The 54098-nt window shown below is 68.7% G+C and carries 61 protein-coding genes (2 of these 61 running past the window's edge); 31 read left to right on the top strand and 30 right to left on the bottom strand.

Annotation, left to right across the window (positions count from 1 at the left end):
- The 5 genes from ACZ3HV_RS13590 to ACZ3HV_RS13570 all read left to right on the top strand — a co-directional run.
- Positions 1-201, top strand: the 3' portion of a protein-coding gene (locus ACZ3HV_RS13590; protein ID WP_465684071.1) for a hypothetical protein. 120 nt of this gene lie to the left of the window's left edge; the window shows 201 of its 321 coding nt (coding positions 121-321); its start codon lies off the left edge, out of view; it ends in the stop codon at positions 199-201.
- The gene (locus ACZ3HV_RS13585) at positions 153-1856 is read left to right on the top strand and encodes an ABC1 kinase family protein (RefSeq protein ID WP_465684069.1); all 1704 of its coding nucleotides are present in this window, start codon (positions 153-155) and stop codon (positions 1854-1856) included. Before ACZ3HV_RS13590 ends, ACZ3HV_RS13585 begins: the two co-directional genes overlap by 49 nt.
- A gap of 34 nt (positions 1857-1890) precedes the next feature.
- Complete coding sequence (locus ACZ3HV_RS13580; protein ID WP_465684067.1) at positions 1891-3303, top strand: MFS transporter; 1413 nt, start codon at positions 1891-1893, stop codon at positions 3301-3303.
- Positions 3304-3313: 10 nt separating this feature from the next.
- Entirely contained in the window at positions 3314-3601 is a 288-nt protein-coding gene (locus tag ACZ3HV_RS13575; protein WP_360362824.1) for a 4a-hydroxytetrahydrobiopterin dehydratase, read from the top strand.
- A 106-nt stretch (positions 3602-3707) separates the two neighbouring features.
- Complete coding sequence (locus tag ACZ3HV_RS13570) at positions 3708-4781, top strand: sialidase family protein (RefSeq protein ID WP_465684065.1); 1074 nt, start codon at positions 3708-3710, stop codon at positions 4779-4781.
- Here the strand turns inward: ACZ3HV_RS13570 and ACZ3HV_RS13565 are convergent.
- A complete protein-coding gene (locus tag ACZ3HV_RS13565; RefSeq protein WP_465684063.1) occupies positions 4754-5119 on the bottom strand; it encodes a VOC family protein in 366 nt (121 codons plus the stop codon). The two genes, ACZ3HV_RS13570 and ACZ3HV_RS13565, sit on opposite strands and share 28 nt — an antisense overlap.
- A gap of 11 nt (positions 5120-5130) precedes the next feature.
- A complete protein-coding gene (locus tag ACZ3HV_RS13560; protein WP_465684061.1) occupies positions 5131-5967 on the bottom strand; it encodes a helix-turn-helix domain-containing protein in 837 nt (278 codons plus the stop codon).
- A 50-nt stretch (positions 5968-6017) separates the two neighbouring features.
- Here ACZ3HV_RS13560 and ACZ3HV_RS13555 point away from each other — a divergent pair, with 50 nt between their 5' ends.
- Positions 6018-6842, top strand: coding sequence for an acyltransferase domain-containing protein (locus ACZ3HV_RS13555; RefSeq protein ID WP_465684059.1), 825 nt, complete (start codon positions 6018-6020; stop codon positions 6840-6842).
- Here the strand turns inward: ACZ3HV_RS13555 and ACZ3HV_RS13550 are convergent.
- The 4 genes from ACZ3HV_RS13550 to ACZ3HV_RS13535 form a co-directional block, all read right to left on the bottom strand.
- Positions 6839-7978 carry a polysaccharide deacetylase family protein gene (locus ACZ3HV_RS13550; protein ID WP_465684057.1) on the bottom strand — a complete coding sequence of 380 codons (1140 nt, stop codon included), beginning with the start codon at positions 7976-7978 and terminating at the stop codon, positions 6839-6841. The genes ACZ3HV_RS13555 and ACZ3HV_RS13550 overlap by 4 nt on opposite strands.
- Before the next feature lie 90 nt (positions 7979-8068).
- Positions 8069-8698: a DedA family protein gene (locus tag ACZ3HV_RS13545; RefSeq protein ID WP_360362816.1), complete on the bottom strand. Its 630-nt coding sequence runs from the start codon at positions 8696-8698 to the stop codon at positions 8069-8071.
- Between the two features lie 98 nt (positions 8699-8796).
- Positions 8797-9978, bottom strand: a complete 1182-nt coding sequence (locus ACZ3HV_RS13540) for a cytochrome P450 family protein (protein ID WP_465684055.1) — start codon at positions 9976-9978, stop codon at positions 8797-8799.
- Positions 9975-12665 (bottom strand): helix-turn-helix transcriptional regulator, encoded by a 2691-nt coding sequence (locus ACZ3HV_RS13535; protein WP_465684053.1) that lies wholly within the window; start codon positions 12663-12665, stop codon positions 9975-9977. The genes ACZ3HV_RS13540 and ACZ3HV_RS13535 overlap by 4 nt, the downstream gene beginning before the upstream one ends.
- Positions 12666-12755: 90 nt before the next feature.
- Here ACZ3HV_RS13535 and ACZ3HV_RS13530 point away from each other — a divergent pair, with 90 nt between their 5' ends.
- From ACZ3HV_RS13530 to ACZ3HV_RS13520, 3 genes are read left to right on the top strand one after another with little or no spacing between them, the layout of a single operon-like run.
- Entirely contained in the window at positions 12756-13820 is a 1065-nt protein-coding gene (locus ACZ3HV_RS13530) for a class I SAM-dependent methyltransferase (protein WP_465684051.1), read from the top strand.
- Positions 13821-13853: 33 nt separating this feature from the next.
- Entirely contained in the window at positions 13854-14171 is a 318-nt protein-coding gene (locus ACZ3HV_RS13525; RefSeq protein WP_465684049.1) for an ArsR/SmtB family transcription factor, read from the top strand.
- On the top strand, positions 14161-14589 hold the full coding sequence (locus ACZ3HV_RS13520) for an SRPBCC family protein (protein ID WP_465684047.1): 429 nt from the start codon (positions 14161-14163) through the stop codon (positions 14587-14589). Before ACZ3HV_RS13525 ends, ACZ3HV_RS13520 begins: the two co-directional genes overlap by 11 nt.
- A gap of 81 nt (positions 14590-14670) precedes the next feature.
- Here the strand turns inward: ACZ3HV_RS13520 and ACZ3HV_RS13515 are convergent, their stop codons facing one another.
- Positions 14671-14847, bottom strand: a complete 177-nt coding sequence (locus ACZ3HV_RS13515; RefSeq protein ID WP_360362805.1) for a DUF5302 domain-containing protein — start codon at positions 14845-14847, stop codon at positions 14671-14673.
- Between the two features lie 172 nt (positions 14848-15019).
- Between ACZ3HV_RS13515 and ACZ3HV_RS13510 the strand changes: the two genes are divergently transcribed.
- On the top strand, positions 15020-15670 hold the full coding sequence (locus ACZ3HV_RS13510; RefSeq protein ID WP_465684045.1) for a LysE family translocator: 651 nt from the start codon (positions 15020-15022) through the stop codon (positions 15668-15670).
- 68 nt (positions 15671-15738) lie between these two features.
- Positions 15739-16626: an aminoglycoside phosphotransferase family protein gene (locus ACZ3HV_RS13505; protein WP_465684758.1), complete on the top strand. Its 888-nt coding sequence runs from the start codon at positions 15739-15741 to the stop codon at positions 16624-16626.
- Here ACZ3HV_RS13505 and ACZ3HV_RS13500 read toward each other — a convergent pair.
- The 4 genes from ACZ3HV_RS13500 to ACZ3HV_RS13485 all read right to left on the bottom strand — a co-directional run bounded on the left by ACZ3HV_RS13500 (position 16613) and on the right by ACZ3HV_RS13485 (position 20025).
- Complete coding sequence (locus ACZ3HV_RS13500; protein WP_465684043.1) at positions 16613-17341, bottom strand: class I SAM-dependent methyltransferase; 729 nt, start codon at positions 17339-17341, stop codon at positions 16613-16615. The genes ACZ3HV_RS13505 and ACZ3HV_RS13500 overlap by 14 nt on opposite strands.
- A gap of 160 nt (positions 17342-17501) precedes the next feature.
- Positions 17502-18287 carry an ABC-2 family transporter protein gene (locus tag ACZ3HV_RS13495; protein WP_465684041.1) on the bottom strand — a complete coding sequence of 262 codons (786 nt, stop codon included), beginning with the start codon at positions 18285-18287 and terminating at the stop codon, positions 17502-17504.
- The gene (locus ACZ3HV_RS13490) at positions 18284-19051 is read right to left on the bottom strand and encodes an ABC-2 family transporter protein (protein ID WP_465684039.1); all 768 of its coding nucleotides are present in this window, start codon (positions 19049-19051) and stop codon (positions 18284-18286) included. Before ACZ3HV_RS13490 ends, ACZ3HV_RS13495 begins: the two co-directional genes overlap by 4 nt.
- Positions 19048-20025, bottom strand: coding sequence for an ABC transporter ATP-binding protein (locus tag ACZ3HV_RS13485; protein WP_465684037.1), 978 nt, complete (start codon positions 20023-20025; stop codon positions 19048-19050). Before ACZ3HV_RS13485 ends, ACZ3HV_RS13490 begins: the two co-directional genes overlap by 4 nt.
- A 61-nt stretch (positions 20026-20086) precedes the next feature.
- On the opposite strand from ACZ3HV_RS13485, the gene ACZ3HV_RS13480 reads away from it, so the two are divergent.
- A complete protein-coding gene (locus ACZ3HV_RS13480) occupies positions 20087-21019 on the top strand; it encodes a helix-turn-helix transcriptional regulator (protein ID WP_465684035.1) in 933 nt (310 codons plus the stop codon).
- Between the two features lie 38 nt (positions 21020-21057).
- On the opposite strand, the gene ychF is transcribed toward ACZ3HV_RS13480, so the two are convergent.
- Entirely contained in the window at positions 21058-22134 is a 1077-nt protein-coding gene (ychF, locus tag ACZ3HV_RS13475) for a redox-regulated ATPase YchF (RefSeq protein WP_360362791.1), read from the bottom strand.
- A 40-nt stretch (positions 22135-22174) separates the two neighbouring features.
- On the bottom strand, positions 22175-22705 hold the full coding sequence (locus ACZ3HV_RS13470) for a GNAT family N-acetyltransferase (protein WP_465684033.1): 531 nt from the start codon (positions 22703-22705) through the stop codon (positions 22175-22177).
- Between the two features lie 72 nt (positions 22706-22777).
- On the opposite strand from ACZ3HV_RS13470, the gene ACZ3HV_RS13465 reads away from it, so the two are divergent.
- Entirely contained in the window at positions 22778-23644 is an 867-nt protein-coding gene (locus ACZ3HV_RS13465; protein ID WP_465684031.1) for a DUF817 domain-containing protein, read from the top strand.
- A gap of 72 nt (positions 23645-23716) precedes the next feature.
- Entirely contained in the window at positions 23717-24493 is a 777-nt protein-coding gene (locus tag ACZ3HV_RS13460) for a polysaccharide deacetylase family protein (RefSeq protein WP_465684029.1), read from the top strand.
- Here ACZ3HV_RS13460 and ACZ3HV_RS13455 read toward each other — a convergent pair.
- A complete protein-coding gene (locus ACZ3HV_RS13455) occupies positions 24490-25659 on the bottom strand; it encodes a DNA recombination protein RmuC (RefSeq protein WP_360362784.1) in 1170 nt (389 codons plus the stop codon). The genes ACZ3HV_RS13460 and ACZ3HV_RS13455 overlap by 4 nt on opposite strands.
- 252 nt (positions 25660-25911) lie before the next feature.
- Between ACZ3HV_RS13455 and ACZ3HV_RS13450 the strand changes: the two genes are divergently transcribed.
- From ACZ3HV_RS13450 to ACZ3HV_RS13435, 4 genes are read left to right on the top strand one after another with little or no spacing between them, the layout of a single operon-like run.
- Positions 25912-27102, top strand: coding sequence for a glycoside hydrolase family 64 protein (locus tag ACZ3HV_RS13450; protein WP_465684027.1), 1191 nt, complete (start codon positions 25912-25914; stop codon positions 27100-27102).
- A gap of 39 nt (positions 27103-27141) precedes the next feature.
- On the top strand, positions 27142-27480 hold the full coding sequence (locus ACZ3HV_RS13445; protein ID WP_465684025.1) for an ArsR/SmtB family transcription factor: 339 nt from the start codon (positions 27142-27144) through the stop codon (positions 27478-27480).
- Complete coding sequence (locus ACZ3HV_RS13440; protein ID WP_465684023.1) at positions 27477-27926, top strand: SRPBCC domain-containing protein; 450 nt, start codon at positions 27477-27479, stop codon at positions 27924-27926. The genes ACZ3HV_RS13445 and ACZ3HV_RS13440 overlap by 4 nt, the downstream gene beginning before the upstream one ends.
- A gap of 33 nt (positions 27927-27959) precedes the next feature.
- Positions 27960-29081 (top strand): aromatic ring-hydroxylating oxygenase subunit alpha, encoded by a 1122-nt coding sequence (locus tag ACZ3HV_RS13435; RefSeq protein WP_465684021.1) that lies wholly within the window; start codon positions 27960-27962, stop codon positions 29079-29081.
- Positions 29082-29102: 21 nt separating this feature from the next.
- On the opposite strand, the gene ACZ3HV_RS13430 is transcribed toward ACZ3HV_RS13435, so the two are convergent.
- Entirely contained in the window at positions 29103-29711 is a 609-nt protein-coding gene (locus tag ACZ3HV_RS13430; protein WP_465684019.1) for an NAD(P)-dependent oxidoreductase, read from the bottom strand.
- Between the two features lie 81 nt (positions 29712-29792).
- Here ACZ3HV_RS13430 and ACZ3HV_RS13425 point away from each other — a divergent pair, with 81 nt between their 5' ends.
- Entirely contained in the window at positions 29793-30188 is a 396-nt protein-coding gene (locus tag ACZ3HV_RS13425; RefSeq protein WP_465684017.1) for a winged helix-turn-helix transcriptional regulator, read from the top strand.
- Here the strand turns inward: ACZ3HV_RS13425 and ACZ3HV_RS13420 are convergent.
- Positions 30181-31221, bottom strand: a complete 1041-nt coding sequence (locus ACZ3HV_RS13420; protein WP_465684015.1) for a 4-hydroxy-3-methylbut-2-enyl diphosphate reductase — start codon at positions 31219-31221, stop codon at positions 30181-30183. The genes ACZ3HV_RS13425 and ACZ3HV_RS13420 overlap by 8 nt on opposite strands.
- 121 nt (positions 31222-31342) lie before the next feature.
- Positions 31343-31852, bottom strand: a complete 510-nt coding sequence (locus ACZ3HV_RS13415; RefSeq protein ID WP_465684013.1) for an HAD domain-containing protein — start codon at positions 31850-31852, stop codon at positions 31343-31345.
- A 46-nt stretch (positions 31853-31898) separates the two neighbouring features.
- Between ACZ3HV_RS13415 and xseA the strand changes: the two genes are divergently transcribed.
- Together xseA and ACZ3HV_RS13405 are read left to right on the top strand one after the other, a co-directional pair.
- Positions 31899-33119 (top strand): exodeoxyribonuclease VII large subunit, encoded by a 1221-nt coding sequence (xseA, locus tag ACZ3HV_RS13410; protein WP_465684011.1) that lies wholly within the window; start codon positions 31899-31901, stop codon positions 33117-33119.
- Complete coding sequence (locus ACZ3HV_RS13405; RefSeq protein ID WP_132208222.1) at positions 33116-33331, top strand: exodeoxyribonuclease VII small subunit; 216 nt, start codon at positions 33116-33118, stop codon at positions 33329-33331. The genes xseA and ACZ3HV_RS13405 overlap by 4 nt, the downstream gene beginning before the upstream one ends.
- On the opposite strand, the gene ACZ3HV_RS13400 is transcribed toward ACZ3HV_RS13405, so the two are convergent.
- A complete protein-coding gene (locus tag ACZ3HV_RS13400) occupies positions 33328-33954 on the bottom strand; it encodes a TetR/AcrR family transcriptional regulator (RefSeq protein WP_465684009.1) in 627 nt (208 codons plus the stop codon). The two genes, ACZ3HV_RS13405 and ACZ3HV_RS13400, sit on opposite strands and share 4 nt — an antisense overlap.
- 40 nt (positions 33955-33994) lie before the next feature.
- On the opposite strand from ACZ3HV_RS13400, the gene ACZ3HV_RS13395 reads away from it, so the two are divergent.
- Together ACZ3HV_RS13395 and ACZ3HV_RS13390 are read left to right on the top strand one after the other, a co-directional pair.
- Complete coding sequence (locus tag ACZ3HV_RS13395) at positions 33995-34594, top strand: flavodoxin family protein (RefSeq protein WP_465684007.1); 600 nt, start codon at positions 33995-33997, stop codon at positions 34592-34594.
- A complete protein-coding gene (locus tag ACZ3HV_RS13390) occupies positions 34594-34914 on the top strand; it encodes a DMT family transporter (RefSeq protein ID WP_360362760.1) in 321 nt (106 codons plus the stop codon). The genes ACZ3HV_RS13395 and ACZ3HV_RS13390 overlap by 1 nt, the downstream gene beginning before the upstream one ends.
- A gap of 450 nt (positions 34915-35364) precedes the next feature.
- Here the strand turns inward: ACZ3HV_RS13390 and ACZ3HV_RS13385 are convergent, their stop codons facing one another.
- Both ACZ3HV_RS13385 and ACZ3HV_RS13380 read right to left on the bottom strand, forming a co-directional pair.
- Entirely contained in the window at positions 35365-36054 is a 690-nt protein-coding gene (locus tag ACZ3HV_RS13385) for a nucleotidyltransferase family protein (RefSeq protein ID WP_465684005.1), read from the bottom strand.
- Between the two features lie 189 nt (positions 36055-36243).
- On the bottom strand, positions 36244-36891 hold the full coding sequence (locus ACZ3HV_RS13380) for a DUF4245 domain-containing protein (protein WP_465684003.1): 648 nt from the start codon (positions 36889-36891) through the stop codon (positions 36244-36246).
- Positions 36892-36960: 69 nt separating this feature from the next.
- On the opposite strand from ACZ3HV_RS13380, the gene glpX reads away from it, so the two are divergent.
- From glpX to ACZ3HV_RS13365, 3 genes are read left to right on the top strand one after another with little or no spacing between them, the layout of a single operon-like run.
- Entirely contained in the window at positions 36961-37995 is a 1035-nt protein-coding gene (gene glpX / locus ACZ3HV_RS13375; protein WP_465684002.1) for a class II fructose-bisphosphatase, read from the top strand.
- Complete coding sequence (locus ACZ3HV_RS13370; RefSeq protein ID WP_465684000.1) at positions 37992-38945, top strand: carbohydrate kinase family protein; 954 nt, start codon at positions 37992-37994, stop codon at positions 38943-38945. Before glpX ends, ACZ3HV_RS13370 begins: the two co-directional genes overlap by 4 nt.
- On the top strand, positions 38942-39418 hold the full coding sequence (locus tag ACZ3HV_RS13365; protein ID WP_465683998.1) for a hypothetical protein: 477 nt from the start codon (positions 38942-38944) through the stop codon (positions 39416-39418). Before ACZ3HV_RS13370 ends, ACZ3HV_RS13365 begins: the two co-directional genes overlap by 4 nt.
- On the opposite strand, the gene ACZ3HV_RS13360 is transcribed toward ACZ3HV_RS13365, so the two are convergent.
- Positions 39415-40083, bottom strand: coding sequence for a FadR/GntR family transcriptional regulator (locus ACZ3HV_RS13360; RefSeq protein WP_465683996.1), 669 nt, complete (start codon positions 40081-40083; stop codon positions 39415-39417). The genes ACZ3HV_RS13365 and ACZ3HV_RS13360 overlap by 4 nt on opposite strands.
- Positions 40084-40281: 198 nt before the next feature.
- Here ACZ3HV_RS13360 and ACZ3HV_RS13355 point away from each other — a divergent pair, with 198 nt between their 5' ends.
- The 3 genes from ACZ3HV_RS13355 to ACZ3HV_RS13345 all read left to right on the top strand — a co-directional run bounded on the left by ACZ3HV_RS13355 (position 40282) and on the right by ACZ3HV_RS13345 (position 43050).
- Positions 40282-41616 (top strand): 2-isopropylmalate synthase, encoded by a 1335-nt coding sequence (locus tag ACZ3HV_RS13355; RefSeq protein WP_465683994.1) that lies wholly within the window; start codon positions 40282-40284, stop codon positions 41614-41616.
- 73 nt (positions 41617-41689) lie between these two features.
- Positions 41690-42382 carry an ABC transporter ATP-binding protein gene (locus ACZ3HV_RS13350; protein ID WP_465683992.1) on the top strand — a complete coding sequence of 231 codons (693 nt, stop codon included), beginning with the start codon at positions 41690-41692 and terminating at the stop codon, positions 42380-42382.
- Positions 42383-42561: 179 nt separating this feature from the next.
- Positions 42562-43050: a hypothetical protein gene (locus ACZ3HV_RS13345; RefSeq protein WP_465683991.1), complete on the top strand. Its 489-nt coding sequence runs from the start codon at positions 42562-42564 to the stop codon at positions 43048-43050.
- On the opposite strand, the gene ACZ3HV_RS13340 is transcribed toward ACZ3HV_RS13345, so the two are convergent.
- Complete coding sequence (locus ACZ3HV_RS13340) at positions 43043-43738, bottom strand: DUF1707 SHOCT-like domain-containing protein (RefSeq protein ID WP_465683989.1); 696 nt, start codon at positions 43736-43738, stop codon at positions 43043-43045. The two genes, ACZ3HV_RS13345 and ACZ3HV_RS13340, sit on opposite strands and share 8 nt — an antisense overlap.
- Positions 43739-43910: 172 nt before the next feature.
- Here ACZ3HV_RS13340 and ACZ3HV_RS13335 point away from each other — a divergent pair, with 172 nt between their 5' ends.
- Both ACZ3HV_RS13335 and ACZ3HV_RS13330 read left to right on the top strand, forming a co-directional pair.
- Positions 43911-45581, top strand: a complete 1671-nt coding sequence (locus tag ACZ3HV_RS13335) for a fumarate hydratase (RefSeq protein ID WP_465683987.1) — start codon at positions 43911-43913, stop codon at positions 45579-45581.
- Positions 45582-45707: 126 nt separating this feature from the next.
- Positions 45708-46133, top strand: a complete 426-nt coding sequence (locus ACZ3HV_RS13330; protein WP_465683985.1) for a nitroreductase/quinone reductase family protein — start codon at positions 45708-45710, stop codon at positions 46131-46133.
- A gap of 3 nt (positions 46134-46136) precedes the next feature.
- On the opposite strand, the gene ACZ3HV_RS13325 is transcribed toward ACZ3HV_RS13330, so the two are convergent.
- The 8 genes from ACZ3HV_RS13325 to ACZ3HV_RS13290 form a co-directional block, all read right to left on the bottom strand.
- On the bottom strand, positions 46137-46295 hold the full coding sequence (locus ACZ3HV_RS13325) for a hypothetical protein (protein WP_360362726.1): 159 nt from the start codon (positions 46293-46295) through the stop codon (positions 46137-46139).
- A gap of 91 nt (positions 46296-46386) precedes the next feature.
- Positions 46387-47082 carry a ribonuclease FAU-1 family protein gene (locus ACZ3HV_RS13320; protein WP_465683983.1) on the bottom strand — a complete coding sequence of 232 codons (696 nt, stop codon included), beginning with the start codon at positions 47080-47082 and terminating at the stop codon, positions 46387-46389.
- Complete coding sequence (locus ACZ3HV_RS13315) at positions 47079-48482, bottom strand: class II fumarate hydratase (protein WP_465683981.1); 1404 nt, start codon at positions 48480-48482, stop codon at positions 47079-47081. Before ACZ3HV_RS13315 ends, ACZ3HV_RS13320 begins: the two co-directional genes overlap by 4 nt.
- 44 nt (positions 48483-48526) lie before the next feature.
- Positions 48527-49183: a spermidine synthase gene (locus ACZ3HV_RS13310; RefSeq protein WP_465683979.1), complete on the bottom strand. Its 657-nt coding sequence runs from the start codon at positions 49181-49183 to the stop codon at positions 48527-48529.
- Positions 49184-49202: 19 nt separating this feature from the next.
- A complete protein-coding gene (locus ACZ3HV_RS13305; RefSeq protein WP_465683977.1) occupies positions 49203-49775 on the bottom strand; it encodes a dihydrofolate reductase family protein in 573 nt (190 codons plus the stop codon).
- 99 nt (positions 49776-49874) lie between these two features.
- Positions 49875-50573: an aggregation-promoting factor C-terminal-like domain-containing protein gene (locus ACZ3HV_RS13300; RefSeq protein ID WP_360362716.1), complete on the bottom strand. Its 699-nt coding sequence runs from the start codon at positions 50571-50573 to the stop codon at positions 49875-49877.
- A gap of 216 nt (positions 50574-50789) precedes the next feature.
- Positions 50790-52124 (bottom strand): PhoH family protein, encoded by a 1335-nt coding sequence (locus tag ACZ3HV_RS13295; RefSeq protein WP_465683975.1) that lies wholly within the window; start codon positions 52122-52124, stop codon positions 50790-50792.
- A 1423-nt stretch (positions 52125-53547) separates the two neighbouring features.
- Positions 53548-54098 carry the 3' portion of an isoprenyl transferase gene (locus ACZ3HV_RS13290; protein ID WP_465683973.1) on the bottom strand. It continues 229 nt past the right edge of the window, so only the last 551 of its 780 coding nucleotides appear in the window; its start codon lies off the right edge, out of view; its stop codon occupies positions 53548-53550.

The raw sequence follows: 54098 nt of genomic DNA, 5'->3' as shown, positions 1-54098 counted from the left end.
CTGACGCTCACGGTGTTCAGTCCGATCGCCAACGCACTGGTCGGCAAGCTGCCCTTCGAGGGCTCCAATGCCGCCGCGGTCGCGTTTCTGGCGTTGACGGCGGTCTGCTCGATGCTGGCCGGGCTCGTCTTCCTGGTGCTGTCCGAGGCCTGGTGCCGACCGGGTCGTTGCCCCGGGCCCGGGATCTGCGGCGGGACCTGAGCGGCCGGATCGCGCGCACGCAGCGGTACCTGCAGATCCTCCGGATCGCGATCCGGCACGGCCTCGGCCCGTACCTGCGCGGCCGCCGTCGCCCCGGCCGGGAGAACGCCGCCGGCCAGGCCGAGCTGGCCCGCTCGCTCCGGCTCGCCCTCGACGAGGCCGGCGTGACGTTCGTCAAGCTCGGCCAGGTCCTGTCCACCCGCGGCGACATCATCCCCGCCTCGGTCGCCACCGAGCTCAGCCGCCTGCAGGACCAGGTCTCCCCCGCTCCCTGGCCCGGCATCGAGCAGGTCCTCACCGAGGAGCTCGGTGCATCCCCACACCACCTGTACGCCGACTTCGACACCGAGCCGCTCGCCTCCGCGAGTGTCGCGCAGGTCTACACCGCCCGCCTGCCCCACGGTCCGCGCGTCGTGGTGAAGGTCCAGCGTCCCGGCATCGCGACCGTCGTCGAACGCGACCTGGACATCGTCTCCCGGCTCGCCCGCCTGCTCGAACGGAACACCGACTGGGGCCGCTCGATGGGCGTCCGCTCGCTGGCCGGCGGGTTCGCCGACGCGATCCGCGAGGAGCTCGACTTCACCGTCGAGGCCGGCAACATGACCGCGGTCGCGGCCGGCCGATCCGTTGCCGCCAGCAATGACCTGGTGGTGCCCGAGCTGTACCCGGAGCAGTCCACCCGCCGAGTGCTGACCATGCAGCGACTGGACGGTATCGGCCTGGGTAACGCGGCCCAGGCGATCGCCGAGCGCGGCCTCGACGCCGCCCGCCTCGGCCGCGCGCTGTTCGACTGCCTGCTTGGTCAGGTCGCGATCGACGGCGTCTTCCACGCCGACCCGCACCCTGGCAACTTCCTCCTGCTGGCCGACGGCCGGATCGGCATGCTCGACCTCGGCTCGGTCGGCCGGCTCGACCCGGCCACCCGCGAGGCGCTGCAGCGCTTCCTGCTCGCCATCGACCACGGCGATCCGGTCGCCGCGACCGACGCCCTGTTGGAGATCGTCTACCGTCCCGACGTCATCGACGAGCGCGCCCTCGAGCGTTCCGTCGGCCAGTTCATGACCCGGCACCTCGCCGCGGGCGTGACGCTCGGGCCGGCGATGTTCAACGACCTGTTCACGATCATCACGTCGCACGATCTCGGCGTACCGCCGGAAGTGGCCGCGGTGTTCCGCGCGCTGGCGACGATCGAGGGCACGATCTCGGGGATCTCCCCCGGCTTCGATCTGGTCGCGGCGTCCCGCCAGTTCGCCGCGGCCCATGTCACCGACCGCCTCGCTCCCGACGCCATCCGCCGTACGGCGACCGAGGAACTGGTGACGTTGTTGCCGATGCTGCGCCGGCTGCCGCGGCGGATCGACCGGATCGCGGCCGCGGCGGAGAGCGGGCGGCTCGGACTGAACGTCCGGCTGTTCGCGGACGAACGCGACCGCCGGCACTTCACCGGCCTGCTGCACCAGGCACTGCTGGCGGTTCTCGGCGCGACCGCGGGCATCATGGCCGTGCTGCTACTCGGTACGCCGGGTGGCCCCAGCGTCACCGAGTCGATGAGCCTCTTCCAGCTGTTCGGCTACAACCTGCTGGTGATCTCTGCGGTCCTGGTCCTCCGCGTCCTGGTCCTCGTCTTCCGCCTCCCCGACCACAGACCGTCTTGACTTCAACCCAACTTGAACTTCGACGATAGCGGGCATGACTTCCACCACGCCTGTCGACGCCCCTCGCCAACGGCTGTTCAGCGGGCCGCATCTGCCGCTCGTGCTCGGCGTGATCGGCCTCGTCACCCTCGGCGCGTTCGAGAACAGAGCGGTTGGTACGGCGCTGCCGACGATGGTGCGCGAGTTCGATGCGCTGGGCAGCTTCGGTCTGGCCAACGCGGCGCCGAGCGCGAGCTACCTCATCTCGCTCGCGATCGCCGGCCTGTGGTCCGATCGGCGCGGACCGATCCCGACCCTGCGCGCGGGCGCGATCGCGTTCGCCCTTGCCCAGTTGCTGGTCGGGACCGCGACGGCGATGCCGATGGTCGTCGCCGGTCGACTGCTCAGCGGCTTCGCGGAAGGCCTGCTCGACGTCTCGCTGATGGTGCTTGTCGCCCGCGCACTCCCCGCCGTACTGCGGCCGCGGATGTTCTCGTTGTTCGCCGCGATGTGGATCCTGCCGTCGGTGCTCGGTCCGGTGCTGACCGGTGTGGTGACGGAGCAGTTCGGCTGGCGCTGGGTGTTCCTTGGTGCTGTCGTCCTGCTGGTGCCGAGCTGGATGCTGCTCGGCCCGGCGATGCGTCAGTCGCTCAACACTCCGGCGCCCGAGCGGAGTGCCGAGGATGCAGCTGAACTGGAGGCCTGGCGTGCCGCGCTGCCCTGGGCGTTCGCGGCGTCGGTCGCGCTGTTCTCGATGACGCTGGCCGGTGATCGGCTCGAGGCCCATCGGGTGCTCGCCGGCATCGCGATTCCCGTGGCGGTGGTGATCCTCGGGCTGGCCGCCGTACGAGTCATGCCGAAGGGGATGTTCGTGGCGCGTCGCGGCTTCCCGGCCGTGGTCGCCGTCCGCGCGCTCGGTGGCGCGGCGTTCGGTGGGGTGGGCGCGTACCTGCCGCTGTTGCTGACCTTGCAGCATCACTTCAGTGCGTCGCGGGCCGGTGTGACGTTGTCGATCACCGGCGTGAGTTGGGCGCTCGGGTCGTGGCTGCAGGGACGGGATCACGGGATCGAGCGCGTCAACGTACTGCGGGCCGGGCTCGCGTTCATGACCGGTGGTCTGGTGATCACCTCGCTGCTCGCGTGGACGGATGCGACGACGTGGTTCGGGTTGATCGGCTGGTCGTTCGCCGGCATCGGGATGGGTCTGAGCTCGTCGAGCCTGTCGGTGCTGACCCTCGATCTGTCCGACCACAACAACTCCGGCCGCAACAGCAGCGCCGGCCAGATGGCCGCCACCATGAGCATCGCGACCGCTCTGGCCGTGAGCGGGACCCTGCTCGCCCTGAACGCATCCGACCCGCAACCGTGGGTCTTCGGATCGATCATCACCACCGGCGCCGCCCTCGCCCTCGTCGGACTACTCGCCGCCGGCCGAGTGCGGCGGCACCCCGATCAGGTTGGGGTCTAGAGTGACCCCCATGGCTGAGCTGCTGACCGACGACCAGATCGATCTTGCGATCCGTGACCACCTGCCGGAGTGGAAGGTCGTGGAGAGCGAGCTGGTCCGCAGCGTCAAGGCGGCCACCTTCCTGGACGGCATCCGACTGGTCGCCACGGTGGCCCAGTTGGCCGAGTCGATGAACCACCACCCGGACATCGACATCCGCTACACCACGATCACCTTCCGGGTGAGCAGCCACGAGGCCGGCGGCGTCACCGAGGACGACCTCATCCTGGCCCGGCACATCGACACCGCGGCCGGCTGACCCCTCCCGGTTGGCCCCCCGTCGGGTTGGCCACAGTACGTCATGGCGGTTGTCTGCCAGCGCAAGTGCTGGCAGACATGCATGATCGGCCCGTAGATCTTGGGTCATGACCTCACGCCGCCTCGCCGCCCTCGGTGCCACCGCCGCCGTCCTACTCGCGCTCGTCCCCACACCCGCCCGCGCGTCGAGTCCGGGCTGGTTCTGGAACCAGCCACACTGCGACACCGTGTACGGCGATGGCTCGGTGACGATCACCGAGACCGACGGTGCGACGCTCGCACCGACGACCGGCACGCTCCGGCCGGTCACCTACGCGAAGGTCGCCGCGCTCGAGGAGCCGAACACGCTGATCACGATCGGCCGGCAGTCGATCCAGCGCTCCAGTGACGCGGGCTGCAGTTGGCAACTGCTCGACAAGGCACCCGACGATCTGAGTACGTACGACGTGGAGCCGGGTCCGGGAGACACGGCGTACATCTACTCCGTGAACGACCAGCCGATCCACCGGGTCAGGGGAAGCCGCGTCACCACCGTCCAGGGACCGGTCGCCGGCGGCGGTCTCGCCGCGCTCGCTGCTCGCCCCGGCCGGCTGCGGGTCGTCGCGGGCGACAGCCAGGTGTACGACTCGACCGACGACGGTGTGAGCTGGCAGCGCAGCGGCGTACCGGCGGCTCGTGATCTCTTCGTGTACGACGCTGTCGTGGACCCGCGGAACCCGGACCACATCGTCATCGGCGTGATGTCGGACGGCGTCTACGTGACGTACGACGGCGGCCGTACGTGGACCCGATCACGGCCGATCGAACGGGTGAACGCGTTCAGCCTGGCGATCTCGCCGGCCGACCCGTCGAAGGTCTGGGTGGAGGGGTACGACCGGGATCGGTCGACCCGGTTCATCTGGGAGTCGAGCGACGGCGGGCTGAAGTTCCGCGAGGTGCTGGACCAGAGTCGCGCCGACCTGATCAACGGCAACCGGATGTGGGCCAGCCCGGCCGACCCGGATCTGCTGTATTTCAGCTACGGCACGTCGTTCGCGAACTTCGGCGCCGACCTCTACCGCTTCCGTCCGTCCACCGGCGAGCTCAGCAAGAACCACAACCGCAACGACGGCATCCCGTCGCTCGCCTTCAACCCGTCCGACCCCACGATCCTCTACCTCGGCCTGGCCGAGGAACGCTGACGCAATCCGATCAGCACGCCCTCGGTGTCGCGCGCGTAGCAGAGCCGCCCGATCCCCGGCAGCTCCTGCACCTCCCCGACCTGCGTCCCGCCCGCTCCGCGTGCGGCGTCCAGCGTCGCCTCGATGTCGTCGACCTCGATCCACGCGATCGTGGGCTGTTCCTGATATCGGCTGCTCATGATCGCGCCGTCGATCCCTTCGCCGGCACCGGTCTCGGCGAGCAGGTAGCCCTCCGGCACCGGCGCCGGAGTCACCTGCCAGCCGAAGACCTTGCTGTAGAACTCCGCCGCGCGATCGTGGTCGGCGGCAACGATTTCGACATGAATGATTCGTCCCATGGGACCGATCCTCACCCGTCGGCGGGCGCGTCGTCTTGGACGGATCTTCCATGCATCAGCGCGGCGATCCCGTCCTGCAAGGCGAGGAAGGACGTCGCGCTGACGCCGGTGTACCGCTTGAAGTCGCGGGCCGCGTGCGCCTGGTCGTAGTACCCGTACAACGCGGACAACGTCGCCTGAGCGTCCGCGGGACCACCCAGCAGCCCGCCGACGAAGAGGTAGTACCGGACGATCTCGGCGTACTGCTTCGGCCCGATCCCCAGGTTCTGCCGGAACACCCGGTAGAGCGTGCTGTACGACGTCCCGCTCCGCCGCGCGACGTCGGCGACCGTCGTACGACCCCGCGCCTCGTCGATCACGCGCACCGCGACCGCGACGACCGGGACCGGCCGGTCCGGGTCGAGCCGCGGCGACAGGAAGGCGGCCAGCCGATCGGCCCGGGACCGGCCGAACGGTGCCGCGCGAAGCTCGTCCACCAGTGCGGCCGTCGTACCCTCGCCGACCCAGTCGGAGAACTGCAGCACCTCGTCCACGAGCAGGTCGGACAGGCCGAGTGCCGCGATCGCCCAGGGTGTGAACTCGACGCCCACGTAACTCGACGCACCGACCTGGCCGATCACCTGCGGCCGGGTCATGATCCCGAACACCGAGGCGGCGTTCGGCCACTCGGTTCGCGTGACCGGATCGTGCCGGGTCCCGGGGTCCGCGAGGGCGATGGCGAGCCCGGGACGGCCGTTCGGGATGAGGATCTCCTGCCGGAGCGACCGCAGCGGCGGAGACTCGACGAGCCACAGGTGCTCGACCAGGTCGCGCAGGTGCTCCGGCGGTGCAAAGCGCTGGTAGCCCACGGTGTAGATCGTAAGTCTCTGGCTTCCGCCCGATCGGTTACGGTTGGCGAGTGACAACTGCTGACGAGTACCGCCTGCTGGGCTTCGCCGACGCCGACCGGGAGGCGGCGGAGGCATTCACCCCCGATCAGGCGATCGTGAAGGACCTGGCCGTCCAGATCCGGGCCGAGATCGGGAAGCTCGGCCGTGAGCCGCAGCTGCGGATGCCGGAGGACGGGCGCAACTCGGTGCAGGCGTTCCTCGACACCGTGCCGGACATCCGCCGGTTCCACACCGAGCGCGGGATCCCGGACGAGATCAGCTGGGCCAGCCTGGCGGATCTCGGGCAGCAGCTGAAGGTGAGTCGCCGGACGCACGGCGAGTACAGCCTGGAGACGCACTGGTGGCTGACGATCGCCTGGACAGGGCACATCTACGCACTCGGCCGGCTGCAGTTCCTGCTGCACCAGGTCCCGGCGGACAAGCCGGTGCCGGGGACCGAGCCCGGTGAGTGGATCATCGGCGTCCACATCCCGGAGACCGGCCCGCTGACGCCTGAGGCGGTGGACGACAGCTTCGCGCAGGCCCGCGAGTTCTTCCCGCGGTACTTCCCCGAGTATCCGGTGAAGACCGCGAACCTGTGGTCCTGGCTGATCGATCCCTACCTGCTCGACAACCTCCCGCAGGACTCGAACATGGTCCGGTTCGGCCGCCGCTTCACGCCGTACGGGACGCCGACCGAAAGCCAGGACGGCGCCATCTTCTTCACCTTCCGCACCCACGGCACCGACCACCTGGACGAGCTTCCGCAGGACACCAGGCTGCAGCGGCTCGTCGTCGGGCGGATCAAGGACGGCGGCACCTGGCAGAGCGCGTACGGGTACCTGCGCCTCTAGGCGGGCTGGTTCCGCCCGGTCGGTACGCCGTACTTCGCGAGCCAGCTGACGAGCTCCATGTTGCTCACGCAGCGGACGTCGGGTTGCTTGCAGGTTTCTTCGACGAAGGTGGTCAGGGCGTCGGAGTAGACGCTGTTGTTCCACCGGTTGAAGTGGTTGCCGAGGAACAGCGGCGGGTTGCCACTGGCCCGGGACTTGGCGAGCGCCTGGCGGTACGTCGCGAGTACCTGCGCCTTCAGCGCGGGCACTTGGGCGACCGGCGCGGTCTTCGCGCCGGTCTGGCTGAACCACAGGTTGTAGTCCATCGTCAGCGTCTTCTTGCCGGATCCCGCGAGAATGACCGACTGCAGCGGGAAGTTCCACAGGCCGTCGACCTTCTTCGGCCAGGCGATGTAGCCGGGCTCGGAGGCGTCGTACAGCATGCCGCGCTGGACCATGGCCTGCCGGTACGCCGGTCGGTTGCCCTCGAGACACGGCGTCCGCAGCCCCTTGACCGTCGCTGGGTCGAACGGCGGCGCGACCGTCTTGCCGGCAGCCAAGGTCGGCCCGGTCCGCACCATCCGGTCGAACGCGCTCAGCTCGGCGGTCCACTGCGCCGTTGTCCACCGGCCGATGCCGGTCGTACCGCAGAAGTGCCCGTTCGCATGGGTGCCGATCTCGTGCCCCTCGGCGATCGCCTGCCGGAGCACCGTCGTACGCCCGAGCACGTTGCTCGCATCACCCCAGCCGACGTCGGAGGCTCCGGGCTGGTGGAACGGCGGTTTGTAGTCGGTGCGATGGTCGCCCGGGTACAGGTACGGGCCGGAGAGGAAGAACGTCATCCGCGCGTTGACCTGCCGAGCCACGGCGCGCCAGCGGGCCCAGAGAGCGAGATCACCGGCGCCGTCGAACGAGACGACGACGAACAGCGGTGGCTTGCCACTCGGCAACCGACCCGGGAACGCACGGGTCACCGGAGCCGCGGAGAGAAGCTTCGCCGTGGGAGTGGGAATTGGTATTGGAGTTGGACTCGGGGTGGGGCGGTGTGACGCGGATTTGGTCGGCTTGGTGCTCGGGCTGGAAGCTGCTTCGAGGGGTACGTCGGCGCACCCGGCGAGCAGCGCCGCCACCACGAGCGCGACGCCCACGAGGTTCACCCCAGGCCTCACCACGTCCCTACTGACGCATGAGGGCTCTCTCAGGGCGGTTCGGGACACGCAGCCGGGCGGAAACCCGGGGGTGGATCGTTACGCGGCTGTGATCTTGGCAGCCCGGCGCTTCACGGCGATCCGGCGGGACGTCTCGACCACCAGGCCGATCACCGCCGCCAGGCTCAGGCTGAACGCGAGCGCCTTCAGCGAGTCGTGCGCGAACGCATCACCGCCGACGTAACCGAGCAGCGCGACGTACGTGTAGGCGACGGTCACGCCCGCGAAGGTGAAGACGATGAACTTCTTGAACGAGTACCGGGTCGCGCCCGCGGTCAGCGTCGCGACCATCCGGGCACCGGGAATGTAGCGGACCGTCATCAGAATCAGCCCGCCGCGGGAGTGCAAGGCGGCGGACACCTTGTCGTACATCGCTTGCCGGCGCTCCTGCCGCTTCATCCAGCGGTGCAGTGCCGGGCCGGAACCGCGGCCCATGAAGTAGCACACGGACTCGCCGATGACGGAGCCGAGCATCGCGACCACGATCACCAGCAGCAGGTTCTGGTGTCCGGCGGCAGCGGCCATCCCCGCGGTCACGACCATGCCCTCGCTCGGGATCACCGGGAAAACGGCGTCGACAGCGGCGGCCGCGAACAGGATGAGCAGCAGCCAGTGCGAGGCCATAGCTATGCCCAGCAGGTGTCGCGAGACCTCCATCAACTCCGTCACCTGAAGAAGGATGCCATCTCTTGCCAAAACCGCCGCAATCCCACCGTTGTGATTCAGCCGTGGTTCATCGGATGTTCAGGGTGGACAGCAGGGTGTGGTCAGAGCAGTACGGGCAGTTCGCGGATGGCGTTCATCAGTAGACCCGGCGTCCGATCCGGGTCCCGGTCCGGCTCGGCCAGCCGGAGGCCGGGGAAGCGCTCGAACAGCATGCCGAGCGCGATCCGGCCTTCGAGCCGGGCCAGCGGAGCTCCGAGGCAGTGGTGGATCCCGTGCCCGAAGGCGAGGTGCGCGTTCTCCGTCCGGGTGATGTCCAACTCGTTCGGCCGATCGGTCCGGCGCGGGTCCCGGTTGGCCGGCAGCAGCGCGAACACGATCACCTCGCCGGCCCCGATCCGTTCGCCGGCGATCTCGATCGGCGCCTGGGCGATGTAGGGGATCGCAGCTTGGAGCGGGCCGTCGTACCGCAGCAACTCCTCGACGGCGGCCGGGAGCCGACTCGGCTCGGCCTGCAGCAGCGCGAGCTGGTCGGGGTGCCGCAACAGCGCGTGTACGCCGTTGGCGATCAGGCTGACCGTGGTCTCGTGACCGGCGGCCAGCAGCAGGAAGATCATCGAGGTGAGCTCGTCCTCGCTGAGACGGTCGCCGCCGTCACGCGCCGCGATCAGGCCGGACAGTAGGTCGTCGGCCGGCGCGGTGCGCTTCTCCTCGATCAGGTCGTGAACGAAGCCGAGCATCAGCGTGGTCGCCTCGACGTACTCCTCGGCGGTGTGCATGGTTGCGTTCACGAACACCGATGACCACCGGCGGAAGTCCTCGCGGCGGACCGGCGGGATCCCGATCAGCTCACAGATCACAGTGATCGGAAGCGGGTAGGCGTAGGCGTCCACCAGGTCGGCATGATCTCCCCCGGCGGCCATCTCGTCCAGCAGGCCGGCGGCGATCTCGCGGATCCGCGGCTCCAGCGCCTCGATCCGGCGGCGGGTGAAGGCTGCCGTGACCAGCTTGCGCAGGCGGGTGTGGTCGGGCGGGTTGGCGCCGAGCATGTGCCGCTCGGTGCGGTTGATCAGCTGGTCCTCGACCGTGTCGCGATGCGGCCCGTCCATCGGCGACCGGACCACATCCGGGTGGGCGAGCAGCTCGCGGGTCTCGGCGTACCCGGTGACGAGCCAGACCGGGACGCCGGTGAACAGTGTCAGGTACTGCACCGGCCCGTTGGCCGCGAGGTCCTCGAAGCCCCAATGCCGGGCAATCCCGCTGGTTTCGGTGAACGGCTGCCTCATGTTCGCCAGCCTAGGTGCGCGGCCAGTTCAGACCGCGAGTGGATGCCGAGCTTGGCGTAGACCTTGCGGAGGTGGTACTCGACGGTCTTCGGGCTGAGGAAGAGCCTGGCCGCAGCCTCCCGGATGCTCTGCCCGTCGGCGAGTAGGACCGCGATCTGCCGCTCCTGCGGGGTCAGCTCGTCCACAGTGCTCGGCACTCTGCGCCGTGCGGTCTCCCCGGTCGCCTTCAGCTCCGCTGCGGCCTGATCCGCCCACCCGGCCGCGCCCAACGCGTCAAAGGCCTCGACCGCCTGCCGAAGCTGCGTACGCGCGTCCACACGCCGCCGCACGCGGCGCAGCCAGGCTCCGTACGCCAATCGCGTCCGGGCCAGCTCGAACACATCGAGAGTCTCCGCGTGCCAACCCAGTGCGCTCTCGAAGTCCGCCTCACTCTCCTCGACCAAGCCACGGGCTCTCGCAGCCCGCGCGAGTGACCATGGTTGCCCCTTCGCCTCCGCGAGTACGGCGTGCTCCCGGGCCACTTGTTCCGCCTCGTCAGACCGGCCGAGCCGCAGGTATACCTCGACCAGCTCCGGTGCGGGCGACAGGTCCGCGTCCTTGAGCCCGTTGGTGGCCAGTACGTCGGCCAGCCGCTCATAGTGCGGTAGCGCTAGCGCTGGATCGCCACGACCCAACTCAAGGTCTCCCAGCGCGAACAGCGACCAGACTGTCCCCAGGTGAATCTGTCGCTCGGTGCAGATCCGCAGCGCCTCGGTGGCGAGGGTCTGACACTCCGCACGCCCCTGGTGTGCGGACAGCCACGCCTGTCCGGCCAGATTCATCACCAGTTCGGTCGTCTGACCGGTCTCCCGGGACAGCCGGATCCCTTCGTCGTACGACGTCGCCGCGTCGGCCCAGCGGTCGGTCGTGGCATCGTCGCGGGCCAGCAGGAACAGCAGCCCAGGCAGAGTGCCGAGCGCGACCTCCTCCCGTCGCTCCAGCATGGCATGCTGCAACAGCGCCCGACCGGCGCCGTTCTCCCGCAGGAACAAGGCGGCGATCACCATCCACACCTGTCGGCGGCGGTTCCGGTCCAGCTCGTCCGATGGCGCCAGTGCGACCGCCGTACGGATCTGGTCCGTACCGCGTTGTCCGCCCAGGACCTTGGCGACGCCGCTGGCCAGCATGCCGATGATGCGCGGACCTTGCCGTTCGACAGCGGGCTGCAGTCGATCGATGGTGTGGGCCACCTCTAGAGCCGCAGCGGTGTCGCATAGGCGGAAACAGGCCCCGACCGCGTCGGCGAGCAGCACGGTGGCCACGTCCGGGTCCGCACACTCCGCGGCGGCCGCCAGCAGGATGTCGCGGGCCCGGGCCGGTGATCCGCACTTGACCTCGATGTCAGCGCGGAGTTCTTCCGCACCGATCCGGATCGAGAGCGGCGGGTCCAGGGACAACGCGTCGTCGAGCAGAGCGTCGGCCCGGTCCGCGAGTCCGGCAGACCAGGCCGCCTCGCCGGCCGCGACCAGTCTCAGCGCGCGGTCCAGCAGTCCTTCGCTGAGGCGAGCGGCGCGCTCGTACGCAGTCGCTGCGATGGCGTGCGCGCCACGATCGGCCGCACGCTCCGCCGCGACAACCAGTCCGGCGGCAACGTCGTCGTCCGGGCCCAGCACCGCCTCGGACAGGTGCCAGGCGCGTCTGTCCTCGTCCGGCGTGATCTGAGCCACCGCCCGGTGCACAGTACGACGTTCAGCCGGCCCGGCACTCGCATAGATCGCCGAACGGACCAGTGGATGCCGGAACTGCACCTCACCCTCACGGATGGCCACCAGTCCGGCCGCCTCGGCTTCCTCGAGCGCTGCGACCTGTACGCCGAGCACCTCGCACGCCCTGGACACCGCCCCGAGCCCGCAGTCGTCGATCGCGGCCACGAGCAGCGCGGTCCGCGCATCCGGGCCCAGCCGGTTTGCCCTTGCGGTAAAGGCTTCCGCGAGCAGTGCGGGGACCGGGAGCGGAACGTCGGGTGGCATGCGGTGGAGCTCGTCCGGATCGTCGGCGAGCTCCAGCAAGGCCAGCGGATTGCCCGCGAACGTCTGGTGCAGTCGTTCGACCAGCTCACCCGGGAGGTGCCGAACGATCTGGCGCGCGGCGTCCAGCGGCAGTCCGGAGAGCTGGAGCGTCGGAAGATCCGCATCGGCCAACGGATGCGGCTCGTTAGCCCGTGCGGCGATGAGCAACACGATCGGATCCGCTACTAGGCGCCGAGCCGCGAACAACAGGGCTTCTGCGGACGGACGATCGAGCAGATGCGCGTCGTCGACGACGATTGCGAGGGGCGCCTCTTCGGCGTAGCGGCAGATCAGGCTGAGTGTGGCCGCACCGACGGCGAAGCGATCTGACGGGGTGGCCGGTCCGAGTGCGAGCGCGGAGGCTAGTGCTGCCTGTTGCGGTCCAGGGATGCGGTCGAGGCTGTCGAGTGCGGGGCGCAGCAGTTGGAGCAGGGCGCCGAAGGGGAGCTCTTGCTCGGCTTCGGTACCACGCGCTCGCAGGACCCGGAGTCCGCCGGCCAGAGCAGCGGCCTGGTCGAGGAGTGCGGTCTTACCGATGCCGGCTTCGCCGGTGACGAGCAGTACTCCGGCGGCACCGACCCGCGCCCCCGCGACCAACTGCTCGATCACCCGGCACTCGGCCTCCCGCCCGATGAGCATGTCTCGCAGTGTGCACCAGGTGCCCCACCTGATGCGACGGACGAGCAGCCGTACCTAGGTTCGGCGTACAACCTAAGGGGGAGCAAGCAAATGACTGTTGCAATCGACAGCGACAAGTTGATGGGCCTGGTCTACAAGGCCGTGGACGAGGTGGGGGCGACTCTGAACGCCGCCCTGGTCGTGATGGGCGACCGACTCGGCTACTACCAGGCTCTCGCCGACCTCGGCCCGCTCACACCGGGTGAACTGGCCGAAACGACCAGCACCAGCGAGCACTACACCCGGGAGTGGCTCAATGCCCAAGCTGCGGGCGGCTTCGTCGAGTACGACCCGGACTCCGGCCGCTTTACGCTGCCACCCGAGCAGACCGTGGCGCTGACCGACCCGAGCAGTCCGGCGTACCTGCCGGGCTTCTTCCAGATCGCCCTGGGCACGGTGCAGCACACCACGAAGACGATCGACGCGGCCCGCAGCGGCGCCGGGATCGGATGGCACGAACACACCTCCGACGTCCACGTCGGCTGCGAGCGGTTCTTCCGGCCGTCGTACAACGCGAACCTGCTGACCAGTTGGCTGCCCGCGCTCGACGGCGTGGTGGCGAAACTGGAGCGCGGCGCCACGGTGGCCGACATCGGCTGTGGGCACGGCGCGTCCACGATCCTGATGGCCGAGGCGTTCCCGCGGTCGACGTTCATCGGCTCCGACTACCACCGGGAGTCCATCGAGATCGCCCGGCTGCGGGCGGCGGAGGTGGGCCTCGGCGAGCGGGTCAGCTTCGAGGTCGCACCGTCCACGGGCTTCAGTGGCTCCGGCTACGACCTGGTGACGACGTTCGACGCGCTGCACGACATGGGTGACCCGGTCGGCGCGGCCCGGCACGTACGGGAGTCGCTGGGGCCGGACGGCACCTGGATGCTGGTCGAGCCGATGGCCGGCGATCGTGTCGAGGACAACCTCAATCCGGTCGGCCGCGCGTACTACGGCTTCTCCACGCTGCTCTGTACGCCGGCCTCGCTCTCGCAACCCGTCGGCCTGGCACTGGGCACCCAAGCCGGCCCGGCCCGGATCCAGGACGTGACCACGGCGGCGGGCTTCACCCGCTTCCGCACGGTCGCCCAGACACCGTTCAACCTGGTGTTCGAAGTCCGGCCTTGACAAGAGACTTAACCAGTTGGTGAAGTATTGCGTGTGCTGACGACGACCTTCGGGGCGCTCGCGGACCCGACTCGGCTGGCCATCGTGAGCCGGCTGAGCCGGGGCGACGCGACCATGGGCGAGCTCGCCGAGCCGCACCGGATCACACTGCCGGCGATGACCAAGCACGTCGGCGTGCTGGTGGACGCCGGGCTGGTGATGCGGCGGAAGGTCGGCCGGACCGTGGTGTGCACGATCCGGCCGGAGGCGTTCTCCGAGGTCGAGCAGTGGCTCGGCGACCTCACGTCGTACTGGAACAGCACCGTGGACCGGTTGGAAGAACTCTTGCGAGGGGACGGGCATGGACACTGAGGTACGCATCGAACGGGTGCTGGCGGCAGCCATCGGACAGGTGTACGACGCCTGGACCCGGGCCGAGCTGCTCACCCGGTGGTACTGCCCGAACCCGGCCTGGGAGCTGAAGGTCAGCGCCGACGTCCGGGTCGGCGGTGACTACGTCGTCGAGATGGGACCGCATGTGGTTCGGGGGACCTATCTCGAGGTCGAGCCGCCGCGCCGGCTGGCGTTCAGCTGGAAGTGGGACGGCACCGACGACGAGCCGACCCGGGTCGAGGTCGAGCTGTCCGAGGTCGCGGACGGCACCCGCATGCTCCTCACCCACACCGGCTTCGCGACCGCCGAGGACGCCGCCAACCACGGTCTCGGCTGGGAGCCGGAGCTGGGCCGGCTGGCCAACCTGCTCACCGCCCTGTCAGCCGACCGGGGCTGAGCGCCTCCCCCGGCGTACAAAGGTCGAGCCCCGGGCGGTGACCCGAGGCTCAGGCGGATGGATGGACAGTGGTGGCTGACTTCAGCTGCCGGACTTGCGCCGGAACTGGCGCTTCTGCTTGTCGTTGTGCGCCTCGCCGACACCCTCCCGGCGCGTCCCGGACCCCGGGTGCGCGCTGTGATGGGCGTTCTTCTTCTCGAGCGCTTCACGGAACTTCTTCTGCAGATCGTCCGCCGGCTCGCTGGACTTGTCGCTCATACCGTCTCCTTCACAAACCGTCAGGCGTACGGACCCCACGCTAACCGAGGGTCCGGACAGACCGCGACCGGAATACCGTCACCTCACCCTGCAACGTATCTCACCCTGGGGATAACTCCGGCGGCCCAGGTCTGACGCCTGTAGGTTCTTGGGCGAGGAAAGGGGACCACGAATGCTGGTCAGTGGTGAGGCGATGCTCGGGATCGCGCTGGTCGAGCTGGGTCTGGTGATCGTGCCGGGGCCGAACATGATCTACCTGGTGTCGCGATCCATCGCGCAGGGTCGCCGGGCCGGGCTGATCTCGCTGGCAGGCGTGGGGATCGGCTTCCTCGTTTACCTGCTCGCGGCAAGCGTCGGCCTGGCGACGCTGTTCGCGCTGGTTCCGGAGATCTACCTGACGCTGAAGCTCGCCGGTGCCGCCTACCTGCTCTGGCTCGCCTGGAACGCGCTGCGCCCCGGCGGGAGCTCGGTCTTCGCAACACAGGAGCTCGAGCCCGACGGCCCGCGGAAGCTGTTCGGCATGGGCCTGCTCACCTGCTTGCTGAACCCGAAGATCGCGATCCTCTACATCTCGCTGCTCCCGCAGTTCCTCGATCCGGGCCGCGGTCACGTCGGCACGCAGAGCCTGATCCTCGGCCTGATCCAGCTCGCGGTCGGCGTCGCGATGAACGCGGTCTTCGTCATCACCGCCGGGTCGATCGCCGTCTTCCTCGGCAGCCGCCCGACCTGGATGCGCATCCACCGCTACCTCACCGGCACCGCCCTGGCCGTCTTCGCCATCCGCCTCGCCACCGACCGAGCCCGCCCCTTGGCCACCCACTGAGCCTTGCAGTGCCGGGCTAAATCGTGTGCGGCCGGCTGGGGCGCGCCTGGATACTGCTGGGCGTGGCGATGCATGCTGGACAGCTGGATGTGACGACCGACCTAGTGGAAGGGCTGCTTCGGCAGCAGTTCCCGGAGTGGAATTCGTCGGCGATCCGCGCGGTGCCGTCCCACGGGACGGTCAATGCGCTGTTCCGGATCGGCGATGACCTGGTCGGGCGGTTCCCGATCCTGCCCGCCGACCCGGTCGTCATCCGCAAGGAGCTCGAGGACGAGGCTGACGCCGCGCGCCGGCTGCGCGCGATCTCGCCGTACCCGACGCCGGAACCGATCGCGATCGGCGAACCCGGCGAGAGTTACCCGCTGCCCTGGGCCGTCTACAGCTGGCTCGACGGCAGGATCGCGTACGACGCGGATGTCGCCGGATCGACCGAATTCGCCGAGGACCTGGCGCGTTTCGTACTCGCGTTGCGGGCGGCGCCGACCGAGGGCCGGGTATTCACCGGCACCTGGCGGGGCGGCGTACTGACATCTCAGGACGAGTACGTCGCCGATGGGCTGGAGCGCAGTCGCGGCATGATCGACGTGGACGCGCTCGCCCGGCTCTGGGCCGACCTGCGCACCACCCCACGCACCGAGCCGGACGTCTGGACACATCGCGACCTGATGCCGGGCAACCTGCTCGTCGCCGACGGTCGCCTGGCCGGGGTCATCGATGTGGGCACCTTCACCGTCTCCGACCCCGCGATGGATCTCCAGCCGGCCTGGAACCTCCTGGACGCGCGCGCCCGCTCGGCGTTCCGCGCCGCGCTCGGCAGCGACGACGACGAGTGGCGCCGCGGCATGGGCTGGTCGTTCGCCCAGGCCATCGGCTGCCTCTGGTACTACGTCGAGACCAACCCGGTCATGTCCCGCACCGCCCACCACACGCTGACGGCGCTGCTCACTGCCGCGTAGCCACGAACACGAACTCCTTCCCCGGCCGATCCGGTGCGTCCCGCACCTCATCGACCACGAACCCGACCAGCGACTGCTCCACCTCATCCCGTTCCCGGAAGCGCAGCGTCGAGTCGGAGGTGAGTACGGCGCCATCGGACGCGAAGACGTAGGTGCCGCGGAAGGACACGAACGGCAACTCCACACTGGTCACCTCGCCCCAGTTCTCCACCGTGTCGCCGCCCTCGAGCGGCATCACCTGATGCGTGTTTTCGCGAGTCCACTCCTCCCACTCCTCCCACGCCCGCTGCGCCGGATCCCGCGTCTCGAACACGAACCGCCCACCGGGCTTCAGAGCCTTGTGAACGCCGGCCACCGTCGCCGACCACTCCTCATCGGTCAGGAACACCTGCGCCACGTTCCCTGTCATCACCGCGAGATCGACCTGCAGCGGCGGCAAGGCCGTCGCGTCACCGTGGATCCACCGCACCCGGTCCGCGAATTCCTTGCCTCGAGCAACCTCCAGCGACGCCTCCGCGGGATCGACTCCGACGACCTCGACGTCCTGCCGCGCCAGGAGGCAGGCAAGCTGACCAGTCCCGCAGCCCACATCCAAGACCTGCCGCGCACCGAACTCCGCCACCATCGCGGCGTAATGCTCCAGATCCCCCCGCCCCTCCTCCAGAGCGTCATAAACCGCAGCCAACCGAGGCACCCCGAACGAAGCGTCAACCATCCAGCGACGCTAACCCGATCACCCCCTCCCCGGCGACCGCATTCCGGCGCAGGCTGTGCAGCTCGACAGGACGTATCCGTCTAAGCACACGCCCCCGCCCGCCTGGCGTGCGGCGTGGGGACGGCTGCGGGCCACACACCTCCTGTCGAGCTGCACAGCCCTACGACGTGGCGCCGGTGTAGCGGCGTAGGCCGGCTCGCCAGGCCAGTGTTGCCAGTGCCGCGGCACCTGCGGCCGCTGCTACCCCGGCGGCCAGCACACCAACCTGCGGGCCGCGCAGGAGGGCGACCGTCGGGACCGACGCGATCAGCGCCATCGGGAACACGTACGTCAGCAGCACCTGGATCGGCCGGGCGAACACGTCCGTCGGATACCGCCCGAGCTGCCAAGCCGAGTGATAGAACACATCGAGCTGCAACTTCGGTGCCCAGAACGCCAGGCAGGCCAGCAACACGCTCAGCGCCCATGTCACCACCAACGCAGCCACGACCAGCACCGCCCAACTCACCACCCCACCCAGACTGGGCAACGCATCGACCGCCCCGATCCCCCACCCGAGCACCCCGAGTCCCAGCGCGCACTCGATCAGCGCCAGCGGTGACGACAGCGACAGACTCGCCAGGAACAAACTCGATGCCGGCTGCAACAAATACCCGTCGAGCTTGCCGTTGCGGATCCCGTTCTCCGGGAACCACGAGAGATTCGGATCGATGAAGGTCCCGCGCATCCCGGTGATCAGCTGATACGTACCGATCAGCACCAGGAACTCGCCTTTCGACCACCCCGCCAACGTGTCGGCCCGGGTGAACACGATCAGTACGGCGGCCACCGCCGTACCGAGGCCGGTGAACGCCAGCAACACATCGAAGACCAGATTGATCCGGAAGGCGACACTCCGCCGCAGTGACATCGAGAAGCCCGCACCCAGCAGGCGAAGCAGCTTCACGATCCCACCGCCGTATAGCGCCGTACGCCGGCTCGCCAGACAGCACCGACGATGACCACGAACATCACCACCCAGACGAGCTGATATCCGAGTGCCGAGGCCAGCGATCCGGCGTACGGCGTACTGGACGCGATCTCGGCCGGCAGTCCGTTCATGCCGTAGAACGGCGACAGTTCCGCGATCCGGCGCCAGAGGTCCGGCAGCACGTTGATCGGCGCCGCCGTACCACCGAACAGGAAGATCAACTGACTGCCGAAGCCCACGACCGCATGCACGCGATCGGTCCAGAACGCGGCCATGGACAAGAGGAATGTCCACAAGAAGACGAGCACCGCGGCGAGGGCGACGCATGGGAGGCTGAGCACCACCGATCGCCAGTCGAAGCCGACTCGCAGCGAGATCCCGGTCAACAGCACGATGGGTGCGCCGAGGAGGGTCAGCCAGCCGCGGACGGCGAGATTCTCACCGAGTACGCCGATCACCACCGGCTGCGGTCGCAGGAGTTCGTGGCTGAGCGTGCCGTCGTAGATCTTTCCGGAGAACGTGTGCTGCTCGAACGACTCGGTCATCAACGTCACGAGCATGACGGCCACGTAGTAGCGAGCGATCGCGGGATCGTCCGGGTACACCGCCGACCAGATGAACAACCCGATCAGCGGCGCGACGACCGCCTGGACGACGAGCGTCAGCAGGAACCACCAGGCGCCCGACCACTCCAGCACCTGTTGACGGATGCGAAACCCGAGCAACTGTGCGGTCCTCATCGCAGGCCCTCCCGGTACGCCCGGTCGATGACCTTCTCCAGCGGCGGCTCCTCCACCGACAGATCGACGACCTCGAGTGCCTGCAGCAGTCGCCCGGTCGTCTGCGCGACCTCGTCCCGCCGGACCCGGAGCACCCACTGTCCCTCGGCCGACTCGACCACCTCGCCGTACTCCTCGAGGGAGCCGCTGTCACCACGCGCCGCGATCCGGATCAGCTTGTACGGCGACAATCGTGCGGACAGTTCCGCGAGCGGTCCGTCGTACTCGACGCAGCCTTTGTCGATCAGGATCAGCCGCGGGCACAATGACGCGACGTCGGCCATGTAGTGGCTCGTCAGCAACACCGTGGCGCCGGTCTGCCGCACGTAGTCGGCGACGAACTCACGGATCTGACTGCCCGCGGTGACATCGAGCCCGATGGTCGGTTCGTCCAGGAACAGCACCTCCGGGCGATAGATCAGCGCCATCGCCAACCCGATGCGCATCCGCTCGCCGAGGCTCAGCGCCCGCAGTTGCCGCTCGAGCAGCGGACCCAACTTCAGGAGGGCTTCCAGTTCGGCGAGCGTACGGCGGAAGTCCGGGTGCGGTACGTCGTACAACAAGCGCTGGTACTCCAGTGAGTCCATCACGGTCAGTTCCTGGGAACCGCCGACCGGCTGACTGCCGCGGACGAACGCGATCCGTTTGAGGAAGCCGGCCCGACGCTGCCACGGGACGGACTCCAGGACGCGAACCCGGCCGCCGGTCGGGTGCAGGATCCCGGACAGGATCTTCATCGTGGTCGTCTTGCCGGCACCGTTCGGGCCGATGAAGCCGACGACCTCACCGGGCTCGATCGCGAACGTCACCTGATCGAGTGCCTGCACCTCTCGGTACTCACGCCGGACGAGGGAACCGAGCGCCGCCCGCAGACCGCCTTTGCGGACCGGGGCGCGATAGGACATGGTCAATTCGTCGACCTCGACAACAGTCATGCGCCGACCGTAGGAAGAAAAGACGCCAGCTGGTGGCTTGTTTTCCTGCCATAGTCGAACCATGCGCGCCGAACGGCTCCTCCGACTGCTGCTGCACCTGCAGACCCGCGGTCAGTCGACGGTCGACCAGCTCGCGCACTCCCTGGAGGTTTCGCCGCGAACCGTCCAGCGCGACCTCGACGCACTCAGCCTGGCCGGCGTCCCGGTCTACTCGATCCGCGGGCGCGGCGGCGGCTGGGCTCTCCTCCCCGATTACCGCAGCCGCCTCACCGGGCTGACGCCGTCCGAGGTGATGTCGGTCTTCGTCGGAGCGACCGCTCACGTGCTGGCCGATCTAGGGCTCGATGCGTCGAGCGATCAGGCCGTGGCGAAGCTGATCGCCTCGCTTCCCGAGGGCACCCGACGAGAGGCCGAGTACGCACGCCAACGACTCTTGATCGACCACGCCGGCTGGGACGACCGCCGCGAGGCACCCCGCTGGCTCGACCTGTGCCGGCAAGCAGTCTGGGAGGAACGCCGAATCTCCATCACCTACGCCGACCGGACCGACGCCTTCACGGTCGCGCCCCTCGGCCTGGTAGCCAAAGCCCGCACCTGGTACCTGGTCGCCGCCCGCCCCGACAACCAGCTCCGCACCTACCGCCTGGGCCGCCTGACCTCAGCAACTCTCACCAACGAGCCCTTCACCAGACCGCCCGCCTTCGACCTCGCCACCTACTGGGCCGCCTCCCAACGCGAGTTCCGCGCGAGCCGCCCGTCGTACCCCATCGTCCTCCGCGTCCGCGACCACGCCATCCGCCGCTTCCGCCCCACCATCCCCATGCACCCGGAATCCGACGGCTGGTGGATCATCCACACCGACCTCGAAAACCCCCACGAAGCCTGCGCCGCCGTACTCGCCCAGGCAGGCAACGCAGAAGTCATCGCCCCACCCGAACTAACAGACCTGGTCCGAGACGCCGCCTGGACCATCTTCGAAGCAACTACACGCTGAACCGGAACTCCACTACGTCGCAGTCCCCTGCAGGGCTTCTAGACGTTGAAGCGGAATTCGACCACGTCGCCGTCCTGCATCACGTAGTCCTTGCCTTCCATGCGGACTTTGCCGGCGGAGCGGGCGGCGGTCATGGTGCCGGCTTCCATCAGGTCGGTGTAGGAGACGATTTCGGCCTTGATGAAGCCGCGCTGGAAGTCGGTGTGGATGACGCCGGCGGCCTCGGGGGCGGTGGCGCCGCGCTTGATGGTCCAGGCGCGGGATTCCTTCGGGCCGGCGGTGAGGTACGTCTGCAGGCCGAGGGTGTCGAAGCCGACCCGGGCCAGTACGTCCAGGCCGGGCTCGTCGATACCCATCTCGGTGAGCATCTCGCGCGCCTCGTCCTCGTCGCCGAGCTCGACCAGCTCGGCCTCGAACTTCGCGTCCAGGAAGATCGCCTCGGCCGGCGCGACCAGGTCACGCATCTGCTGCTTCAGCGGCTCGTCGGACAGTTCGTCGGCGTCGCAGTTGAAGACGAACAGGTACGGCTTGGCCGTCATCAGCATGAGCTCGCGGATCGCGTCCCGGTCCACGTCGGTCGCGATGATCGGCGTACCCGCCTCGAGGTGCTTCTGCGCGGCCCGGACCGCCTCGAGCACCACCGCGCTCTCCTTCTTCAGCCGCGCTTCCTTCTCCAGCCGCGGGATCGCCTTCTCGACGGTCTGCAGGTCGGCCAGGATCAGCTCGGTCTGGATGGTGGAGATGTCGTCGGCCGGCGAGACCTTGCCGTCGACGTGGGTGACGTCGTCGTCGCGGAACACCCGGGTGACCTGGCAGATCGCGTCCGACTCGCGGATGTGGCTGAGGAACTTGTTGCCGAGCCCCTCACCCTCCGAGGCGCCGCGGACGATGCCGGCGATGTCGACGAACTGCACGGTGGCCGGGATCACCTTCGCGGAGTCGTACAGCGCGGCCAGCTTGCCCAGCCGCGCGTCCGGTACGCCGACCACCCCGACGTTCGGCTCGATGGTCGCGAACGGGTAGTTCGCGGCGAGCACGTCGTTCTTGGTGAGTGCGTTGAACAGGGTGGACTTGCCCGCGTTGGGGAGCCCGACGATTCCGATGGTGAGTGCCACGGGCGTCAAGAGTACGCGGGGAACCCCGTCGCACCCCAATTCAGATAAGGAAGCCCTCCAGTTCGGCGCCGTACCAGCGACTCACGCGGCCGATGGACCGCATGCCCAGGCGGTGGCAGACCGCGAGTGATGCGGCGTTGCCGGGACGGACCACGGCGTAGATCGCGCTCAGCCCGGCCTTGAACCCGTGCCCGATCGCACCCCGCGCCGCCTCGGTCGCCAGCCCGCGACCCCACGCGTCCGGATGGAGGTGCCACCCGACCTCGATCTCGCCCTTGCTCGCGGTCCCATCGGACGGCTCGGGCAGCGGGACGAGCAACACCGTCCCCGCCACGATCCCCGTCGTCCGCTCCGCCACGGCCCAGACGCCGTACGTCGGGTCCTGGTTGCGCTCGTTCCAGCGTTCGATCAGCTTGGCGGCCGCGCCGCGATCCGTCATCACCCGCGGCTCGGCCCCGAGCCAGCGCGACACCTCCCAGCGCCGGTAGATGTCGAACACCCGGTCCTCGTCCGTGTCCACCCAGTCACGCACGACGAGCCGGTTCGTCTCGTAGACCACCTTCGGATCCATCGGCACCTCCCCATCGCTTGCCGATCCATCTATCCGTCCCAACCAGCTCGGGGCAAGCAACGTCTCCAGTCTGTGACCACTTGGACGCTGCGCACCAGATCCGCCTCACGCTTCGTGTTCAGTTGCCTGCAATTCCTGCGGTTCGGATGGCTCGAGGTGGTCTCGTGCCTCTTCCCGGCCTTCCTGTTCGCAGGCCTGGCGATCTCGAAGTACGTCGACCTCCCGATCGCCCGGTACGACGCTCTGCTCGTCTACTGCCTCGGCCTGACGCTGCTGTTCTGGGTGGTCCGGCTCGAGACGTGGCGCGAGGTCGCGGTGATCTTCGGGTTCCACCTGATCGGGCTCGGGCTGGAGCTGTTCAAGGTGCAGATCGGGTCCTGGCAGTACCCGGGCGACGCGGTCACCAAGATTGCCGGGGTGCCGCTGTTCGCGGGGTTCATGTACGCCGCGGTCGGCAGCTACCTCTGTCAGGCATGGCGGCGGTTCGACCTGCGGGTGAGCGGCTACCGGCCGATCCAGACCACGATCCTCGCGGCGCTGATCTACGCGAACTTCTTCACCCACCATTGGATTCCCGACCTGCGCATCCCGATCGCCCTCGGACTGCTCGTCGTGCTCCGCCGTACCTGGGTCTTCTACACCGTCGGAGTACGGCGCTATCGGATGCCGCTCGCGGTGTCGTTCGCGCTGATCGGTTTCTTCCTGTGGATCGCGGAGAACTTCGGCACGTTCCTGGACGCGTGGAACTACCCCGACCAGGTCGACGTGTGGCATCTGGTCCACCCGCAGAAGTTCGGCGCATGGTCGTTGCTCGTCAGCATGAGCTTCGTCCTCGTCGCCAGCGTCAAGTCGCTGGAGGGCCGGCTGTACCACCGTGGCGCGCCCGCGACAGTCGAGATCTCACCGCAACACGGGGACGCCAACCAGAGCAGAAGGTAGGGCGTCTTTCTCCATGTGAGGCTCCTGAGCGGGAGCGACTGGGGAACATCCGCCTGATCTGCAAGGAGCGTCATGTCCCGAAAGTTCGCAGCTTTCGTCGCGACCGGGGTGGCTTTGGCCGTCGTCGTCGGATCGTTGCTGGTCCTGGCGCTCGGACATTCGCGGCCACCGAAACCGGCCGCCGCGACCACACAGACCTCGTCGACCACCCCGCCCACAACGCCGTCACCGACACAGACGCCCATCGTCAACGCCCCGCCGTCGACGCCGCACCGCCCGGCGCCGAACCCGACCGCAGCACTTGCTGCAGGCAACAAAAAGGTGCTGTTCCTGAGCTTCGACGACGGCCCGGACCCGTACTGGACGCCGAAGGTCCTGCAGGTACTGGCGAAGCATGGCGCGCACGCGACGTTCTTCGAGCTCGGCTCCATGCAGGTGGCCCACCCGGGTCTGCGCGAGCAGGTACTTGCCGCCGGCAACACCATCGGCAGCCACTCGATCACGCACCCTCAACTGACCGCGATCTCGCCCGCCAGGCGGCACCACGAGATCTTCGACGGTCCGAGGTCGACCTGCTTCCGGCCGCCGTACGGCGCCTCGAACCCGAAGGTCCGCGCCGAGATCAGGGCCGCCGGCATGGTCCAGGTCCTGTGGGACGTCGACCCACGCGACTGGGCCCGCCCCGGCACCCCGGCGATCGTGCACAACATCCTCACCCACGCGCACAACCACAACATCATCCTGATGCACGACGGCGGCGGGAACCGCGCCCAGACGGTCGCGGCCCTCGACCAGGTCCTGCCGATCCTCAAGACCCAGGGCTACTCCTTCCCCGCCATGGACTGCTAGCCGGTCTGGGACGGCGGCCATCGTCTGGTGTCCTGAGTGTCCTCGACGGCCAGGAACTCCGGAGCGGTCAGTGGGCGGACCGAGGCTTCGATCGACTCCATCGCGGTGAGCTCGGCCTCGGTGACGTGAAGGTCGCGGAGCTTGCGAGCGGTGATGAAGACCCGGCGCTCGAAGGAGCCGACGGTGCCGTTGTAGGCCTCGACCGCGGTGGTCAGCGAGCGACCGACCCGCCCGAGGTGCTCGCCCATGACGCTCAGGCGGTCGTACAGCTCGCGGCCGAGCTCGAAGACCTGTTGCGCGGACTCGGTCAGCGCCGACTGGTTCCACGCGTACGCCGCCGCCCGCAGTGTCGCGATCAGGGTCGTCGGCGTCGCCAGGATGACCCGGCGCTCGGCGGCGTACTCGAGCAGGGACGGCTCGACGTCGAGCGCCGCGGACAGGAACGACTCACCCGGCACGAACAGGATGACGAACTCCGGTGACGGTGACAGCCGGGTCCAGTACGCCTTCGCCGCCAGCTGATCGACGTGCGTGCGCAGATGTCTCGCGTGGGCGAGCAACCGCTCCTCGCGGAACCCGGCGTCGTCCGACTCGGCCGCCTCCAGGAATGCCGCGAGCGGCACCTTCGAGTCGACGACGAGATTCTTGCCCTCGGCAAGCCTCACGACCAGGTCCGGCCGCAGCACGCCGTCCTCGCCGAACGTCGTCGCCTGCTCGGTGAAGTCGCAATGGGCGACCATCCCGGCGAGCTCGACGGTACGGCGCAGGTGCAGCTCACCCCACCGGCCACGAACCTGCGGTTTTCGCAGCGCGGTCGACAACGACGCCGTCTCGCGCCGCAGCGCCTCGCCGCTCATCCGCACCTCGTTGACCTGTTGATGAAGCTGGCTCTGCCACGCCGCACGCCCCTGCTCGAGCTGATTCAGCTGTGCGTGCAGGCGATCCAGCGCCTCCTTCACGACAGCCTGACCGCCCATCTGCTGCCCGACCGCCGTCCGCTCCTGCGTGAGCTCGACGACGCGATCCTCCGCCGCGTCCCGTTCGGCGGTCACTCGCGCGAGCTGAGCGCCGTCGCGCCCGCGCACCCAGAGCACGCCGAACACGGCCCCGAGCAGCAACCCCACCGCGAGGAACAGCAGGACCAGCAACACCGTCGTACCCGTCATGTCACAGATAGTGCCGAACCCCACCGACAGTTTCCGGAGGACCCGCTGTCGGAAACCCGACAGGGGTGGGGTGTTGACAGTGGGGGGCGGGGTTGGGGAACGATGAGAGCGCTCTCTCGGTCGTTCGGCGGTTCACCGTCCCTCGTCGTTCCGACCTGAGCGCCGGTTCGGGTGCCGCTGCTGCCCAGTGGTGCTGTGGGTGGGGCCGGCCGGCGCATCGCCTTCTCGTAGGGACTGACCAGAGGAGGAACTGTGCGCATCAGAAGTCGAGTGCTGGCACTCGTCGCGGCCGCGGCGAGCGTGGCCGGCGTGCTGACCGCAACCGTCGGAGGGCCGGCCCAAGCGGTCCCGGCCACCATTCCATTGCAGATCACCAACAACTCCGGCCGCGGCGACGCGGTCTACATCTACAACCTGGGTACGAACCTGGCCACCGGCCAGCAGGGCTGGGCAGATGCCGCCGGCAACTTCCACGCCTGGCCGGCCGGCGGCAACCCGCCCACCCCGGCACCGGACGCCTCGATCGCCGGCCCGGCCAACGGCCAGTCGATCACCATCCAGATGCCGAAGTTCTCCGGCCGGGTGTACTTCTCGTACGGGCAGAAGCTGGTCTTCAAGCTGACCACGGGCGGCCTGGTGCAGCCCGCCGTACAGAATCCGAGCGATCCGAACCGGAACATCCTGTTCCACTGGTCGGAGTACACGCTGAACGACTCCGGGATCTGGATCAACAGCACCCAGGTCGACATGGTCTCCGCGCCGTACGCCGTTGCCGTGAAGGCGGCCGACGGCAGCACCAAGACCACGGGCCACCTGAAGGCCGGCGGCTACAACGCCCTGTACGACGCTATCCGCGGCCAGTCCGGCGGGTGGTCGAACCTGATCCAGACAGCACCCGACGGTTCGGTGCTGCGGGCACTCTCCCCGCTGTACGGCGTCGAGACCGGCGCGCTCCCGTCGAACGTGCTGGACGACTACGTGAACCGGGTCTGGGCGAAGTACAGCTCCGAGACGCTCACTGTCACGCCGTTCGGTGACCAGCCGGACATCAAGTACTTCGGTCGCGTCTCCGGCAACGTCATGAACGTCACCAACACCTCGGGTGCCACCATCACGTCGTTCCAGAAGCCGAACTCGGCCAGCATCTTCGGCTGCGCCGGCCTGCTGGACGCGCCGAACGACCAGGTCCGCGGCCCCATCTCCCGCACGCTGTGCGCGGGCTTCAACCGCTCGACGCTGCTGACCAACACCAACCAGCCCGACCCCGACGACGGCGGCTTCTACCAGGACGCGGTCACCAACCACTACTCCCGCGCGATCCACGCGCAGATGGCGGACGGGAAGGCGTACGGCTTCGCGTTCGACGACGTCGGCAACCACGAGGCCCTGATCCACGACGGCAACCCCCAGCAGGCCGGCCTCATCCTCGATCCGTTCAACTGAGGCTTGACTCCAGCCTTGGTTAGTGGCAACTTACCGTTCGTGGGGACTAACGAATCACTGGAGACCGCGGGCCCGGTGCTGGATGCGCTGGGCGATCCGACGCGGCGGGTGATTCTGGAGACTTTGCGGCGGGGCGGGCCCTGCTCGGTCACTGTGCTGGCCGAGCAGGTGCCCGTCAGCCGGCCGGCGATCTCGCAGCACCTGAAAGTGCTGGGGGCGGTCGGACTGGTGCGCCACGAATCACGTGGGACGCGGAACATCTACCGGATTCATCGCGCCGGGCTCGACGAACTGCGGGACTGGCTGGACCAGTTCTGGGGTGACGCACTGCAGGCGTACGCCGACCACATCGAACGGACCGAGGAGGAGCGGGGATGACTGTGGAGCAAGGGATTGCGCCGCTGGTGAAGAAGATTGTCGTGCCGGTGGCTGTGGATCGGGCGTTCGAGGTGTTCACCGCCGAGATGTCAGCCTGGTGGCCGCTGCCTTCACACTCGGTGGGCGAGGTCCAAGCCCGCGCGGTGCGGCTCGAGGGTGCCGTGGGCGGGCGGATCGTCGAGTACGGCGATGACGGCGAAATCGCCACGTGGGGCACGGTGTCGGACTGGGATCCGCCGAAGACGGTGAGCTTCACCTGGCACCCGGGCAGTGATCCACAGCAGGCGGGACAGGTGACCGTCTCCTTCACCCCGACGGACGCCGGAACCGAGGTCGAACTGGTGCACTCCGGGTGGGAGCGCCGACCGGACGCGGCCCGCGCGCGGGCCGGCTACGACACCGGCTGGGACTACGTCCTGGGCCAGTACGTCTCCTCGTTGCAGTAGCGGGGCACGCCGTACACAGCCGATAGTGGGCAGATGGCGAACGCTCCCGTTGATGCTCGTGCACTTGAGGCCTCGCTGCGGCCGCATGGTGAGTCGGTCATGCTGCCGCGTGAGGCGTACACCGATCCCGCCGTATTCGCGTGGGAGCGACGGCAGTTCTTCGCCGGAACCTGGACCTGCCTCGGCCGGGCCGACGAGTTGGCCGCCGGGACGACGCATCGCGCGACGACCATCGGCGACATCGCGGTGGTACTGACGTTCGGCGATCGACCACGCGCATTCGCCAACACCTGCCGGCATCGCGGACACGAGCTGCTCCAACGGGACGAGACCAGCGATCGGCGGGCCGTGGTCTGCCCGTATCACGGGTGGTCCTACGAACTCGACGGCGCGGTGAAGGCGGCACCCCGGATGGGCGACAGCTTCGACCCCACGCCGTACAACCTGGTCGAGTTGCCCTCGGAGGTGTGGCACGGCTGGCTGTTCGTGAACGCGACCGGTACGGCGTCGTCGTTCGAGGAGCACGTGGGTGGGCTCACCGACCTGGTCGCGCCGTACGCGCCGGAAACCCTGGTCCTGAAGGCGCGGCACGCGTACGACGTGGCGTCGAACTGGAAGACGATCGTCGAGAACTACCAAGAGTGCTACCACTGCCCGTCGATCCACCCCGAGCTGTGCAAGGTGTCACCGCCGAACTCGGGCGACAACTGGAACCTCCCCGGCGCGTGGGTCGGCGGACTGATGGACCTGCGCCCGGAGGCCGAGACGATGTCGCTCGACGGGCGGTCGGGCGGGATCCCGTTGCCAGGCGTCGATCCACGCCGGGTGAACTACCTCGGACTCTTCCCCAACCTGCTGCTCTCGCTGCACCCGGACTACGTGATGACGCATCGCCTCGAGCCACGCGCGCCGGGACTGACCGCGATCGAGTGCTCGTGGTACTTCCCCGCCGATGTGACGGATCCGTCGTACGCCGTCGACTTCTGGGACGTGACGAACTGGGAGGACTGGGCCGCGTGCGAGTCCGTCCAGCGTGGCGCGGAGTCACCGCACTTCCGCCCCGGCCCGCTCGCACCCGCGGAGGACGCCGTCTACCAATGGGTGACGATGATCGCCCGCGGGTATCTCGGCAAGCCGCTCGTGTCCGGTGAGTGATGTAGCTCACTCACCGGACACTTAGTAGCCGAGGGTGAAGCGGCGGCGCTGGTGTGCCGGCTGCTCGATCTCGTCGACCAGGGCGACGGCGAAGTCCTCGGCGGAGATGTGGTCGCCGACGGGCTCGTCGAGGCCGAGGCGGAAGGTGCCGGTGCGCTCGCCCGGCGCGATGACGAACGCCGGGGACAGCATGCTCCAATCGGCGTCGGCGGCCCGGAGGTTCTCCAATGCCTGCGAGACGGTCAGCGACTCCGCCTTGTACTCGGTCGGGAACTCCGGTCCGTCGACGACTCGGTTGCCGTTGACAACCAAGCTGCCGGCGCCGCCGACCACGAGCACCCGGGTCGCCGTACCGCGCACCGCCGCGACCAGGTTGTCGATCGCGTCGAGGTAGTCCTGGTGGTCACCGCCGGTCCGGCTCGGGCCGATCGCGGCGACCAGTACATCCGCGTCCGCCGCGGCCTCCTTCACCGACGCGACGTCGTTGGCACTCCCCCGCGCTGCCCGGACGCCGGCCGGCAATTCACCGCCGGAACGGGTGATACCGGCGACCTCGTGGCCGCGACTGACCGCCTCAGCGGCGATCCGGCTGCCGACCATGCCACTCGCTCCGTAGACCGCGATCCTCATGACCATTCCTCTCGATTGGCTGACATCGCGGCCAACGGTATCCATTGGTAACTGGCTACTTCAACGTGCTATAAGTACCTTGTGGTAACCAATGAGCGAGGCAACGTCTTCGACCCGAACTGCCCGACCCGCGTCATCCTCGACCGGATCGGCGACAAGTGGACCGTCCTCGCCGTCCTGCTGCTGCGGAACGGCCCGTTGCGGTTCACCGAGCTCCGCGACGGGATCGGCCGGGTAGCGCCCAAGGTGCTGACCCAGACGCTCCGCCGGCTGGAGCGCGACGGCCTGGTCACCCGGGAGGTCTTCGCCGAGGTGCCGCCGCGCGTCGTCTACGCCCTGACCCCAGTGGGCGAGTCCCTGATCAAGCCGATCACGGCCGTCAGCGACTGGGCCGAGGAGCACCTGCCCGCCATCACCGAGGCCCAGGTGCAGTACGACGCCTCCACCACAAACACATCCGCGGTGACGGTCAAATAGTCCAGGCGTGATCTGAGGTGCCGGTGGTGGGGAGGCCGGCGGCCTTGAGGTCGCTGCGGAGCTCCCGAGGCAGGGCGAACGTCAGGCTCTCCTCGGCCGTGGTGACCTCCTGGACGTCGGCGTACCCGCGCTCGGCCAGCCAGTCGAGCACGTCGCGGACCAGGATCTCCGGCACGCTCGCACCGCTGGTGACGCCGACGGAGTCGACGCCGCTCAGCCAGGACTCGTCGATCTCGGCCGCGTAGTCGACCAGGTAGCCGGCCTTCGCGCCGTGCTCGACGGCGACCTCGACCAGGCGCACCGAGTTCGAGGAGTTGCGGGAGCCGACCACGATCATCAGGTCCGCCTCGGGGGCCAGCTTCTTGACCGCGGCCTGGCGGTTCTGGGTCGCGTAGCAGATGTCGTCACTCGGCGGGTCCTGCAACTTCGGGAACCGCTCGCGCAACCGCCGTACCGTCTCCATCGTCTCGTCGACCGACAGCGTGGTCTGCGACAGCCAGACGACCTTCTCCGGGTCGCGAACCACCACGTTCGGTACGTCGCGCGGTCCGTCCACGAGGTGGATGTGCTCCGGCGCCTCGCCGCTGGTCCCGATGACCTCCTCGTGGCCCTCGTGACCGATCAGCAGGATGTCGTAGTCGGTGGCGGCGAACCGCTTCGCCTCGTGGTGCACCTTGGTGACCAGCGGGCAGGTCGCGTCGATCGTCTTCAGCTGCCGCGCGGCGGCCTCCTGGTGGACCACCGGGGCGACGCCGTGCGCGGAGAAGATCACCGTCTGCCCCTCGGGCACCTCGTCGGTCTCGTCGACGAAGATCGCGCCGCGCGACTGCAGGGTCTGCACGACGTGCTTGTTGTGCACGATCTCCTTGCGCACGTAGACCGGCGGCCCGTAGAGGTCGAGCGCCTTCTCGACCGCCACGACCGCCCGGTCCACGCCGGCGCAGTATCCCCGTGGCGCGGCGAGCAGCACCCGCTTGGTCTTCACGGCGGTCGTCGTACCGGTGTCTTCGGGCTGGGCAGTCACGATCCCCATGGTACGGGCCGTGGCTGAGGACGCCCGCGTCGACCGGATCTGTGAGCAGCATCACGGGAAGGCGTCGAGGAGCCGTCCGCCCTGTCCGGACGGCTCCCCCGTGGGAGGTGTTACCAGTACGTCAATTCTGCGGCCGGAAAGCCTTACCGGCAAAGGGTTTTCCGTCCGCCCAGGCCCGGATCAGCCCGAAGTCGGTTGCCGTGAGCCCGGTTTGCGCGTCGACCTGATGCACCAACTGATGCTCGCCGGCGAAGAAGACCCGCTCAGGCTCACCCACTTCGTCGTCGACCCAGACGAACGGACGGTCCCTCACCCAGCTCGCGACGTACGGCGTCTTCCACGAGCCACGTCGTACTGGCTCCCTTGACGGCCAGACGATCACCGGGAGGTCGCTCGGCAGCCCCAGGAGCGGTGAGAGGAGGCGGTTGGCACCGTGCTCCCAGCTGGTGGCCCACACCAGGTCGAAGGTCGCGGCGAGCGCGGTCAGCTCGACGCCGTGCTGCTGGTTGAGGAGGACGTGCCACGTCTTGTCGCGCTCGGTGATGCGGTGCGGCTCGTATCCAGGCGGGATCTCCGTGGCGCGGTGCGGGTTCAGCGGGCCGTCGAAGTCGAGGAGGAGGAGCGGTCGCATCACTCAACGTTATGGGTTTGTCGGTGGCGGGTCGTAGGGTCTGGGGGTGGCTTTGGAGACCTCACCGGATGCGCCTGCGGCCGTTCGCACGATTGCGAACGGGATCGCCAGCTGGATCAACCAGCTCGGCGCCGTGTGGGTCGAGGGCCAGCTGACGGACGTCTCGATCGGGCGCGGTACGACGACGGTGTTCGGGACGCTGCGGGACACGGACGCGGACATCTCGTTGCGGTTCACCTGCAACCGGCGCGTGTTCGAGGCGGTGGATCCGCCGGTGACCGACGGATCCCGGGTCGTCGTGAACGCGAAACCGAACTTCTTCGCCCGGCGCGGCACGCTCGCCCTCGCGGTGAGCGAGATCCGGCATGTCGGCATCGGTGAGCTGCTGGCCCGGATCGAGCGGCTGAAGCAACTACTCGCGGCCGAGGGACTGTTCGCGTCGTACCGCAAGCAGAAGCTGCCGTTCCTGCCGCACACGATCGGGCTGATCTGCGGACGCGATTCCGCGGCCGAACGCGACGTACTGGAGAACGCGAAGCGGCGGTGGCCGGCGGTCGCGTTCCGGGTCGAGTATGCGTCGGTGCAGGGGCCTTCGGCGGCCGGTGAGGTGATGACGGCGCTGCGGAAGCTCGACGGGGACGACACGGTCGAGGTGATCGTGATCGCGCGCGGCGGCGGCTCACTCGAGGATCTGCTGCCGTTCTCCGACGAAGGGCTGATCCGGGCGGTCTCGCAGGCGAAGACGCCGATCGTGAGCGCGATCGGGCACGAGCCGGATTCGCCCCTGCTCGACCTGGTCGCGGACCTGCGCGCGTCGACGCCGACGGATGCGGCGAAGCGGATCGTGCCGGATGTGCGCGAGGAGCTCGACGGGGTCCGTCTGCTGCGGGAGCGCGGGCAGCGGGCGATCACCTCGTGGCTGGATCGGGAGATGCACGCGCTGGCCGCGATCCGGAGCCGGCCCGCACTCGCCGCTCCGGTGACCGGTCTGCAGCGGCGGTCCGAGGAGGTCGCGGCCCTGATCGAGCGGAGTCGGCGGACGCTGACGCATCGCCTGGACCGCGCGAGTGACGACATCACGCACCGGTTGGCGAGCGTACGGGCGCTGTCCCCGAAGGCGACGCTGGAGCGGGGGTACTCCGTGCTCCAGCTGGCCGACGGGACCGCCGTACGGGAAGTGGCGCAGGTGGCGCCCGGCGACCTGCTGCAGGCGCGGGTCAGTGACGGCCGTTTCGCGGTCGAAGTCAAGTCCGAGGAGAACACGTGAGCGGCGACCGACCGGAGATTTCCTACGAGCAGGCCCGCGAGGAGCTCGTCGAGGTGGTCCGCAAACTCGAGGCCGGCGGCACCAGCCTCGAGGAGTCCCTCGCGCTGTGGGAGCGCGGCGAGGAACTGGCCGCCACCTGCCAGCGCTGGCTGGATGGCGCCCGCGAACGCCTCGCCAAGGCCCAGGCCGCCCACGAGGAGAAGCCGAACTAGCGTCCCAGCAGGTTGGTGACGACTGCCTGCAGGCCGGACTTCATCCGGGCGAGGTCGAAGCCTTGGGTGCGGAGCGCGTGGTGCAGGTCGGCGGCCAGGGGTGCCAGCAGGATGTGGGCGGTGTAGTCGGCATCGAGATCCGAGTTGGCGCTCTCGATCAGCATCGCTAAGTGCCGGTGCCAGAGGTGGTACGACCCGATGCGGTAGCGGGCGCCGTCGGAGGCGTTCTCACTGTCCATGAACAGCTCGACATGCCGATCGAGTAGGTCCAAGTAGGCATCCAGAAAAGCCATCACCCGGATGACCGGCGGGGCGCCCGGGCCGAGCGGCGGAGGGCCGCTCAGGATCTTCGCCTGCAATTCCTGTTCGCGCTCGTCGAGCAGGGCGACCGCGAGGCCGGCCCGGTCGCCGAAGCGGCGGAACACCGTGCCTTTGCCCACGCCCGCCGCCGCGGCGATCGAGTCCAGCGACACGTTCTTCACACCGTGCTCGGTGAACAGCCGGTCAGCCGCCTCCAGCACCCGCAGCCGGTTACGCCGGGCGTCGGCGCGTTCCGGGCGTGGTTCGCCGACGACCGGCAGACCCCGTTGTGAAGCGGACTGCGGTCCGGTACTGTCGTTCATAAGACGGACTGTAGTCCGCTAACGACTTTGGAGGAAGCACATGAGCACTACCCCCGCCCGGATCGCGGTCGCGTTCCACTCCGGGTACGGCCACACCGCCAAGCAGGCCGAGGCGGTCGCCGCCGGTGCCGAGTCCGTGCCGGGCACCATGGTCGAGCTTGTCCCGCTCGACGAGCTGACCGAGGACGTCTGGGACCGGCTCACCGCCGCGGACGCGATCGTTTTCGGCGCACCGACGTACATGGGCAGTCCGAGCGCGGTGTTCAAGAAGTTCGCGGAGGAGAGCGTGCGGGTGTGGGCCGCCGACCTCGCCTGGCGGGACAAGATCGCGGCTGGGTTCACCAACTCCAAGGCGATGTCCGGGGACAAGCTGAACAGCCTGGTCGATCTCGCCGTGTTCGCCGCGCAGCACGGGATGATCTGGGTCGGGCTGGACCTCTACCCCGGCTGGGCGGAGAGCACCGCAAGCATCGAGGATCTCAACCGGCTCGGCAGTTGGCTCGGCGCGATGGCGCAGTCCGACGCCGATCTGTCCGCTGAGAAGGCGCCGCCGGAGACGGACCTGCGGACCGCGGCCGCCCTCGGCGCCCGGGTTGCGACCGTGACCCAGCGACATCTGCGCGGAGCCATGGCGGCCTGATGACGTGGCTGGTGCTGCTCGCGGCCGCGGCGTTCGAGATCGCGTTCGCTCTCAGCCTGAAACCGAGTGAGGGTTTCAGTCGGCTGTGGCCGACCGTCGGCGTGCTCGTGTTCGGGGTCATCTCGGTCGTTCTGCTGGCCAAGACGCTGGACCGGCTCCCGGTCGGGACGGCGTACGCGATCTGGACCGGCCTCGGCTCGGTCGGGGTGGTGACACTCGGCATCGTCCTGTTCGGCGAGCCCATCACCCCGGCCCGCCTGGCCTGCATAGCCCTGATCGTCACCGGCGTCGTAGGCCTCCGCCTGGCCGGCGCCGACTGACCCGGACCTCCACCACTCACCAACCCCACCCACACCCCACCCCGCAGGCGTGCCCACGCCTGAACCTCAGCCGAGCAGCCGGGTTGGTGAGTGGCCGGCGTGCGGTCCGCCCCGAGACTGCGAACCTCCAGGCCACCGTCCGCCCCGGCCCGAGGCTGCGAACCTCCAGGCCACCGTCCGCCCCGGCCCGAGGTTGCGAACCTCCAGGCCACCGTCCGCCCCGGCCCGAGGTTGCGAACCTCCAGGCAACCGTCCGCCCCGGCCCGAGGTTGCGAACCTCCAGGCCACCGTCCGCCCCGGCCCGAGGTTGCGAACCTCCAGGCCACCGTCCGGCCCGGGCCGTGGTTGCGGACCTCCAGGCCATCGCAATCGGCCGTCTGGAGCCGTGCGCCGCCCGCGCGGGGCTTGGAGCGCGTGATTGTGATGGCCTGGCGGTCCGCGGGGTTTGGGTTAGTGGGCGGTTCGGCGGCGGGGGCGGGAGCGGGTGGGGAGGGGGACGGGGTGGGTGTCGACGGGTGGGCCTTCGAAGGCGCCGGGGGCGAAGGCGCCGGAGGCGGGGGTGTAGCCGGAGACCAGGCGGCGGTAGTCGTCCCAGGTGCCGGCCCGGGGCGGAACGTTGCCGATGGCATCGACCTGGGTGAGCGGGTAGCGGCCGCCCTCGATCAGCTCCCAGAGGTCGGCGTCGTTGCGCAACTGCCGCAGTTCGCCGAACAACTCCTTGCCGAACCAGCACGGATGCCCGTGGCCGTCGTCGTACCGGCTGACTCCGATCGGGGTGGCCGGTCCGGCGACCTCGGCCACCAGGGACCAGACGGTGGCCGACGTGACGCCGGGCTGGTCGCCGAGCAGTACGACGATGCCGTCGGTGCGGCGATCGACCGCGTCCAGCGCCGGCACGATCGACGAACTGCCGGTATCCGCGTGCGGTGACTCGACCACCCGGGCACCGTCGAAGTCGACGCGATCATGGATCTGCTCCGACGCGCTGCCCAGGGTGACGATCAGCTGGTCGAAGGAGCATTCGCGAGCGACGTCCAGAGTCGCGCCGAGCAGAGTTTCGCCGTGGTAAGCCAGCAACTGCCAGGGCACACCGAGGTGTGGTGAACTGTCGGCGCCCAGCAGAAGCCCGGTGACGAACATGGCAGATCAGCTCCCGCCCGGAGATGGCGAAACCACGTGAGGGCTCCTTCGCGCTTTTCCCCGAGCGTGTACAAGCCGAAGAATCGATGGAACCTCGCACCGAACACATGTGTCAACGACCGTCCGGAACGTGGTCAGTAACGCCCGGAATTCTGGGCAGTACGACGGGTGACAGTCCGCAACGACCGTTTAACGCAATGTCGAAGCAAACGCTTCGAGCGCGGGATATCCGGCATTTCCGGTGACGATCGTGGTGACTCCGGAACCGACCAGCACCAAGGCGTTCTCCTCTTTGCGGTCGAGCAGAACCTTGCGCTGCCAGGTCACTCCGCTGACCGTGCTGGTCCCGTCGTCGCTGGTCCGGCCCATCTTGTCGGACTGGAATTGTCCGCCGGTGACATTGGACTGTTCGAGACCGACGTATTTCTTCTCGGTCGTCACGATGCCGAGGTGCCAGGTCATCGGCCGCTGCTCCGGGGCGCGGAATTCCACGCTGGTCGCGGTCCAACCGGTCGGCATCGGCTCTGGCCCGCGGACCCATGGGGCGACCTTGCGGGCGTCCTCCAGTTGAGCGGAGTACTCGACCGCGTTGACCTTTTCTTCCTTCGGCCGCCACGTGACGATCGTCAGGAACGCGACCACGATGAAACAGGCCACCAGCGCCCAGGCCATATTCGGCAGCGTGCGCGCCTTCGCCCGATCCTTCCGGTTCTGCTCCCGGTAAGCGATCGCCTCGGCCCGCGCCCGCGCCTTCTCCCGGGCAGCCGCAACCGCCCGCGGATCTTCCGTCGCCGCGGGAGCGCCGTCGTTGGAGGGGCCCTGACCTGTCGAACTCATGCCACCAGTGTCTCGCGACCCCCAATGCGCCCGAACAGCGCCCACACCAGTTGGCTACGATCCGGTGGCATGAGCGACCCGACCACGCCACCTGCCCATCTGGAGGTCGAGGCGCACGCGCCTGACCGCAACCTCGCCCTCGAACTGGTGCGGGTCACCGAGGCCGCGGCGATGGCGGCGGGCCGCTGGGTCGGTCGCGGCGACAAGAACGGCGCCGACGGCGCGGCGGTGAACGCGATGCGGACGCTGATCGGCACGGTCGGGATGAACGGCGTGGTGGTGATTGGCGAAGGCGAGAAGGACAACGCCCCGATGCTCTACAACGGCGAGCAGGTCGGCTCCGGCGACGGACCGGAGTGCGACGTCGCGGTCGACCCGGTCGACGGTACGACGCTCGTCGCCAAGGGCATGAACAACGGCATCGCGGTGATGGCGGTCTCCGCGCGGAACTCGATGTACGACCCGTCCGCGGTGTTCTACATGGAGAAGCTCGTGGTCGGTCCGGAGGCGGCCGACGTGGTCGACATCCGGCTCCCGGTCGCCGAGAACATCCGCCGGGTCGCGAAGGCGAAGGGATCGACGGTCGATGACGTGACGGTCGTCGTACTCGACCGGCCGCGGCACGAGGACCTCGCCCAGCAGGTCCGGGCCACCGGCGCGCGGATCAAGTTCATCAGCGACGGGGATGTGGCCGGTGCGGTCGAGGCGGCTCGGCCGGACACCGGTCTGGACATGTTGCTCGGCATCGGCGGTACGCCGGAGGGAATCATCGCCGCCTGCGCGATGAAGTGCCTGGGCGGTCTGATCCAGGGCCGGCTCTGGCCGCGTGACGACGAGGAGCGGCAGAAGGCGATCGACGCCGGCCATGACCTCGACCGCGTGCTCAGCACCGACGACCTGGTCAGCGGTGACGACTGCTTCTTCGTCGCAACCGGAATCACCGACGGAGAACTGCTCCGCGGCGTGCGGTACGGCCGATCCACCGCTCGGACCCACTCACTGGTGATGCGATCCCGCAGCGGCACAATCCGCAGCATCGAGAGCGTCCACCAACTGGAGAAGCTCCGCGCGTACTCTGCCATCGACTTCGAGCACGCCCGATGAGTGCACCTGTCCTCGTCATTGGCGAGGCTCTAGTGGACATCGTCGGTCCGGCGCCGCGGACCCCGCGGAACGGCAACGGGAGTGGGAAGCCCAGTGCGGTGCCCGGCGGGTTTGCTGCCAATGTCGCCGTGGGGCTCGCGCGGCTCGGCGTACCGACCGAGTTGGTGGCGCGGTTCGGGACCGATGCGTACGGCGACATGCTCGGGGCGCACCTGTTCGGGAACGGGGTGCAGCTCGCGCCCGGTGCCGTCGACCCGGGTTTCCGGACCAGCACCGCGACGGCGACACTCGATGCGGCCGGAGTCGCGTCGTACCAGTTCGACATGACCTGGGACCCGCCGGCGCTCTCACTGACGCGCGGGTGCCCGGCGATCCACACCGGCTCGATCGCGACCATGCTCGAGCCCGGGGCGACGGCGATCCGCGAGTTCCTGAAGGCAGTCGCCGGGCAGCCGGTCACCGTGACCTTCGACCCCAACGCCCGGCCGGCGATCACTCCGGATCCGGTGTCGACGTGGGCCGCTGTCCGGGAGCTGGCCGGATGGTCCGACCTGGTGAAGCTGAGCGACGAGGACTGCGCGTTCCTGCAGCCCGGGCGTCCGCCGGACGACATAGCGGCCGAATTGCTGACCGCCGAGCGGACCAAGTGCGTGGTGATCACCCTCGGCGGCGACGGCGCGCTCGGGGTCACCCGGGACCACCGCGTCGAGGTACCGGCTCCGGCGATCGAGGTGGTCGACACGGTCGGCGCGGGCGATTCGCTGATGGCCGCATTGATCGCCGGACTGCAGGCTCGCGGTCTGCTCGGCGCGACTCGGTTGGCCGGGCTGACCCCCGAGGACCTGCGAGCGGTCGTGGACTACGCGGTGAAGGCTGCCGCCATCACCTGCACGCGACACGGCGCCGACCCGCCCACCGCCGCCGAGTACGCGGCAAAGTGGGGTTCATGACGGTGTCTGCCGAGGCTTGGACTTCCGAGCTGGAGTCCAAAGGCAGTGTGGTGTTCCTGCCGCGCCGGGGACGGCTCGTGCTTCGGCTGGCCGGGTTCGGTCTGCTGATGGTGCTGTCGGCGTGGACGAATGTCGACCATTTCCGGGCGGACGATGTGTCGGGCGCGCTCGGCGTACTGCGGCTGACGGCGCTGGCCGCGTTCGTCTACGGCACCGGGCTGACGCTCTGGCAGCTGGTCGCCCAGCGCCCGGTCGTCAGGATCGATGCCGACGGCATCACTCGCGGCCGGAGCCTGAGGTGGTCCGGGATCACCAGCATCGACGACCCAGCCGGGCTACCGGGGATCCGGGCTGTCCAGGTCCGGCCGACAGATCGGCGTACCCGCCCGATCACCATTTCCCAGGACAACGTCGAGGATCTGGCCGCCCTGACTCCCTGGCTGCGCGCCCTGCTCGACCAGCACAGGTCCTAGGACACGCTGCTCCGGACCGCGCTGAGGTGTTCGCGTGAGCGAGCCGCGGCCAACTCGGGGTCGCGGGCACGGATCGCGTCGGCGATCGCCTCGTGGGCGGCCTGATCGTGGCGGTGCCGATGCTGGTCGTCGAGCTTCAGCATGTCGATCATCGCCCGCCGGATCCGCGGTACGAACGTGTCGAACAGCTCGGCCAGTACGGCGTTGTGCGCGGCCATCACCACGGCCCGGTGAAAGGCCAGGTCCGCCTCGACGTACCAGTCGTCCGGTGACTTCTCGGACGCCTTCTTCCGGTCGGCCAACGTGTAGCGGAAGGTCTTCAGGTCAGCCGGCGTACGGCGCTCGGCGGCGAGCCGGGCCGCCTCGGTCTCGATCGCGAGCCGGCCTTCCAGAACATCGGTGATGTCGGCCTTCCGCAGTACCTTGTCCCAGTCCTCGGCGGCCTGCTGCGCGATCACGAACACCCCGGCGCCCTGCCGGCTTTCGAGCACCCGGCGACCGGCCAGCTCACGGACCGCCTCGCGGATGGTCGACCGGCCGACGCCCAGTTGCGCGGCCAGGGTCGTCTCGCCGGGGAGCTTCTGGCCGAGCGCCCACTCGCCGCCGCCGATCCGGCGGAGCAACTCCTCGGCGGCCTGCTCCGCGAGCGGGTGACGGCGAATCATGCGGGTCAGTCTAGTGGCTGAAAGTTCTCAGCTTGTCTGAGGAGTTGGTTTCGGGTTAGCATGGCTGCCATGTCCTCGAACCTCCTGCTTGCGGGCCTCCTCCTTCTTGGCCGCCACGGCGGGAGCTGACTCGATCGGCGCTCCCTCCGTGGAGTGCCGTCGTCCGCCGGTCCCCTGGCAGCAACCGAAGGACACCTCATGGACTGGAACCGCCAGCAGCACTCCCCCATGCCCAGCCACCGCTACCACGACATCTTCGCCAAGGTCCCGGTGAAGCCGATCGACCGCGAGTGGCCGGACCGCCGGATCAGCACCGCTCCGCTGTGGGTGCCGGTCGACCTCCGCGACGGCAACCAGGCATTGGCCGACCCGATGGATCCCGAGCGCAAGCGCACGTTCTTCGAACTGATGGTTGCCATCGGCTACAAAGAGATCGAGGTCGGGTACCCGTCCGCCTCGCAGACCGACTTCGACTTCGTCCGGATGCTCGCCACCTCGGACCTCGTGCCTTCCGACGTCACCATCGTGGTGTTCACGCCGGCCCGGTCCGACCTGATCGCGCGGACCGTGGAATCCGTTGCCGGGATGCGCGGCGATGTGGTGATCCACATGTACGCCGCGACCGCTCCGGTGTGGCGGGACGTCGTACTGCGTCGTACCCAGGACGAACTCGCCTCGATGATCTACGCCGGGTCCGAGGAGATCCTCCGGCTGGCCGGCGACTCGGTCCGGTTCCAGTTCTCGCCGGAGGTGTTCAACCTGACCGAGCCGGACTACGTGCTCGAGTTGAGCGACCACCTGACCAAGCAGTGGGACGCGACGCCGGAGCGGCCGGTGATCCTCAACCTGCCGGCCACGATCGAGGCGGCGACACCGAACGTGTACGCCGACCAGATCGAGTACATGCACAAGAACCTGCCGCGGCGCGACGGCGTGATCCTGTCGGTGCACCCGCACAACGACCGCGGCACGGGCATCGCCTGCGCGGAGCTCGCCGTACTCGCCGGTGCGCAGCGGGTCGAGGGCTGCATCTTCGGCAACGGCGAACGGACCGGGAACGTCGACATCGCCACGCTCGCGCTGAACCTGCACGCGCAAGGGGTCGACCCGATGATCGACTTCTCCGAGATCGACCGGATCCGGGACGTGGTCGAGTACTGCACACGGATGCCGATCCATCCACGGCACCCGTACGTCGGGGAGCTCGTGTATACGGCGTTCTCGGGGACCCATCAGGACGCGATCCGAAAGGGGTTCGCCGTACAGGGTCCTGGTGTTTGGGAGGTGCCGTATCTGCCGATCGATCCGATGGACGTGGGTCGGGGGTACGAGGCCGTCGTCCGGGTGAACAGCCAGTCGGGGAAGGGCGGGATCGCGCATGTCCTCGAGTCGGCGTACGGGGTTCGACTGTCGTCCGAGCAGGAACGAGAGTTCGCGCAGCACGTGCAGCGGCACACCGACGGGACCGGGCGGGAAGCGAGTGCGGAGGAGTTGAAGGCGTTGTACGAGGAGGTTTTCGGGTGCTCGAACTGAAGGATGTCGACTTCGTCCGGGACGGCAAACTGCTGCTCGGCGGGGTGTCGCTGACGGTCGGCGAGGGTGAGCGGTGGGCGCGCTGCTCGGGCCGAACGGCGCGGGAAAGAGCACCCTGCTGGGGTTGTGTGGCGCGATCACGCACCCGACCCGCGGGACCGTCGAGATCCTCGGCCGCCGGCTCGGCACCGTGGACATCCGCACGTTGCGCGAATCGATCGGCCACGTCAATCCGCGGCACCCACTGCGGTCGCCGCTGAGCATCGTGGACATCGTCCTCACCGGGCTGACCGGAACCATCGAGCTGATGCCACGCTGGCAGGCGACTCCGGCTCAGCGGGCCCGCGCGCTCGAGCTGATCGACCTGCTCGGCATCAGCGCGCTGGCCTCGTCTTCATGGACGACCCTGTCCCAGGGCGAACGCGGGCGGGCGCTGATTGCCCGCGCGCTGATCTCCGACCCGAGTCTCCTGCTGCTCGACGAGCCGTCGACCGGCCTCGACGTGGCGGCCCGTGAGCAACTCCTCGAAACCCTCGACCAGATCAACGCCTCACATCCCCACCTGGCCTGGGTCCTCGTCACGCACCACCTCGAGGAACTCCCCACCTGCACCACCCACGCCGCCCTCCTCCACGAAGGCCGAGTCCTGGCAGCCGGTCCGGCGTACGACGTCCTCACCACCGACCTGGTCTCCAAGGCCTTCAACCACCCCATCCACATCACCCACCAATCCGGCCGCTGGACCGCCACCGCCCGACCCCACTGAGCACACCCTGCGCGGCACACCAACCAATCCACACCCCGTCGGTTTGGGGCCGCGCACGAACACCCACCTGAGCACCGCGCGGACCCGCCCTTATCCCCCAACTCTCGCCGTACGCACGGGGCTTTCGTGCACTACAGTGAGCTTGCTCCGGGGGCGGGGTCGTGCGGGCTGGGGGACACATGACGGTGATGGGGGAAGCGCCGCCTGAGGTGTGGGCGGACGAGTTCCGGCGTACGGGCCGGGTGGTGCTTCCGGTACGGCGGAAGCGGCTGGTGATCCAGCGAGCGTGCTTCGCCGCGCTGTTCGCCGTCAACCCAGCCCTGTCGTTCACCGAGTGGATCCACGCCGGCGGCCAACGCCTCGCCCTCGGTCTGCTCTCCGTCGCACTCGTCCTGGTGGTCATCGGCCTCAGCACCTGGCAGTTCATCACCCAACGCCCCACCGTGGTGGTCGACCGCGAGGGCATCCATACGGGCAGCCGGTCCCTCGCCTGGCCCGACGTCGGCACCATAGGCATCCCCCACGGCCCGAAGTTCTTGATGATTCTGCCAATCATCCCGACCAACGTCTGGGCCAAACACCACGCCGTACCCCAGGACAACGTCCGAGACATCCCAGCCTTCGCGCGGTGGTTGGAGGAGGTGCTGGCGGAGCGGCGGGTTAGGTGAGGCGGAGGCGTTTGGAGAGGCGGGGGCCTCGTTTGATTTTGATTTCGCCGAGGATGGCGGTGCCTCGGATGTGGAAGGTGGTGGGGCGGGCGGCAGGGGTGCTGGGGTCGGGGACGGCGCCCAGGCCGGCTTCCTGTTCGGAGACGGAGCCGAGGATGGGGTTGCTGTCGAGCAGGACGATCGCGTTCTGGGGGACGCGGATCTTCACGTCTGCGAGGATCGACTTCACCTCGACGTGGACCTCGTCGAACGGGATCTGGGCCTCGGTGTAGTCCAGCGTGACGTCGCCGAGGACCGCGTTGACCTCCTGGCGCTGCGGGACCAGCCAGCCACCCTGGCGCTTGGTCTCCGACATGAACGCGTTGATCACCGGGCCGTTCTCGACCATCGCGCCGCCGTACTGCGGTCCGACGACCGGCACACCGGGCGCGCTCGGGCCGTTCGGCAGGTCGGCGGTGAGCTCGACGAGTTCGCCGTACGTCTTGGCGGCGTACAACGTCTCCAGGCGTTCCTCGAGTTCGGCGTACGACAGGCGCCCCTCGGCCGCGGATTCGCGCAGCACGTCGGCGACCTCCTCGCGCTCCAGGTCGGACACCCGCCGCCGCAACGCCAGCTCGTCACCCGTCGGCGCCTGCGCAGGTACGGCGTCCTGCGGTCGATTCTCCTGAGGAACCTCATCCTGAGCCACGCCCAAAACGATACGCGCGCCCCAGCCCACCCGCCGCCCGTTTCTTCCCCGATTCACCCCTGAACACACCCCTGATCCAGGGTCCATACCGTCGACCATGAACTGGGGTGAGCGCGCGGTCGCCGGCGGGCCGAACTAGGCTTGGGGGGCTTAGACCACCTGCCTTGGAGGTATGACGGTGTCCGCCGACTTCAACTACTCCGATCTGTTGCCGTTGGGTGCTGACGAGACGGAGTACCGGCTGCTGACGACCGAGGGTGTCAGCACCTTCACGGCGGGCGATCGGACGTTCCTGCAGGTGGAGCCCGAGGTGCTGCAGGCGCTGACGGCCGAGGCGATGCACGACATCTCGCACTACCTGCGGACCGCGCACCTCACGCAGTTGCGGCGGATCATCGACGACCCGGAGGCGTCCGGCAACGACCGGTTCGTCGCGCTCGACCTGCTGAAGAACGCGAACATCTCAGCCGGCGGCGTCCTCCCGATGTGCCAGGACACCGGCACCGCGATCGTGATGGGCAAGAAGTCCGAGGGCGTACTCACGGGCGCCGTCGACGAGGAGTGGATCAGCCGCGGCGTGTACGACGCCTACACCAAGCTGAACCTGCGCTACTCGCAGATGGCTCCGCTGAACATGTGGGACGAGAAGAACACCGGCTCCAACCTGCCGGCCCAGATCGAGCTGTACTCGACCCCGGTGCACGGCGACCCGGCGTACAAGTTCCTGTTCATGGCCAAGGGTGGCGGCTCGGCGAACAAGTCGTTCCTGTTCCAGGAGACCAAGGCGGTGCTCAACCCGGCCGGGATGATGAAGTTCCTGGACGAGAAGATCCGCTCACTCGGGACCGCGGCCTGCCCGCCGTACCACCTCGCGGTCGTGGTCGGCGGCACGTCTGCCGAGTACGCGCTGAAGACCGCGAAGTACGCGTCCGCGCACTACCTCGACTCGCTGCCGACGGCGGGATCGCCGGTGGGGCACGGGTTCCGGGACCTGGAGCTGGAGGAGGAAGTCTTCAAGCTCACGCAGCAGTTCGGGATCGGTGCGCAGTTCGGCGGGAAGTACTTCTGCCATGACGTCCGCGTGATCCGGCTGCCGCGGCACGGCGCGTCCTGCCCGGTCGCGATCGCGGTGTCCTGCTCGGCGGATCGGCAGGCGCTGGCCAAGATCACGCCCGAGGGGGTGTTCCTGGAGCAGCTCGAACGTGATCCGGCCCGGTTCCTGCCGGACACCACGGACGAGCATCTCGACGACGACACGAACGTCGTACGCATCGATCTGAACCGGCCGATGAGCGAGATCCGCGCCGAGCTGTCCAAGCTGCCGGTGAAGACGCGGCTGTCGCTGAGCGGGCCGCTGGTGGTGGCGCGCGACATCGCGCACGCGAAGATCAAGGAGCGGCTGGACGCGGGCGAGCCGATGCCGCAGTACCTGCGCGATCACGCCGTGTACTACGCCGGACCCGCGAAGACGCCCGAGGGGTACGCGTCGGGGTCGTTCGGGCCGACCACGGCGGGGCGGATGGACGCGTACGTCGACCAGTTCCAGGCGGCCGGTGGATCGTTCGTGATGCTTGCCAAGGGCAACCGGTCGGCGAAGGTGACGGCGGCGTGCAAGGAGCACGGCGGGTTCTACCTGGGCTCGATCGGCGGACCGGCGGCGCGGCTGGCGCAGGACTGCATCAAGTCGGTCGACGTGATCGAGTACGCCGAGCTCGGGATGGAAGCGGTCTGGAAGATCGAGGTCGAGGACTTCCCGGCGTTCATCGTGGTGGATGACAAGGGCAACGACTTCTTCACGGATACTGCCAAGCCGGTCCCCCTGACGGTTCGTCCGCGGAGCTGAAGAGCAGTTGGTGGTGAGCGCGACACCGCCAAGCCGGTGCCGCTGACTGTCCGTCCCCGAAGCTGACCGGAGTGCTTGACCGCGGCTGGGTGATCGCAGCACTCTCGGAACTGGGGGTGGTGCGGCATGAGCCGGCGGATGATGCGGATCGGGAACCGGATCGGGGTGTGGATGTATCGCACGCTCGACGGGCGCCTGGCCAGCGGAAGCAAGGACGTCCACGTGCTGATGCTGACCACCCCCGGCCGCCGGACCGGCGTACCGCGTTCGACCTGCGTGCGCTACCTGGAGACCGCGGACGGGCTGCTGGTCTGGGGTACCGGATCGGGGTCGCCCCAGGATCCGGACTGGTTCCGCAACCTGCGCGCGGTGCACATCACCGACGTACAGATCGGCGCGGCGCACGTTCAGATGCGCGCACGCGAGCTGACCGGCGCGGAGCGGTCACGCGTGTGGACGGACGTCATCCTCCGGGCGGATCCACGCATCGGACGATACGCGGTGAAGGCGCACCGCACGATCCCCGTGGCACTGCTTGAAACAGCCGAGTGAATCTCAACTCGCCTGGCTGTCGACCTGCTCCGGAAGTTTGACGAGGAGCGCTCTGCTCGCTTGGACGAGGTCGGCTTCGTTGTGACCGAAGGCCTGCAGGTAGCAGTTCAGGGCGGAGCGCAGCAGTTGGAGCTCATCGGCTTCCAGCTCAATCGTGTACATATTTCCAAGGTAAGTCCGAACCTGGAGTTGGCAACCGCTCGTGACCTACCCGTTGTGGGCGGCCTCAGAGGCCCTGGCAGCGCATGAGGGGTCAACTGTGGAGCTCCTCGGCGATGAGGGTCGGCTGGTGGGTGGTCGGGGCTACCGGGAGGTGCCAGTGGGACGGTGGCACCCAGGTCTGCCAGCCGTCGGAGAACGGTGCGGTCCAGGCCCCGATCTCGCGGACGGCCGCATGGGCGTCGGCGACGATCGCCGCGGCCTCGGCGGCCGTGAAGCGCCCGGCGGTCACGGCACCTTCCAACTCGTCCTCGTCCTTCCACTCGATCGTCCGGTCCGGAGTGATCCACAGATCGAGGACGTGATCGACGGTGCGGGTCCGGCGCGCGTCGCCCTCCCGGACGTGCGGTGCCTCGAGGTTCACGTACCAGCCGCGGAACGTGCCGTCGTCACCCCAGAAGTGCCACACCGACCATGGCTTCCCCGGCGGCAGCACCTTGAGGATCCCGGTGCCGCGCCAGATGTCCAGCTTCAGCACCCGCTCCTCGGTGAACATCCCGATCGGACCGGCGTACCGGGTCTCGCGTCCGTCCACCAGCACCGGCTTGATCAGCGGCGTACCCGGCGCGAGCCAGGCGACGAGTCCGTCCGCGTCGTCACGGACCACCGTCATCGGCCGGACGTTGGGCATGTCCGCGTGCCGCCCGGTCCCCTCGTACACCCATTCGATCGTCGTCCCCGGCTCCCAGAAACCCGACTCCCGGAACCCCGACTGCGGAGCCGACGTCACGACTGGTCCGGACGGGTCATGGACAGTACGTCGAGAGCCGCGTCCAGCTGCTCCTCGGTCAGGTCGCCCTTCTCGACATGCCCGTTCTCGATCACGACCTCGCGGATCGTTTTCCCTTGTTTCAAAGCACTCTTGGCCACGGCGGCAGCGTTCTCGTACCCGATGTAGCGGTTCAGCGACGTCACGATCGACGGTGACGACTCCGCCAGCGCGCGGGCATGCTCGACGTTCGCGGTGATGCCGTCGACGCAGCGATCGGCCAGCAGGCGGGACGTGTTGGCGAGCAGCGTGATCGACTCGAGCAGGTTGCGCGCGATCACCGGCAGCATCACGTTCAGCTCGAAGTTGCCCCCGGCACCGGCCACGGTGATCGCGGTGTCGTTGCCGATCACCTGGGCGGCGACCATCAGCGTCGCCTCGCAGATCACCGGGTTCACCTTGCCGGGCATGATGCTCGAGCCCGGCTGCAGGTCCGGCAGCGCGATCTCGCCCAGCCCGGCCCGCGGCCCGGATCCCATCCAGCGCAGGTCGTTGCAGATCTTCGTCAGGCTGACCGCGACCGTCTTCAGCTGCCCGGACAGCTCGACCAGCCCGTCCTGCGCACCCTGCGCCTCGAAGTGGTCCTCGGCCTCGCTGAACTGGAGTCCGGTCCGCCGGTTCAGCTCGGCGATCACGGCCGCCGCGAACCCGGGCGGCGTGTTGATGCCCGTCCCGACCGCCGTCCCACCCAGCGGGAGCTCAGCCACCCGGGACAACGTCCCCCGGACCCGATCCGCCCCGCGACCCACCTGCTGCGCATACCCGTTGAACTCCTGCCCGAGCGTCACCGGCGTCGCGTCCATCAGGTGCGTCCGCCCGGACTTCACCACCTCGGCGAACTCGGATCCCTTACGGGACAGGGAATCCGCCAGGTGTTCGAGCGCCGGCAACAGCTCGTGGACGACGCCCGCCGTGGCCGCGACGTGGATCGCCGACGGGAAGGTGTCGTTGCTCGACTGGGACGCGTTCACGTGGTCGTTCGGATGCACGTCGACGCCGTGCGAACGGGTGGCCAGCGTGGCGAGCACCTCGTTGGCGTTCATGTTCGTCGACGTCCCCGAGCCGGTCTGGAACACGTCGATCGGGAACTCCGCGTCGTGCTCCCCCGCCGTCACCTGGTCCGCGGCCGCCACGATCGCGGCGGACCGCTCCGCGTCCAGCACCCCGAGCTCGGCGTTCACGACCGCGGCCGAGGCCTTGATCTGCGCGAGCGCGTGCACGAGCGCCGGCGCCAGCGGCCGCCCGGAGATCGGGAAGTTCTCCACCGCGCGCTGGGTCTGCGCCCGCCACAACGCGTCCCGAGGCACCTTGACCTCGCCCATCGTGTCGTGCTCGATCCTGAATTCCACGTCATCACCCATACCTGCAGAGTACGTCGCTCCGCGTCGTCGCCGGCGGCCAATCGTCAGACTGTGGAAAACGAACCCTGGTACACGTAGTAGGTCTCCTCGCGTCCCTGCAACGTCACCGGAACCGGCGTCACCTCACAAGCGCCGAAGACCGCCGAAACGGCTGCCTCCAGAGCGGACGACGCCGACGATGACCACACCGTCAGTACGCCGCCGTCGCGCAGTTTGGACCGGCACACGGTCAGGAACGACGACGAGTAGATCGCCGAATTCTCGTTGTACACCAGGAAGTCCGGCCCGTTGTCGACGTCCAGCAGGATGGCGTCCAGTGACGCATCCGGTGACGCGGCAACCACCGCGCGGACGTCGCCGACCTCGACCGACACCCGCGGGTCGTCGAGCACCGACGGCACCAGCCCGGACCGCATCCACTCCACCAGATCAGGCTCGATCTCGGCCACGATCACCGACCCCAAGCGGTCGTCAGCCAGCAGCGCGCGGACCGTGTAGCCGAGCCCCAGCCCACCCACGAGCACCCGGTCAGGACGTCGTACCGAGGTCAGCGCGGCCGACGCCAGCAGCTCCTCACTGGAAGTCTCCCGGTCGTCCATCACGAACACACCGTTCACCCGCAGCTCGAGCGCCCCGTCGTCGTCACGACGCCGAAGGACCAGCTCACCCCGCTCACTGGTCCCCCGCGCGATCTCCGGCACCCGCACATCCTCTCAGGCCTCAGTAGTGCACCTTGTACCGGAGATGGGTGGCGTTGGCTGTCGGTACGACGTCCGTCCGCTCCAACTGGAACTGCCGGCCGATGTTGTCGAACAACCGCGTCCCCGACTCCAGCAGAACCGGGGCCAGGTGCAACTGGATCTCGTCCAGCAACCCCGCTGCCAGACACTGCTGGGCAGCGCTCGCACCGTGTACGCCGACGACCCGGTCGTCGCCCGCCGCCGCCTTCGCCTGCTCGACCGCCGACCCGATGCCGTCGGTGACGAAGGTGAACACGTCCGGCGCGTGCCGCGGCGGGTTGTGCGTGAGGACGAAGCACGGTGTTTTGCCGGCCGGGCCGCCGTCGCCCCAGCCGCCCTCACCCCCGGCCAGGTCGTACGAGCGCCGCCCCATCAGGATCGAGCCGACCGACGCGGCCATGCCGTCGAGGAGCGCCGCGTCCTCCGCGGTCGGCTCCCACAGCCAGCGGTGCAGTACGTCGCCGCCGGCTCCGAGCTGTTGTTCCCGGGTGACGTCCGGTCCGGTCACGTAACCGTCCAGCGACATCGAGATCCCGGCGATGACGAGTGCCATGATGCGCTCCTTCGAAGAGGTTGTCCTTACCCTTCGAAGCCTGCCGCAGCAGCAATCACGGTCACATCCGTGCCGACCACGGAAGCACTACGGAAAGACTCAGTACCAGCCCTTGGCCTGGGAGTGGGCCCACGCGGAGCAGGGCGAGCCGTAGGCGTCCTCGATGTAGTCGAGGCCCCACTTGATCTGGGTGACCGGGTTGGTGCGCCAGTCGGAGCCGTAGGCCGCCATCCGGTTGCCCGGGAGGGCCTGCGGGATGCCGTATGCCGACGAGGTCGGGTTGTCGGCGCTGACCTTCCAGCGGGACTCCTTGTTCCACAGCTTCTCGAGGCAGGTGAACTGACCCGGGCCCCAGCCGTGGTCGGGCAGGAGGTTCATCGCGACCTCCTTGGGCGTGCCCTCGATCTTCTTCCGCTCGGCGTCGCGGCTGGCCCGCTCCTCGCGCGACTTGTCGTCGGTCTTCTGCAGCGCCTTGTACCGCGCCAGTGCCGCGTTCTTGGCGGCCCGCTTGATCGCGGCCTGGTCCTGCATCGCCTTCCGGGCCGCCTCGACGGCCTCGATCTGGTTCCGCAGCCGGATGACTTCCTGGGCCTGCTCAGCGTCGGTCTTCGGCGTGGCCGACGGGGTGCTGGCGATGTGGGCCTTCTCGCTGTTCAGCACTGCCATCTCGGCGCGTCCGGACACCTGCTCCGACGCACTGCTGCTCCCGGGGGAGCTGAAGAGGTCGATACCGGCGACAACGGAGACGACGACGATCCCAGTCACTGAGAGAGCCGCGACGGAGCGCTTCGCTTTCATCTGTCCTTCCGAGAAAACCCGACCCCCGTCGGCTGGCAACGAGAACATACTCTGGCCTAAACGGACCGTGATCACAAGCAGGTCACGAACGAACGGTGCGGCCGCCTGCGTGGCGACCGCACCGTCGTACCGAAGTCTTACGAGTGCTTTACAGAAAGTTACTACCCAACAGTAAAGACACTCCTTACCAATACCTTCCCCGCCCCACCGCCCCGGTCACAACTGCAGATCGTCGAGCATCTCGGTGACCAAAGCCGCGATCGGCGAGCGCTCCGACCGGGTCAGTGTCACGTGGGCGAACAGCGGGTGTCCCTTCAACTGCTCGACCACCGCGACCACGCCGTCATGCCGCCCGACCCGCAGGTTGTCCCGCTGGGCCACGTCATGGGTGAGCACGACCCGCGAGTTCGCGCCGACGCGGGACAGCACCGTCAGGAGCACATTGCGCTCGAGCGACTGGGCCTCGTCGACGATCACGAACGCATCGTGGAGCGACCGGCCGCGGATGTGGGTCAGCGGCAGCACCTCGAGCATGCCGCGGTCCATCACCTCGTCGATCACGTCACCGCTGGTCAGCGCGCCGAGCGTGTCGTAGACGGCCTGCGCCCACGGCTGCATCTTCTCGGACTCGCTGCCCGGCAGGTACCCGAGCTCCTGGCCGCCGACCGCGAACAGCGGCCGGAACACGACGACCTTCTTGTGCTGCCGCCGTTCCATCACCGACTCCAGGCCGGCGCAGAGCGCGAGCGCGGACTTACCGGTACCGGCCCGGCCGCCGAGCGAGATGATCCCGACGTCGGGGTCCAGCAGCAGGTCGAGCGCGACCCGCTGCTCCGCGGAGCGGCCGCGGATCCCGAACGCCTCGCGGTCGCCCCGGACCAGCCGGATCCGCTTGTCCGGCATCACCCGGCCGAGCGCACTGCCCCGATCGGACAGCAGCACCAGCCCGGTGTGGGTCGGGAACTCACCGGCCTGCGGCAGCTCCAGTACGCCGTTCTCGTACAGGTCGTCGATCGCCTGGGTCTCGACCTCGAGCTCGGCCATCCCGGTCCAGCCGGACTCCAGGGTCAGCTCGGCCCGGTACTCCTCGGCCTGCAGGCCGCACGCCGAGGCTTTGACCCGCATCGGCAGGTCCTTCGAGACCAGCGTGACGTCCTTGCCCTCGGCCTTGAAGTTGCAGGCCACGGCCAGGATGCGGCTGTCGTTGTCGCCGAGCCGGAAACCGGCCGGCAGGGACTCCGGGTCCGTATGGTTCAGTTCGACCCGGAGGGTTCCACCCTTCTCCCCCACTGGCAGGGGCGCGTCCAGACGTCCGTGCAGGATCCGAAGCTCGTCGAGCAGCCGCAAGGCGGTGCGAGCGAAGTAGCCGAGTTCCGGGTGATGCCGTTTGCCCTCCAATTCGGTGACGACGACCACCGGGACGACCACCTCGTGCTCGTCGAACCGCAGCATCGCGTGCGGGTCGGAGAGAAGCACCGAGGTGTCCAGCACGAAAGTGCGCTGGGCCGGTGTGGATGAGGTACTTGACGCCTTGGCGTGGGTGGCAGCCATGTCGCACGTCCTCTCGGGCCGCGACGTGCACCACGCCCGGCCCACCAGTGGTTAGGTGTTGGACCGGGAGTCGGGCCGGAAATCTGGTGCAGATCCCCTCCGCCGTTCCGCGAAGGCAACGACGGGAATCAGTGAGACCGAGGGTCTCGGGCACTCCGTTCTGCCCCTCATGGGGCAACCGGCTGGCGAACGATTCTCAAACTGATCGGGCCTCCCGTGACAGCCGGCTTCCCCTCCGACCGTCATAGTCAGGGTAGGAGGGTCCCGCAAACGGCGCAGCCCGACACGCCCGGCCACGGGGTTAACGGCGTGTTACACCTTCCCCCCACGCGAGGGAGGCCGTTCCCCCCGGCGGGTGATCCGGTACGACGCCCGCCGCGAAACCCTCGGGTCATGCGGAAGAACTGGCCGGTGTGGACCGGATACGCAACGTCATTGTGGTCCCTGGCCTACGGCGCCCTGGGACTGTACTGGGCCTTCGGCGGAGCGGCCTACCCCTTCGCGAAGGTGGCCGATGATCGTGCGACCGGCTCGATCCTGGAAGGGTCGCCGGTGCACGTGGTCGCGCCGATCATGGCCGCGCTCGGCCTGGGTGGCGCCGTCCTCGCGATCGTGATGACACGCCGTCGAGCCCGCGGTTGGGTGCTGCAGACGATCGCCGCCGTACTCGCGGTCGGCCTGGCGCTCGTGATCCCTGACTACACACTGATCGCGGTCGTCGCGCTCTCCCCGGCGATCGTCGTCTTCGCGTTCACCGGCATACCGGGCGAGCAAGGCGGCGTCGGCGACATCCTGTACTGGCACCGGGTGAACCTGATCATCCTGTTCATCGGCGGCCTGCTCTGGGCCGCGACCGCGATCGCGTACCACCGGCGGAGCCGCGACACCTGCGTCTCCTGTGGTCGTGGAGAAGGCGCGGAGAAGGTCTGGACGACACCGGCCGCCGCCTTGCGCTGGGGACGCGTGGCGGTCGTCGTGGCTGTCGTGGCGAACCTTCCGTACGAGTTCAGCCGAGTCGCCTGGTACTTCGGCTGGCCGGTCGGGATCAGCGACGACTTCCACCGGATGATGGCGGACACACCGGGGATGCTCGAGATGGGACTCGGCCTGGCCGTGATGGGTATCGGCGGCGGCATCCTCACCCACGGCCTGGTGCATCGTTGGGGCGAGGTCTACCCGCGCTGGATCTGGTTCAAGGCGGGCCAACGAGTTCCACCGCTGCTCGCCATCATCCCGGCGTCACTGGTCGCCGTCGTCCTGATCCCGGCCGGGCTGATGAACAGTCAGCTCCCGCTCACGGGCGACAACTGGGCCATCAACGCGCCCGGCATGCTCTGGGTCGTCTGGGGCATCGCTCTCGGTGCCGCGACGTACGCCTACTACCTGCGCCGCCGTACGGCGTGCGCCCGGTGTGGACGCGGGGTCACGTCCCGAAGCGGCGCTCTCGTTGGGCATAGCTCCGGACGGCGCGGAGGAAGTCGACGTGGCGGAAGTCCGGCCAGAGGGCTTCGCAGAAGTAGAACTCGCTCAGCGCGCTCTGCCACAGCAGGAAGCCGCCCATGCGCTGCTCACCCGACGTCCGGATGACCAGGTCCGGATCGGGCTGCCCCTTCGTGTAGAGGTGCTGGGCGATGTGCTCGACGTCGACGTGCTCGGCCACCTCTTCGATCGAGCTGCCCTTCGCGGCTTCCTCGAGCAGCAGCGAGCGGACCGCGTCGGCCAGCTCGCGGCGGCCGCCGTACCCGACAGCGACGTTGACGAGCATCCCCTCGACGCCCTGGGTGGTCGCCTCGGCGCCCTTCAGCACCTCGGCGGTGGCGCCGGGCAACAGGTCGAGCGCGCCGACCGGGTGGATCCGCCAGCGGCCGATCGAGGTCAGTTCCTCGACCGTCTGCTCGATGATCCGCAGCAGCGGCTCCAGCTCGTCGGCCGGCCGGGTCAGGTTGTCGGTGGACAGCATCCAGACCGTGACGA

The organism is Kribbella sp. NPDC020701, assembly GCF_055562215.1.
This window is presented reverse-complemented; position numbering and strand designations above follow the sequence as displayed.

Excerpts from the sequence above, each read along its gene's own strand:
- ACZ3HV_RS13295 (WP_465683975.1), bottom strand. The coding sequence starts at position 52,124 with ATGGCTGCCACCCACGCCAAGGCGTCAAGTACCTCATCCACACCGGCC.
- ACZ3HV_RS13355 (WP_465683994.1), top strand. The coding sequence starts at position 40,282 with ATGGACTGGAACCGCCAGCAGCACTCCCCCATGCCCAGCCACCGCTAC.
- glpX (WP_465684002.1), top strand. The coding sequence starts at position 36,961 with ATGAGCGACCCGACCACGCCACCTGCCCATCTGGAGGTCGAGGCGCAC.
- ACZ3HV_RS13570 (WP_465684065.1), top strand. The coding sequence starts at position 3,708 with ATGACCTCACGCCGCCTCGCCGCCCTCGGTGCCACCGCCGCCGTCCTA.
- ACZ3HV_RS13580 (WP_465684067.1), top strand. The coding sequence starts at position 1,891 with ATGACTTCCACCACGCCTGTCGACGCCCCTCGCCAACGGCTGTTCAGC.
- ACZ3HV_RS13530 (WP_465684051.1), top strand. The coding sequence starts at position 12,756 with ATGACTGTTGCAATCGACAGCGACAAGTTGATGGGCCTGGTCTACAAG.
- ACZ3HV_RS13460 (WP_465684029.1), top strand. The coding sequence starts at position 23,717 with ATGTCCCGAAAGTTCGCAGCTTTCGTCGCGACCGGGGTGGCTTTGGCC.
- ACZ3HV_RS13385 (WP_465684005.1), bottom strand. The coding sequence starts at position 36,054 with ATGTTCGTCACCGGGCTTCTGCTGGGCGCCGACAGTTCACCACACCTC.
- ACZ3HV_RS13510 (WP_465684045.1), top strand. The coding sequence starts at position 15,020 with ATGCTGGTCAGTGGTGAGGCGATGCTCGGGATCGCGCTGGTCGAGCTG.
- ACZ3HV_RS13540 (WP_465684055.1), bottom strand. The coding sequence starts at position 9,978 with ATGAGGCAGCCGTTCACCGAAACCAGCGGGATTGCCCGGCATTGGGGC.
- ACZ3HV_RS13485 (WP_465684037.1), bottom strand. The coding sequence starts at position 20,025 with ATGACTGTTGTCGAGGTCGACGAATTGACCATGTCCTATCGCGCCCCG.
- ACZ3HV_RS13480 (WP_465684035.1), top strand. The coding sequence starts at position 20,087 with ATGCGCGCCGAACGGCTCCTCCGACTGCTGCTGCACCTGCAGACCCGC.
- ACZ3HV_RS13470 (WP_465684033.1), bottom strand. The coding sequence starts at position 22,705 with ATGGATCCGAAGGTGGTCTACGAGACGAACCGGCTCGTCGTGCGTGAC.
- ACZ3HV_RS13505 (WP_465684758.1), top strand. The coding sequence starts at position 15,739 with ATGCATGCTGGACAGCTGGATGTGACGACCGACCTAGTGGAAGGGCTG.
- ACZ3HV_RS13575 (WP_360362824.1), top strand. The coding sequence starts at position 3,314 with ATGGCTGAGCTGCTGACCGACGACCAGATCGATCTTGCGATCCGTGAC.
- ACZ3HV_RS13325 (WP_360362726.1), bottom strand. The coding sequence starts at position 46,295 with ATGTACACGATTGAGCTGGAAGCCGATGAGCTCCAACTGCTGCGCTCC.
- ACZ3HV_RS13535 (WP_465684053.1), bottom strand. The coding sequence starts at position 12,665 with ATGCTCATCGGGCGGGAGGCCGAGTGCCGGGTGATCGAGCAGTTGGTC.
- ACZ3HV_RS13520 (WP_465684047.1), top strand. The coding sequence starts at position 14,161 with ATGGACACTGAGGTACGCATCGAACGGGTGCTGGCGGCAGCCATCGGA.
- ACZ3HV_RS13565 (WP_465684063.1), bottom strand. The coding sequence starts at position 5,119 with ATGGGACGAATCATTCATGTCGAAATCGTTGCCGCCGACCACGATCGC.
- ACZ3HV_RS13515 (WP_360362805.1), bottom strand. The coding sequence starts at position 14,847 with ATGAGCGACAAGTCCAGCGAGCCGGCGGACGATCTGCAGAAGAAGTTC.
- ACZ3HV_RS13500 (WP_465684043.1), bottom strand. The coding sequence starts at position 17,341 with ATGGTTGACGCTTCGTTCGGGGTGCCTCGGTTGGCTGCGGTTTATGAC.
- ACZ3HV_RS13400 (WP_465684009.1), bottom strand. The coding sequence starts at position 33,954 with ATGAACGACAGTACCGGACCGCAGTCCGCTTCACAACGGGGTCTGCCG.
- ACZ3HV_RS13365 (WP_465683998.1), top strand. The coding sequence starts at position 38,942 with ATGACGGTGTCTGCCGAGGCTTGGACTTCCGAGCTGGAGTCCAAAGGC.
- ACZ3HV_RS13435 (WP_465684021.1), top strand. The coding sequence starts at position 27,960 with ATGGCGAACGCTCCCGTTGATGCTCGTGCACTTGAGGCCTCGCTGCGG.
- ACZ3HV_RS13395 (WP_465684007.1), top strand. The coding sequence starts at position 33,995 with ATGAGCACTACCCCCGCCCGGATCGCGGTCGCGTTCCACTCCGGGTAC.
- ACZ3HV_RS13315 (WP_465683981.1), bottom strand. The coding sequence starts at position 48,482 with ATGGGTGATGACGTGGAATTCAGGATCGAGCACGACACGATGGGCGAG.
- ACZ3HV_RS13305 (WP_465683977.1), bottom strand. The coding sequence starts at position 49,775 with ATGGCACTCGTCATCGCCGGGATCTCGATGTCGCTGGACGGTTACGTG.
- ACZ3HV_RS13380 (WP_465684003.1), bottom strand. The coding sequence starts at position 36,891 with ATGAGTTCGACAGGTCAGGGCCCCTCCAACGACGGCGCTCCCGCGGCG.
- ACZ3HV_RS13420 (WP_465684015.1), bottom strand. The coding sequence starts at position 31,221 with ATGGGGATCGTGACTGCCCAGCCCGAAGACACCGGTACGACGACCGCC.
- ACZ3HV_RS13430 (WP_465684019.1), bottom strand. The coding sequence starts at position 29,711 with ATGAGGATCGCGGTCTACGGAGCGAGTGGCATGGTCGGCAGCCGGATC.
- ACZ3HV_RS13360 (WP_465683996.1), bottom strand. The coding sequence starts at position 40,083 with ATGATTCGCCGTCACCCGCTCGCGGAGCAGGCCGCCGAGGAGTTGCTC.
- ACZ3HV_RS13390 (WP_360362760.1), top strand. The coding sequence starts at position 34,594 with ATGACGTGGCTGGTGCTGCTCGCGGCCGCGGCGTTCGAGATCGCGTTC.
- ACZ3HV_RS13490 (WP_465684039.1), bottom strand. The coding sequence starts at position 19,051 with ATGAGGACCGCACAGTTGCTCGGGTTTCGCATCCGTCAACAGGTGCTG.
- ACZ3HV_RS13415 (WP_465684013.1), bottom strand. The coding sequence starts at position 31,852 with ATGCGACCGCTCCTCCTCCTCGACTTCGACGGCCCGCTGAACCCGCAC.
- ACZ3HV_RS13440 (WP_465684023.1), top strand. The coding sequence starts at position 27,477 with ATGACTGTGGAGCAAGGGATTGCGCCGCTGGTGAAGAAGATTGTCGTG.
- ACZ3HV_RS13345 (WP_465683991.1), top strand. The coding sequence starts at position 42,562 with ATGACGGTGATGGGGGAAGCGCCGCCTGAGGTGTGGGCGGACGAGTTC.
- ACZ3HV_RS13335 (WP_465683987.1), top strand. The coding sequence starts at position 43,911 with ATGACGGTGTCCGCCGACTTCAACTACTCCGATCTGTTGCCGTTGGGT.
- ACZ3HV_RS13330 (WP_465683985.1), top strand. The coding sequence starts at position 45,708 with ATGAGCCGGCGGATGATGCGGATCGGGAACCGGATCGGGGTGTGGATG.
- ACZ3HV_RS13370 (WP_465684000.1), top strand. The coding sequence starts at position 37,992 with ATGAGTGCACCTGTCCTCGTCATTGGCGAGGCTCTAGTGGACATCGTC.
- ACZ3HV_RS13455 (WP_360362784.1), bottom strand. The coding sequence starts at position 25,659 with ATGACGGGTACGACGGTGTTGCTGGTCCTGCTGTTCCTCGCGGTGGGG.
- ACZ3HV_RS13300 (WP_360362716.1), bottom strand. The coding sequence starts at position 50,573 with ATGAAAGCGAAGCGCTCCGTCGCGGCTCTCTCAGTGACTGGGATCGTC.